Genomic DNA, 56,192 nt, shown 5'->3' on the forward strand with positions numbered 1-56,192 from the left:
GGGGGGCGTCGGTCCCTCGAACGGGGAGTCCCAGGCTGTGGCGACGATGACCTCGACTGTCGTGTCACTTCCGTGGGCGATGGCGACGATTTCACCGATCTGGTCGGTTGCTTCGGCGCTGCTGCGCCCGACGTTTCGTTGGCTGAAGGTGTCGTCCGCTGCCACCACGTATTCGATGGACCGGAGACCTGCGGCGATCGCTCGCTTGGCCCCGTTGGGACTGGCCACCAGCGCGGAGAATTCGATACCGGGAAAGTTGTGCAATTCGGCCGCCAGCTCTGCCGCATCGGCCATGGACGGCACCTTGGACGGGGACACGAACGCGGTGGCCTCCACCTCCCGCACGCCGGTGGCGGCTACCGCGGCAAGCATTTCCAGCTTGGCGGACAACGGGATCGGTGCTTCGATCTGCAGGCCGTCGCGTAACGCCACCTCGCGGATGTCGACATGCTGACTTGATGGCACCGTGTTCACAACACCTCCTCGGCGACCAACCGGGCGACTTCGTCGGCGGTCTTGCCCAGAAGTCCGGTATACACCTCGTCGTTGTGTTGACCGGGGCGCGCGGGGCCGGCGTAGCGGACGCTGCCGGGGGAGTCGGACAGCACCGGCACGATCCCGGGACCCAGCACGTCGCGGCCGACACGTTCGTCGTGGTGCGGCACCAGCATGCCGCGGGCACGCAGTTGCGGGTCGTTGACCACCTCCGCCACGGTATTGATGGGCCCGGCAATAACACCTGCGGCGGAAAGGGTTTCGATGATCTCGCCGGGCTGACGATCGGCGGCCCAGGCACCGATGATCTCATCCAGCCGGTCCTGGTTGCGTCCCCGTGCGCCGTGCGTCGCGAACCTGTCGTCGGTGACCAGTTCCGGGTGGCCCATGGCCTTGCACAACCGAGCGAACACGGTGTCCTGATTGGCGGCGATCACCACCCACGAGCCGTCGGCGCTGCGATAGATGTTCGACGGCGCGATGCCCTCCAGTCGGGTGCCGGATGGTCCGCGCACCACGCCGCCGACGTCGTAATCCGGAATAGTCGATTCTTGTACCGCCAAACAGGATTCGGTCAGGGCGACGTCGACCACCTGGCCGTGCCCGGTGACGCCACGGCGGTACAACGCGGCGAGCGCACCTTGGGCGCCGAACATGCCGGCCAACGTGTCACCCAGCGAGAGGGCCAGCCGGGGCGGCGGCCCACCGGGGAACCCGTTGAGGTGGCGCAACCCGCTGGCAGCCTCGGCCACCGAGGCGTAGCCTGCCTTGTGCGCGTCCGGGCCGGTTTGCCCGTAGCCCGATACCCGGACCAGGATGATCCCCGAATTGCGTTCGCGCAGAACGTCGTATCCTAGATTCCACTTCTCCAAGGTGCCCGGCCGGAAGTTCTCCACCACGATGTCCGACTTCTCGACCAACTCCAGGAACAGTTCACGACCCTCCTGCTTGCGCAGGTCCAGCGTGATGCCGCGCTTGTTGCGGGCATGCACCGTCCAGAAGACACGGTGCCCGTCGACCTCGGCCTGGCCCCAGGTGCGCAGCGGGTCCGGTGCGCCCGGTGGCTCCACCTTGATGACGTCGGCGCCCATGTCGCCGAGCAGGCGGCCCACGAACGGGCCGGCGATCAGGGTGCCGAGTTCGAGCACCCGGACCCCGTCCAGCGCTCCAACAATGCGCCGCTTCTCAGCATCACTGCGTTCTGCATCGTCGCCGGCGGGGCTCACCCGGCGCTCGCGAAGTCGTGGCGGATCAGCCAGTCGGTGACGATGTCCACGGCTTGGCGCAGTTTGTCGCGTTGGTCAGGTCCCGCGTAATAATGTGTGGCACCGGGGATTTCGTGCATCTCCTTGTCCGGATGCCCGATCGCCTCGTAGAGCCGTCGGGTATGGCTGGGTGTGCAAGCGTCATCGCCCAGGTTACCGATCACCAGGGCGGGGATCGCAAGGTCTTTCCCGCATGCCACACCGTCGCCGCGCGCCTCGTCGTAACTCCACTGCGACAACCAGCCCCGCAGCGTCGAGTAGCGCGCCAGGCCCACCGGGCTCATGTTCACCACCTGCGGGTCACCCAGGTAGCAGGTGCCGGGCGTGCGTGCGTTGGGGTCGACTGTGGGGTCCAGCCAGCGCGGGTCCGCCATGGTGCCGTGCACTACGAAGCAGAACTCGTCGTCGGGGCGGCCCGCCTCCTTCAGCTCGGCCAGTTTCTCGCGCACCCAGGCCGTGATGCGCCGGTTACGGTCGATCTGAGCCTGCCGATAACGAGCCAGAAACTCCTGGCTGTACGGCGGCTGATTTGGGTTGTCGGGGTTGTAGATGTCGAGTTCGGGATCCCGCTTGGTCGGGTCGGCCTCGTCCAGAATCGACGCATCCAACCATTCGGTAAGGGTGCCGTGCCGGCTGATGTGCGCGGCCAGCAACATGATGCCGTCGGCGGCCGGCAGTTCCAACTGGGTGAGGTCGGGCCCGTCGCCCGACGGGCTGGACGTGATCGTGGCGTGCTGCGCCTGCTGTTGGTAGAACACCGACAACGAGCCGCCGCCACTCCAACCTGCCAGCACCACCTTGGTGTAGCCGAGCCTGTTCTTGGCGTCCTTGATGCACTCGCCCAGATCCTCGACCACCTTTTCCATCAGCAGGGTCGAGTCGGTGCCGCGAAATCGGCTGTTGCAGTAGATGACGTGGTGACCGGCCCGGGCCAGCGCATTGATCATCGGCAGGTACGCGCCGCCACCGATGGGGTGCATGAACACCAGCACGGTGTCCGACGGGCGGTCCTTGGGCTTGAGCAGATAGCTTTCCAGCACGGTGATCTCGGCCAGCCCACCGTACACGTCGCGGACCCCGGAATTGTTCTGGAACGCAACGAGATACGGGATGCGGTCGTACTCGAATTTGACGGCTTGCTTCATTGGTGCTGCCCCAGGTCAGGTGCCAGTACTTCGGGTGATGGTGTCAGGCGACGACGCGTGTCGATGGCGATCACCTGCCAGTCCACCCGCTGATAATCGTCGAACTTCCGGCGGGCCCGTTCGCGGGCCTTTTCCGGCGCGCCGTGGTGCACGCCTTGGGGCGCATGGGAGATCAGCCCCGGCGGCATCGGGATTCCGTACAGCGAACCGCCGTGGAAGAACGCGATCTCGTCGTAGTCGACATTGCGGTGATACCAGGGCGTGCGTTCGGTGCCCGCCACTCCCTCGGCGGGTTTGGGCAGGAAGTTCATCACGTAGACCCCGGTCGCCTGCATGAAAATGTGCACGGTGGGCGGCAGGTGCACACTGTCGGAGGTGACCACGTTGTAGTCGTCGATGTTGAAGGTGAAGGCGAAGTTGTCGCCACGCCAGCCTTCGACATCGATCGGATTGTGTTGGTAGAAAAGGGTTGTCGGCCCGCCGTCATGAACCAGCCGCACCTCGTACTCGGCCCGTCCGTCGTCCTCGATCGGGACCGGTTCGGGAATGGTGGCCTGGGCTGGGTCGAAGGGGAAGTGCCGACCAAGTGCGCCCGGCGGCGGCACCCGGAACTCGTCGGTGGCCTCGATCATCAGCAGAGTGGTCTCGCTGTCGGGCAGTTGACGCCAGGTGCAGGCTTTGGGGAGATAGATCCAGTCGCCCTGCCGGTAGCCCAGCGGCCCGAACTCGGTTTCCAGCAGTCCCACACCCTGGTGGACGAAACACAGCAGATCGCCGTCGACGTGCCGGGTGTAGAACGGCATCGCCTCGTGGCGCCGGCTCAACAGCACCCGGCAGTCGACGTTGCTGAACATCAGCAGCGGACCGCCGTTGGCGTCGGTGGCGTCGCTTGGCTTGAGTTGGTCCGCCAGGACGTCGACCGGGCGTAGCGGACCAACCGCGCGGAACGCGGTCGGGTCGTGGCGACGGTAGATGTTGGCGGTGCGACCGGTGAAGCCGCCGCGACCCAACTCGTCGTCTTTGAGGCCGTCCAGATCGGCGTGGACACGGCGCGGTGTCTTGCCTTTACGCAGGTGGATGAAGGATTCCATGGCTGCCTCGGGGTAGTCGCGGCTAGAAAACTAAAAGTAACGTTACTTTTTCTTCTAGTTCGGCACAAGGACCTGTCGCCCCAACCTGCCTCCTCAGCGGATCCGCAGGACGACCTTGCCCTTGGCGCTGCGATTCTCCAGCGATGCCACCGCGGCGGCCGCCTCGTCCAGCGGGAAGACCTCCGGCTCCGGAGGCGACAACTTGCCGGAGGTGAACAACTCTTCCAGTGCGGCCCACTGCTCCTCGAGCGCACCGGGATGCCTGCCCGCCCAGGCCCCCCAACCCACACCGACAACGTCAATGTTGTTCAGCAGCAATCGGTTTACCTTCACGGTGGGTATCTCACCACCCGTGAAGCCGATCACCAGTAACCGTCCCGCCGGGGCCAGTGAGCGCAGCGAATCGGTGAAGCGGTCACCGCCGACCGGGTCCACCACGATGTCCACGCCGCGTCCGCCGGTCAACTCCTTGACCGCATCCTTGAAGCCGTCGGCCAGCACTACGTCGGTGGCACCCGCCGCGGTGGCGATCTGGCCCTTCTCCTCGGAGCTGACGACCGCGATCACCCGGGACGCCCCCAGCGCCGGGGCCAGTCGGAGCGCCGAGGTACCGATACCGCCGGCCGCGCCATGCACCAATACCGTCTCGTCCGCCTGCAGCCGACCACGGACGGCCAGGGCGAAATACACGGTGAGATCGTTGAACAGCACACCCGCGCCCGCTTCGAAGCCGACGTTGTCCGGCAGCTTGAACAACCGGTCGGGGGAGAGCACCGCCACTTCGGCCATGCCGCCGGTAAGCATGGTCAGCCCGAGCACCCGGTCGCCGGCGCGCACGTGTGCGCCGTCCGGAGCCGACCGCACCACTCCGGCAATCTCGGCGCCGAGGACGAACGGCGGGTCCGGTCGATACTGGTAGAGCCCGCGGGTGAGCAGCGCGTCCGGGAACGCCACCCCGGCGGCGTGCACGTCCACCACCACACCGTCGCCGGTAGGTTCGTCGATGTCCGCCACCTCGATCGCGTCCGGACCGTCCAGCCGAGTCACCCGTGCTGCGCGCATGCCGATCACCCTACTTCCGGCTCAAAAGCCACCGGCAACCCGCACGACGGCCCGTCCCGTGAATGTCCCAGACCGCAGCTGATCCAGCACGCCCACCACGTCCTTGACGTCGACTTCGGTGGTGATCGCGTCCAGATGCCGGGGCCGAAACGAATCACCCAGCCGCGCCCAGATTTCCCGTCGCGGACCGATCGGCAGCTGCACCGAATCGATGCCCAACAATGCCACGCCACGCAGAATGAACGGCATCACGGTGGTGTGCAGGGCGGGTCCGCCGGTGAGGCCACTGATGGCGACCGCACCGCGGTAGTCGACGGCGCTGAGCACGTCGGCCAGGGTGGCTCCGCCCACACAATCGATGCCGGCGGCCCAGCGCGTCTTGTTCAGCGGTCGCGGTTTGGCCTCCGGATCTGCCGGCAACCGGCCGATAACCTCAGCGGCGCCAAGCGATTTCAATAGCTCCTCGGCGGCCGGCTTGCCGGTCGATGCCACTACCCGGTAGCCGGCGGCCGCGAGTAGGTCGACGCTGACCGTGCCCACGCCGCCCGACGCGCCGGTGACGACGACCGGTCCACCGTCCGGCTTGATGCCCCAATCGGATAGGGCCTGCACGCTCATCGCCGCGGTAAACCCGGCGGTGCCGATCGCGGCGGCGTCGCGCGGACCCAACGCGTCCAACCGCACCACCTGGTCGGCTGGCAGCCGCGCGAATTCGGCATACCCGCCATGGTGGCCCGTGCCGACCTGGTAACCGTGCGCGACGACGGCGTCTCCGACGGAGAACTCGGGTGCCTGCGACTCCACGACCTCACCGGCCAGGTCGATGCCCGGTACTACCGGATAGCTGCGGACCACTCCGCCACCGGGTGTGAGCGCCAGCGCGTCCTTGAAGTTGACGCTCGAATAGAGGACCCGGATGGTCACCTCGCCGGGCGGCAGGTCGGATTCTGTGAGTGTCTCGACCGAAGCGGTGATCTGGTCCCCGTCTTGGCGCGCCAGCAGCGCGTGGAAGGAGTTCATAGGACGACGTTAATCTCAGCCCATGAATCCAATTTCACTTGGTCGGTATCCGGTTGCCCGCGTCGGATTCGGGGCGATGCAACTGCCGGGGCCCAACGTGATGGGCCCGCCACGTGACCGCGACGAGGCGCTGGCGGTATTACGGCGAGCGGTCGAGCTCGGCGTCAACCACATCGATACCGCGCAGTTCTACGGGCCGAATGTCGCCAACGAGCTCATTCGCGAGGCGCTGCACCCCTACCCGGAGAATTTGGCGTTGGTCAGCAAGGTCGGTGGCCGTCGGGACAGTGAGGGCGCCTGGCTGCCATTGCCCGATCCGGCCGACCTGCGCCGCGACCTCGAAGCCAACCTGCGCACCCTGGGTGTAGACCAGCTGGCTGCGGTGAATCTGCGACTGTTCGAAAGCAAAGCGCCGGACCAGCTTTTCGACGATCAGTTGGCGGTCCTGATCGCCGCCCGGGAAGAAGGGTTGATCGGCGGCATCGGACTCAGCGAAATCACCCGCGAGCATCTGCTGCACGCCCTGGCGGGCACCGAAATCGTCTGCGTGCAAAATGCTTTCAATCTGGTCCATCGTGCTAGCACGCCGGTCCTGCAGGAATGCACAGCACGCGGGATCGCATTCGTGCCGTTCTTTCCGCTCGGTGCCGCATTCACCGGTCCGCACAATCCGGTGCTGGGTAACGCGATGGTGCGCAACACCGCCGAGCGACTTGGTCGCACGCCCGCACAGATCGCACTGGCGTGGACGTTGAGTGTGGCGCCCAATGTGTTGCTGATCCCGGGCACGTCCTCGGTGCGGCACTTGGAGGAAAACCTTGCCGTCGCCGACATCGAACTGGACGAGGACACGCGCGCACAACTGAACGCCGTCGCCGGCTGATGTTGGTGCGCCCGGCAGGCGCCGCGGATGCCGCTGCCTGCGTCGAGATCTACCGGCCCTACGTGCTCGACACCGTCATCACGTTCGAAGACACGGTGCCGACCGTGCAGGCGATGGGCGAGCGCATTGCTGCTGTGCGGGTCTCCCATGAATGGCTGGTGCTCGAAGCCGACGACGGGGTCGTGGGTTATGCCTATGCCCACCAATTCAATCCGCGCGCCGCGTACCGATGGTCGGTGGAGACCAGCGTCTACCTCAGACCAGAACGGTCGCGCTCCGGGGGCGGACGCATGTTGTATACCGAACTGTTGAGCCGGCTGGCCCGGCGGGGTTACCGGCGTGCCTTCGCCGGCATCACGCAGCCGAACGACGCGAGCAACGGTTTTCACGGGGCGTTCGGCTTCGAGCCCGTCGGCCATTATCGGCGGGTGGGTTGGAAACTCGGCGCCTGGCACGACGTGCAGTGGTGGCAGCGGGATCTGCTTTCCCCGGGCGACGAGGTGGATCCGCCGCCGGAGATTGGCTGACTGGGCGCGGCTACTTGAGTTCGGACGACGAGAGACCGAGCAGGCGACGCGCGACCACCAGTTGCTGAATCTGCTGGGTGCCTTCGAAGATGTCCAGGATCTTGGAGTCGCGTCCCCACTTCTCCAGCAGTGTCTGCTCGGAATAGCCGGTGGTGCCGGCTAATTCGACTGTCTTGAGGGTGACGTCGCTGGCCATCCGGCCGGCCTTGGCCTTGCTCATCGACGCTTCTTTGGAGTTGGGGATGCTGTTGTCGGCCTGCCAGGCGGCGCGCAAAGACAGCAGGTAAGCGGCTTCCCAGTCCGCTTCCATCCGCAGGAACTCCGCCGCAGCTGCGCTCTGGACGTGCGCGGGCCGGTCGTAGTCGATCGCGACGCCGGCATCGGCAAGGATCTTGCGGAGCTCTTCGAGTGCGGCCCGCCCGATGCCGACCGCCATCGCGGCCACGATCGGTCGGGTGTTGTCGAAGGTCTCCATCACCCCGGAAAAGCCTTTGCCCACTTCGATTTCGGGGTTTCCCAGCAGGTTTTCCTTGGGAATGCGGGCGTTGTCGAAGCGGATCGCAGCGGTATCCGATCCCTTGATGCCCAGCTTGTGTTCCAGACGTTCCACGGTGACACCGGGGTGCTCGCGCGGCACGATGAACGACTTGATCGCGGCACGGCCCTGCGATTTGTCCAGGGTTGCCCACACCACGATGTGGGTGGCGCGCGAACCAGCGGTGACATAGATCTTCTCGCCGTTGATCACGTACTCGTCACCGTCGAGCTTGGCGGTGGTGGACACCGCGGCAGAGTCGGAACCGAAATCCGGTTCGGTGATGGCCATCGCGGCCCACACCTTGCCCAGCCGTTCCAGCTGCTCCTCGGTGGCCACAGCGGAGATCGCCGCATTGCCCAGACCCTGATACGGGATGGACAGCATCATCGCCACGTCACCCCAACTGGCTTCCAGCGTCTGCACCAGGGCGGCCATATTGGCGCCGTTGTGGTTGTCCTCTTTGGTGTCGGCGCCGCGCAACTCACCGGCACCGGCGAAGCTGTAGGACTCCGACGCACCCTCGAACAAACTGATCAAGGTGTCGAGTTCGACGGGGTAGGCGTGTTCGCGCAGGTCGTACTTGCGGGCGATGGGCCGCACCAGCTCCGCGACACCCTGGTGGGTCTTGGTGACGACCGCTTGCAGTTTGCGGGGGAGCTCCAGATTGATTGCCATTATTGTACTTTCGTTCTGTCGAGACCTAGATGACCACTACGCCCTCGGCGACGCCGATAGCCCGCAAATCGCGGTACCAGCGTTCGACCGGGTGTTCCTTGGTGAAACCGTGTCCGCCCAGCAGCTGCACGCCGTCCAGGCCGATCTGCATGCCCTTGTCGGAACCCAGCCGCTTGGCCAGTGCCGCTTCGCGGGCAAACGGCAGGCCCTGCTCGGCGCGCGAGGCTCCGCGCCAGGTGATCAGCCGCAACCCGTCCAGTTCGATGGCGATGTTGGCGCACATGAAGGCAACGGCTTGCCGCCGCGCGATCGGCTCACCGAACGCTTCGCGTTCCTTCACGTAGGGGACCACGTAGTCGAGCACCGCATGGGAGGTGCCGACGGCGAGGGCGGCCCAGCCCAGTCGCGCCAATGCGATCGCCTCGGAGTAGTCGTCGTCGGTGGCTTCGTCTTCACCCAGCCGGGCCTGTAGCGGCACCGTCACGCCGCGCAGCTCGACCTGTCCCAGCGCCGCGGCCCGAATACCCATGCTCGGGTCGGGTTTGACGGTAAGACCCTGCGCGGAGGATTCCACGATGAACAATGCGGGCTTGCCGTCGAGCTGGGCGGCAATGATGAAGAGCTCGGCATCCGCCGCGGCGGGCACCAGCGATTTCACGCCGTCCAGCCGGTAGCCGGACGGGGTCCGCACCGCGGTGGTGCGCAACCGGGTCGGATCGAACAGTGGCTGGGGCTCGGCGATGGCCACGCACGCCTGCGGCACGTTCTCACCGGCGAACTCGGGAAGATAGGTGGCCTGTTGGTCCGCGCTGCCCCAGTGCGTCAGGGCGGAGGCCACCCCACCGGGCGCCAGGATCGGCAGCGCCTGTCCCATGTCGCCGTATGCCAGGGCTTCGGCCACCAACACGTTGGTCACCGCCGAGCGGTGTTCGGCAATGCCGTCGAAATCCTCGGGAATGTTGATCGCGGTGATGCCGAGCTCGGCCGCCTTGGCGAGTAAGCCGTTCGGACCTGAAGGATAAGTGGCAGCCTCGTCGGCGTCGTGTGCGGCGGGTCGCAGGATTTCCGCGGCGAACTCCTTGACGGTGTCGGCGATCATCTGCTGGTCGTCGTCGGGCGTCAGGTCGAAATAGTCTTTACCGCTGGACTTGAGCCGGGTCGGTCCGCCTCGCAGGCTCTGCACCTTTTTGAACTGTCGACTTGCCGCGCCCATGCCGGAGAACAGCGTCTTGGTTCCGTACTGCAGGCCGCGGTTGAGCGGATCACGCAAGTTGTATTTGTCCAGGAATTCCTGGCCGACGATCGGCGTGATCAGCGCGATGGCGACGTCGACGCCAGTCCGTTTGTGCGGTTTCATCCCGATCGCTGTCTGCTGGCCACGGCCCTTGCGGCGCGAGCGGGTGGGTTTGGGAGCGGTGTCGGTCATATCAGGCAGCCTCGGTCGTTGGGGCGTTGCATCTCCAACGGTATCTTACTCTTGAGTAAGATAATTGGCTCCTGTTAACTAATTCACACCCTCGCGCAGGCCGTTCAATACCTGCTCATGCAAGATTCCGTTGGTCGCCACAGCACTGCCGCCGTGCGGTCCGGGGGTGCCGTCCAGGGCTGTGAACCGTCCGCCCGCCTCGCGCACCAGGACGTCGAGGGCGGCCAGGTCCCATACCGATACCTCCGGTTCGGCGGCAACGTCGACGGCTCCCTCGGCGAGCAGGCAGTAGGACAGGAAATCGCCGTAAGCACGCACTCGCCAGACCGTATCGGTCAAGTCCAAAAAGTGCTGGCGCAAGCCGAGTTGCGCCCACCCGGACAGGCTGGAAAACGACAAGCTCGCCGAATTCAGTTGTGTCACCGCCGAAACCGACAGTGCCCGCGCAGGCCCCCCGTCGACGGAGGCGAACGCGCCCGCGCCGCTAGCCGCCCACCAACGGCGCTGCAGGGCCGGTGCGCTCACCACCCCGACGACGGGGATGCCGTCCTGCAGCAGCGCGATGAGGCTGGCCCACACCGGCACCCCCCGCACGAAGTTCTTGGTGCCGTCGATCGGATCGATGATCCACTGCCGTCCGGAGAATGTGGTTGTTCCGCCGAACTCCTCGCCCAGCACACTGTCGTCGGGCCGACGCTCGGCGATCGCCGCTCGTAGTTCGGATTCGACGGCGCGGTCGGCGTCGGTGACCGGGGTGAGGTCGGGTTTGGTGTCGACCCGCAGGTCGAGTGCGCCGAACCGGGCGCGGGTCACCGTGTCCGCGCGGTCGGCCAATGCCAGCGCGAACTGCAAGTCGTCTGAAACCGGGTCACCCATGGCAGCAGTCCTACCATGGACGTGTGTGGGAATTCTTGGTGCTGCTTTTGCTGGTCGCCGTGCTGGTGGTGTTCTTGGCGCCACGGTTCATCAAGCCCGGCCCGCGCGGCGCCCTGGCCAGCGGCACGCTCCTGGTAACCGGTGTCACTTCGGGTTCGCCCGACGCCTCGGGCGAGCAGGTCGTGACGATCTCCGGAGTGATAAATGGGCCCACGGTGAATGAGCATGCCGTGTACGGGCGCATGATCGTCGGCGACACTGCGCCGCGGCCGGTGACCGGGCAACAACTGCCTGTGGTGTATTCGCCGAAAAATCCGGACAACTGGAGTTTCGCTCCGTCCGAGCCGCCGGCACCACTGGACGAGCAGGACTGACCGCGTTACTTGTTGTGATTGAGGCTGTTCAATACGGCCTCCGGATTGCGCAGGAACGGCGTGATGATGTCGACGGGCAGCGGGAATACCACCGTCGAGTTCTGATCCGCCCCCAGCTCCAAAAGCGTCTGTAGATAACGCAATTGCAGTGATGCGGGGCTTTTGGACAGGGTTTCGGCGGCTTGGCGCAGTTCCTCGGACGCCTGTAGCTCTCCGCGTGCGTTGATCACCTTGGCACGGCGCTCGCGCTCGGCCTCGGCCTCGCGGGCCATCGCGCGCTGCATCGACTCGGGGATCTCGACGTCCTTGATCTCGACCACATGCACCTCCACGCCCCAGGGTTCGGTCATCTTTTCGATGATCGTGCGCAGGTCGTTGTTGAGATCCTCCCGGTGGGCCAGCAGGGTGTCCAGGTCGACGCGACCCAGCAGTGATCGCAGCGTCGTCTGAGCGATCTGAGAGGTAGCGACCGCGTAATTCTCCACCGCCAGAATCGCTTTCAGCGGATCGGTGACCTGAAACATCACCACCGCGTTGACCCGGGCCGGCACGTTGTCGCGCGTGATCACCTCCTGGGGCGGGATGGTCAACGTCACCAGACGCTGGTCGACCCGGATGATCTTGTCCACCAGGGGAACCAGTAGCCGCAGTCCGGGTTGGTAGAGCGGGCGGACATGGCCCATGCGGAACACCACGCCCCGCTCGTACTCGCGCAGCACCGTCAACGAGAGCACCGCAATCAGCGCCAGCACACCGATCCCGACCGCCCCCACCAATACCCCGGTCATTTCGTCTTGTCCTCCTTGCCTTCCCAGCCGCCCCAGCGGGTGGAATAGCGGTCGATGGCCGCGGCCACTTGATCTTCGACGGCGGTGCGGTGCGGTAGGTAGTCCGGCGCGTTGGACGGTGTGTTCCACAGGTGGCGGACCAGCGGCAGCCCGAGCAGTGCGACGATCGACACGGTGCCCACCAGGACCAGCACATCCGCCGGCGAATGGTTGGGGAGCAACATCGCCACCGGCAGCACAATCCCGAAAGCAGCTACGCTGCAGGCGATCCCGCGGTGAAAGCGACCGGCTTCAGAATGTGGCCACGGATCGACCTCGCGGCTGATCTCCCGGCCATGATCGGATGTGGTGCAGGTCGACTTGACCGGGCAACTGTTGCACACCACCGGTAACGCCCGATAACGCATCACCCGATGCTTGGGGTCGAAGGAAGTGGGCCACAGCCAGTGATCCTGCGGGCATACCCAGGCGTCGTGGTCGGGACGGTAATGGAATTGCCCCGTACGCCATGCCGCAGCCCGCGCCGAAGCATGCCGAGCCATCACGTCGAAGCACCACCCGATGGCGAGCAGAATCAGCGAGTACCCGGCAATCAGCCATACCGACGTCGCGGGCGAGGCCACCGTCAGTCCTTCGCCGGGGCCGGCTCCACCGCAGCATTCTCGGTGTACAGCGGATGTTCGGGCAGCTCCTCGACCGTGATGCCGGAACGGAAGTGGCGCAGCGCAGTCCAGGCGATCCAGACGAACGGCAGCACACCGCCGACGATCAGGATGATGTCGCCGGGCATCCGGAGCCATTCGAGCACCGCATTACCGGGTTTGGTGATGTAGCCCAATGACCGGGCCTCGAAGTAACCGTCGTTGACCGAGTGGAACAACTGCAGCACGCCCAGCGGGAGCAGCGTCACGAACACCATCCACGCCAATCCGATATTCATGCACCAGAACGAGATTCGGGCCAGCTTCTCCGGCCACTTGTCGGCCGGTATCGCGTAGCGGAACGCGAACAGGGCCAAGCCGACGGCCAACATCCCGTACACGCCCATCATGGCCGCGTGACCGTGATTCGCGGTCAACGCGGTGCCGATCTGGTAGTAGGACACCACCGGAAGATTGATCAGGAAGCCGAAGATGCCGGCGCCCAGGAAGTTCCAGAAGCCCACGGCGACCAGGAACATGACCGCCCAGCGGTGCGGGAAGGGATTCCCGTCACCGGACTGTTGCCGCGCACCCAACTGCAGGAACGCCCACGCTTCGACGGTTAGAAAGGTCAGTGGAATGACCTCGGCTGCTGAGAAGAACGCGCCGAGCGCCATGTGTTCCACCGGGGTGCCCGAGAAATACAGATGGTGCATGGTGCCGATGACGCCACCGGCGCTGTAGAGGATGACGTCGAGGAAGATGACACCCAGTGCGATCCGCTCGCGCACGACTCCCAGCAGCACGAACATGTAGGCCACCATCACGGTGGTGAACAACTCGAGGAAGTCCTCGACCCACAGGTGCACCACCCAGAACCGCCAGAAGTCGGCGACCGTGTAGTGCTCGTCGCTGCCGGCCAGCAGGCCCACGGTGTAGAACACCGGGATAGCCAGCCCCGAAAAGAAGAACAGCCACGGCATGTTCATTTTCGACTCGCCCTTGAGCCTGGCCCGCATTCCGCGCCAAATGATCGCGATCCAGACGAACATGCCGATGATCAGCAGGATCTGCCATAACCGCGGCAGGTCGAGGTATTCCCATTGCTGGGAGAACAACCCGCCCTCGGGGATCACGCCGTAGATGGACAGCGCCTCACTGACCAGCGAGCCGACCACGACGAGCGCGACAGCGCCAAGCAGCACGTACGCCAATAGCGCCTGACGTTTCGGCTCGCGTCGGGCAATGAACGGCACCAAGAAGATTCCGCCGGCCAGGAATGCCGCCGCGGTCCAGAACAGCGCCAGTTGCAGATGCCAGGTGCGGGCCAGGTTGTAAGGCAGCATCCGCGCCAGGTCGATGCCGAAGAACGTCGACAGGTCGGCACGGTAATGCTCGGCCGCCGCGCCCAACAGCGTCTGGGCCAGGAAGAGCACGGACACGACAGCAAAGAACCAGATGCAAGCTCGTTGCGCCGGGGTCAGACCGACCTCTCCGGGTTGCCGGAAGGAAAGGGTGGATGTCTCGGCGCCGTGCCAGCCGACCTTCTGGCTCCACCGTCCATACACGCCGAACATGACGCCGATTCCGCCCAGCAGCGCGATCAGTGACAAGGCAGACCACACGATCACCGACGCGGTCGGGCCGTTGTCCACGCGTTGCTCGGCCGGCCAGTTGTTGGTGTAGCTGTACTTGTGACCGGGACGTTCGGCAGCCGAGGCCCATGCGGTCCACGCGAAGAACGAGGTCAGTTGACGGATTTGGGTCTTGTCGGTGATCAAGTGCGGCAACAGCCCGTATTTGGTGGAGTTCTCACCGAAATTCGCCGCGTAGTGGCTCTGGATGCGTTCGAACGCCGCCGCCTGGTGATTGGTGAAAGTCAGGGTCTTGGTCTCGGCGTTGTAGCGGTTGGTGCGGAATTCGGTGACCACCCGTTGGCGCGGCTCGGGCACACCCTCGCCGCGGAACTGGTCCGCGACGTCGTCGGTCGCCATCCGCAGGTAGTCGGCCGTGTAGTCGGGACCCAAGTAGGCGCCGTGTCCCAGCACCGACCCGTACTGCATCAAACCGCGGGCCTGGAAAAGCTCCTGGCCTTTCGTGATGTCGTCGTGGGTGAACAGCACCTGACCCGTTTCGCTGACCACTTTGTCCGGCAGCGGCATCGCCGCCGTGTACGTGCGGTAGGCCAGGATCCCCATCACCAGGAATCCGAAGATCATCACCAGTGCGACGGCCTGGATCCAACCTTTCCCGATGAGGGGTTCGTGTGATGGCTTGCCGGGGTTCGGTGCTGACGGACTCTCACGTAATGCCATTCGAGATCTCCTATCTGGGCGGGGATCTAAGCGCCGGACGGTACGCCGGACGCCGCGCATCTATTGAGCGCAGCGCCGTTGACTATCCAATTCGCGTAGCGCCGCGCACGCAAGGCTAAATTTGCCGCGCGTTCGTTTCCTAGGGACTTATGGCCCTTTCCCAGGGACCATTGCCTCTGGGGTCTGGAGGTGTAGCTCAATAACGTTGGTCCCAAGCAGCCAAGCTCCTAAGCAGCGAAGCAAGGTAAGAAGCAAGGTGAGGAGACCGCGATGAGCAACCGCGAATCAGGTCCTGCGATCGTCGTAGGCATCGACGGGTCGAAGTCGGCAATGCACGCGGCGCTGTGGGCCATCGATGAGGCGGTGCATCGAGACGTCCCGTTGCGACTGGTCTACGTCGTGGACGTAGCCGCACACGCACACGCACACGCAGCCGCAGCCACACCCGCTACCGGGACAAGCGATGTCCAGCGGCGGCAGGCCACCGCCCGCGCCGCGTTGTACGACGTCCTGCGGGCGATCGACGCGACCGGCAAACCGGTCATCGTCGAAACGGACATCCTGTGGGGTAGGCCTCTCACCAAGCTGATGCAGGAATCCAGGTCCGCACTCATGGTCTGCGTCGGCTCGATAGGACTCAACCACGCGCGCAGCGGCCAGGGCTCGGTCGCAGGTGCGCTGGCCGGATCGTCGCTGTGCCCCGTCGCTGTCATTCAACAAGCACCGGACGGCACCGTAACCCCCCACATCAGCAGCGTCGTTGCGGAAGTGGACAATGGATCTGTGTTGCGACACGCATTCGCCGAAGCCCGCTTGCGTGGAGTTCCGTTGCGTGCCGTATCCGTTCAGGCGAACCACGTCGACGATCAAAAGGGTTCGGAGCAAGGACAATTAGATCGCCGGCTGTCCAGGTGGACCAGGTTGTATCCCGATGTGCCGGTGGAACCTGCCCTCGTCCGCACCCGCGCCCGCCGCTACATGGCCGACCATGCGGAGCCAGGTCAGTTGTTCGTCACCGACGCGCATACCGCACAGCTGTGCAGCGTGTACGGCGCGGGATCGTCGGTACTGACGGTGCGGTGCGGCAACTTGTAGTGGATTGAGTTCGGAGGGGTGCGTTGGTAACGGTCTTCTTGGTCGACGATCACGAGGTGGTCCGGCGAGGCCTGGTCGACTTGCTCGGCGCCGACCCCGATCTGGACGTCGTCGGCGAAGCCGGTTCGGTCGCCGAGGCGATGTCGCGCATCCCGGCGGCCAAGCCGGATGTGGCGGTTCTCGATGTCCGGCTGCCCGACGGGAACGGCATCGAACTCTGCCGGGATCTGTTGTCCCGCATGCCTGAGCTGCGCTGCCTGATCCTGACGTCGTATACCTCCGATGAGGCGATGCTGGATGCGATCCTGGCCGGCGCAAGCGGATACGTCGTCAAAGACATCAAAGGCATGGAACTGGCGCGCGCCGTCAAGGATGTGGGTGCCGGCCGGTCGTTGCTGGACAATCGCGCCGCGGCCGCCCTGATGTCCAAATTGCGCGATGCCAACTCCAAGCCGGATCCGCTGTCGGGTCTCACCGATCAGGAACGCACGCTGCTGGGCCTGCTCAGCGAGGGCCTGACCAACAAGCAGATCGCTGATCGGATGTTCCTGGCCGAGAAGACGGTGAAGAACTACGTATCCCGGCTCCTGGCCAAGCTCGGCATGGAGCGACGGACCCAAGCCGCAGTATTCGCAACCGAATTGAAACGATCGCGGCCACCCGGTGACCGGCCATGACATCGGAGGACCCCGCATCGCGACCGTTGCGCCACACACTTTCCCAGCTACGGCTGCGGGAATTGCTGGTTGAGGTTCAAGACCGCGTCGAGCAGATCGTCGAGGGCCGCGACCGGCTCGACGGGCTGCTCGAAGCCATGCTCGTGGTGACCTCGGGGCTCGAACTGGACGAAACATTGCGCACCATCGTGCATTCGGCGACCAACCTGGTCGATGCCCGGTACGGCGCGCTGGAGGTCCATGATCGGGACAACCGCGTGTTGCAGTTCGTCCATGAGGGTATCGACGAGCAGGCTGTGCGGCGCATCGGCCACCTTCCCGAGGGTCTAGGTGTCATCGGGCTGGTCATTGATGAGCCGAAACCGCTTCGCCTGGACGACATCTCGCGCCACCCCGCCTCCGTGGGTTTCCCGCCGTACCATCCACCGATGCGCACCTTCCTCGGGGTGCCGGTGCGGGTCCGCGACGAAGCGTTCGGCACGTTGTACCTGACGGACAAGACCAACGGGCAACCGTTCAGTGACGACGACGAGGTGCTGGTGCAGGCGCTGGCCGCGGCCGCGGGAATCGCGATAGCGAATGCGCGGCTGTACCAACAGGCCAAGGCGCGCCAGTCCTGGATCGAGGCCACCCGCGACATCGCGACCGAACTGCTGTCCGGCACCGAACCGGCGACGGTGTTCCGGATGGTCGGCGAGCAGGCGGTGAACCTGACCGGGGCGGACGCGGCGTTGGTGGCCGTGCCCCTCGACGAGAGCACCCCGGCGGCCGACATGGCGGAGCTACTGGTGCTTGAAACAGTCGGCGACTCGGTGCATGGCCTGGCAGGACAGACCCTCCCGGTCACCGACACAGCTCTGGGCGACGTATTCGTCAGCAACACGCCGCGCCGGATCGACCGCCTCGAGTTGGACGGTATGACTGAGCTCGCCGAGGCGGGGCCGGCGCTGGTGCTACCGCTGCGAACCACCGAATCCGTGGCCGGAGTTGTCGTGGTGTTGCGCCGAGGATCTTTCACAGCCGAACAGCTCAACATGATGGCGGCCTTCGCCGACCAGGCCGCGCTGGCCCTGCAGTTGGCCACATCACAACGCCGGATGCGTGAACTCGATGTGCTGACTGATCGCGACCGAATCGCGCGGGATTTGCATGACCACGTCATTCAGCGGCTGTTCGCGGTCGGTCTGTCGTTGCAGGGAACGGTCTCGCGGACGCGTGAACCCCAAGTGCGGCAACGGCTTTCCGAGGCGGTCGATGATCTCCAGGCGGTCATCCAGGAGATCCGAACCACCATCTTCGATCTGCACGGGGCCGCCCAGGGCATCACCCGGTTACGGCAGCGAATCGATACTGCCGTCGGGCAATTCGCCGGCTCGGGGTTACGCACCACCGTCCAGTACATCGGACCGTTGTCGGTGATCGGCACCGGGTTGGCGGACCACGCCGAGGCAGTGGTCCGGGAGGCGGTCAGCAACGCCGCTCGGCACGCCCAGGCCACCACACTGACGGTGCGGGTCCGGGTCGAAAACGACTTGTGCATCGAGGTCAGCGACAACGGCCGCGGCATGCCCGAGGACTACACCGCCAGCGGCCTGACCAACCTGCGGCGCCGCGCGGCGGAGGTGGACGGCGAGTTCGTCATTGAGAACCTGCCCGACGGTGGGACTTGGTTGCGCTGGTCAGCACCCCTCGTCCAGTGACGGCCTGGTCCACTCGAGGACGCGGCTCAGCTGACGTCGCGGGGTGGCCGGCAGGGGATCGGCGTTGATCGGCGCCCAGCCCACCCGCAGCAGCATCTGCGGATAGCCACTGGCGCCGAACACGTCGTCGCGAACAGCTTCGCGCGTCGCCGGGATCTCCAAGGGCTCGGTGATCGGGCAGCACGCCAACCCCATCGCGGTGGCGCTCAGCAGGACAATGCTGGTCGCCTCGCCGGCACGGAGTTGAGCCAACTCATCGTCCTGCTCGGTGCCCAGTGCCAGGATCGCAGCGCCGTCGTCGGCGGGGGAGATGCCGGTCGGTTGCGCCAGGCCAGGGCCGGCGAACAGGCGGCCGGGGATCGGCGCGTTGGGGTCCGACGGCGGCACGCTGCGGGCCGGCACCCCGGCAACCGAATCGTAGCGACCGCTCCATGTGGTGAGTTCGCGCATGTATTCAGTGCTGGTCGCATGTTTCCAGACAGCTTGCATCGCAATAGCTTTCATTCTTTCGATGGCGTCGACCTGTCGCAGCATGACGCCACTGCGGGCCGCTCGAGCGGCCATCTGCGCGACGTCGCCGCCGGCTACCGGCCACGAGCTGTAGGCGCGGCGGTCGGTCCGTCGCCGCGGGATGGCTGCCGCCAGCGCGATGTCGGCCTGATCGGGCACTTGGGGTACCACCTCCAGGGCGGCCAGATGGCGGTGGTTGCCGGGATCAGGAAAGCGACTCACCTTGGCGTGCCAGCCCATCGATGCCAACGCGACGACGCAGTGATGGAGGGCGATGCCACAGCTGATCATCAAGTCACGCCCGTCCGGGTCGGTACTCTGCAGTTGCAGTTCTGGCTCGGAGAACAAATCCAAACTCGCGACACCCACTCGCCAGCGCCACGGTTGCGTGTTGTAGATCGAAGGCGCACGAGTGGCCAGCGTGAGGACCGTCCGCAGAGTGTCGGCATCCGGAAATTCAGCGCTCATGGGTCCCGGACTTCTCCTATCAATGACTGTGGTCATTCTCTCAATGATTGTCCACCGGCCGCGGCCACGGCAGAGCCACAAGCCCCGGCAGCGAAGGACTTTTGGCCCTGCTCCGGGGCACCCCTGGCCGCGGATAGTGAGGTTGGGAATTGCAGACAAACGTCACGCGAGGCAAAGGGACGATCATGGACCACCTGACCACACTGGACGCCGGGTTTCTCAAGGCCGAGGACGCCAACTCTCGGGTCAGCTTGGCCATTGGCGGGTTGGCGGTCATCGAAGGGCCGCCACCCGAACAGGACGCGTTGATTGCGGCGTTCGGAGAACGCATTCGCGGTTGTCCGCGGTTCGGGCAGCGGCTACGGCTGCACCCGTTGGACCTGGGCGCGCCGGAATGGGTGGACGACCCGGGCTTCGAGATCGAGCGCCACGTGCGGCGCGTGGGGTTGCCGCATCCCGGTGACGACCGAGCGCTGTTCCAGGTGATCGCCGACGTGATGGCACGCCGCCTGGACCGCGATCGACCGCTGTGGGAGGTCTGGGTCATCGAGGGACTGGCCGACGATCGCTGGGCGATGCTGACCAAGCTGCACCATTGCATGGCTGACGGCATTGCCGCCACTCATATGCTTGCCGGCCTGTGCGACGACGGAATGGATGGCAGTTTCGCTCATCACGTGCAGGCCGCCCACGCCACCGGCAAGGGCCTGAAAGCGGTTCCAGCCCAACGTAGAACACTGTTCGGTGGTCTGTTGAACGTATCGGCTGCGCTGACCACGGGGATGATCCGCGCCGCTCAAGGTGCCGGCGAGATTGCCGCTGGTCTGTTGAGCCCGGCGGGGTCTTCGCTGAACGGACCACTGAGCGACTTACGCCGGTACGGCGGAGCACGGGTCGCCATGGCCGACATCGAACTGATTGCCAAGACCTTCGATGTGACCGTCAATGACGTTGCCTTGGCAGCGATTACCGAGAGCTACCGCAACATGATGGTCGAGCGCGGCCTGACCCCGTTGCGCGATTCGCTGCGGACCCTGGTGCCCGTTTCGGTGCGGTCGGCCGATGCGTTCGACAAGACCGACAACCGGGTGTCGGTGATGCTGCCCAATCTGCCGGTGGATGAGGAGAATCCGTTGCAACGTCTGCGGACCGTGCACGACCGGTTAGGCCGGGCGAAGTCCAGCGGCCAGCGACAGGCCGGAAACGTGTTCGTATCCTTGGCCAATCGCGTTCCGTTCGTACTGAGCGCCTGGACAGTTGGGTTGCTGATGCGCTTGCCGCAACGTGGCGTGGTGACAGTGGCGACCAACGTCCCCGGACCGCGCCGGCCGCTGCGGGTGATGGGCAAGCAGGTGATCAGTTTGTACCCCGTGCCGCCGCTGGCGTTAGACCTGCGGACCGGTGTGGCAATGCTCAGCTACGCCGACGACCTGTTCTTCGGCATTCTGGCCGACTACGACGTGGCCGCCGATGTGGACCACCTGGCGCGGGGGATCGAGTCCGCGGTGGCCCGGCTGGTGGCAATCACCAAGCGGCACAAGAACCCTCCGAGCCGCGGCAAGCTGTCACTGGTGGTCTGAATGGGCGAGTCACCCGGCGCCGATTTGGTCGGCCGAGCCGACGTCGAGGCGCTACTGCAGCGCTTCTACAGTCAGGCACTGCACGACGAGATCTTGTATGCGCCATTTGCCGAACTGCGGGCCAACGGGCTCACCGACCACCTGCCGAGAATGTGCGACTTCTGGGAGACGGTGCTGTTTCGCGCCGGGAAGTACCAGGGCAGTGCGCTGGCGGTGCATCGAGACATTCACCTGCGGACACCGTTGTCCGCCCGCCACTTCGTTCGTTGGCTGACCCTGTGGCGCGACACCGTCGACGAGATGTACACCGGGCCGGCTGCCGAGCGAGCCAAAGTCCAGGCGGGACGGATCGCGTGGGCCATGCATCGTCGGCTCACCGGTTCCAGCGCAAGCCAATTGGACGCAGTGGTCGCCCGCTGAGCGTTATGCGACCGTTTCGTTGCGGTCCGGCTCCGGGCCGAATACAAAGCGGCGGCCAGTGATGTCTGTCGCGGTGACCCGCACGTAGTTGGATTTATGCGTCGAGGTCCAGGGGTAGAGTCCGGCGCGGTCGGCTTCCTGGATTTCCGCATCCGTCTTCAACAGGTGCGCGCGGCCCCGGACAATCACGCTCCACCCTTGGGCGACGTTGTGGTCGTCGGCCTCGAAGAGCACGGTGTGGTTGGCCACCGCCGAGAACAACTTGGTGCCCTCGGCGGTCCGGAACAGGATGGTGCGGTTTTGCGCCACGTAGTTGACCGGAAAGATTTCCGGTTCGCCGGCGAAGGTCGTCACCAGCCGACCGAGGGCGGCGGTGCCCAGCAGATCCCAACTCTCGCTTTCGGACAGGACGGTGATCGGCTCGTCGGTCATCGGGTCACCTTTCTTGTGGCGATGCACGAAATTCCAGGACTGCGTTCAGCGGGCGCCGTGGCGTCGGCGGCTCCAGAGCCTCCAGCACCGGCGTGATGCCGACCCGGATCAATACTTGCGGTTCCCCGCGCTGTCCGATCAACTCACGCACCATGTCACGACTCTCTGTCGATTCAATCAGGTGAGTCAAGCTGCAGGTTGCCATTCCGGCCATAGTGCATTCCAGCAGCACGCGTGACAGGGTTTCGCCGCATCTGAGGATGTCGGCCCTGGTGTCCTCCGGGGTCGACAGCACGAGGATCTGCGACCAGTCGGTCGCGATTTCGGTGCGCCTGTCCTGGTGGCCGCGAAGCGGAAACTCCCGCGCGACATCCACGCGCGCCCGCTCGCTGTCCGAGGCCAAAGCGGACGGCGGCATACCCTCGCATAACGCGAATGGCGAAGTCCACCAATCAAGTTCGGCATGGTACAGCGCATCGTCGCGGCGCAGCGCCGCGCTGAGGTGAGACGCCTGGACCAAGCGCGGCCGCTGGTCGTCGTCGAGCACGTCGATGGTGACGACGTCGTCGTCGACGGTGCTGCGCAGCACGGCTTCGAATTGGCTCCAGTACGTAGGTCGGTCGAACGGCAGCCGATCGGTGCGGCGTTGCAGGATAGCTCCCGCGCGATCGCGCTGCGCCCGGGTGATCTGGCTGATCGGGGTGAACTCGAGTGTCGCCAGATGCTCACGGTTGTTGGGATTGGGGAAGCGGGCGATGCTGGCGCGCCATCCTGCGGCGATCATGGCTGTGCGCAGATGGTCGAGCGCGGCACCACAACTGATCAACGCTTCCCGCCCGGAATCGTCTGTGGCAGGCACCGTTCGGTTGCGATCGACGAAGAGATGGACGACGTTGTCCTCGGCTACCCACCGCCACGGCTGGCTGTTGTGCACCGACGGTGCCCGGCAGGCCAGCAGAACCGCGTTCCTGAGCACCTCTTCGTCCACGGCCACGACGTTACGGACGTCCGTGGCGAACCGGTAGGGACTTCGGTCCTCACTCTGTCCGTGCCATCGTCAGTCGCGGGGACCACCCATCCCGCCGACACCGCTTGCATTGTGCTGCTCACCTGGCATTCTGAACGGATGGCAGGCAAGGAAATCGACCCGATCCGCGCCAAGAGCGCACTGGCAGTGATCAGGCAGAACCCGGGCATAGCGCTGTTCGCGGCGTCGCCGTTTGTCGCGCTCGTCGCGGTCACCTGGGTCTTGGCCGGCGCCGGTTGGGGCATTGTGCTGGCGCTGGTGCTCCTGGTGGCCGGCGGGGCGATGATCGTTTTGAAGCGCTGACCCACCGACATGCGGTCGTGGTGGGGGTGGGGAACGCTCGAACAGGCTCTCACGCAACACGAGACGAGCGAGTTGGTGACACGTGTAGCTGCCATGCTGCCGGGTCACGACCTGACCGACCACCGGCCACCTGACCCCGCCGCGCTCGGCTTGCCCGACCCGCGGGTCACTCCGCCGGCCGCGCTGGCGGGATTGTGCTCGAACCAGGTGATCGATCGGGCCGGACATGCGCGCGGCAAGGCGTTTCGCGACGTGGCACGAAATCTGCAGGGCAATCTCGATCACGTTCCCGACCTGATCGTGCGGCCGCGCCGCGAACAGGATGTCGTCGATGTGCTGGATTGGTGTACGAGCGAACAGATTTCAGTGATTCCGTACGGCGGCGGCAGCTCCGTGGTGGGCGGCGTGGAACCGCGTTTCGAGGTGCCCGCAGTCACGCTGGACGTCAGTGCGATGAGCGCGGTGGTCGAGGTCGACCAGATCAGCCGGGCCGCTCGGATCCAGGCGGGCGCGCTCGGGCCCTGGATTGAAGACCAGCTGCGCCGGCACAATCTGACGCTGCGACACTTCCCGCAGTCGTTCGCGTTCTCCAGCCTCGGCGGCTGGCTGGCCACCCGCGCCGGCGGGCACTTCGCGACCCTGTATACCCATATCGACGATCTGACCGAATCCGTGCGCGTGGTCACCCCGGCCGGGATCAGCGAATCGCGCCGACTGCCGGGTTCGGGCGCCGGCCCTTCACCCGACCGGCTCTTCGTCGGCTCCGAGGGCACGCTCGGCGTCATCACCGAGGCATGGATGCGGTTACAGAATCGTCCGCGCTGGCAGGTGACGGCATCTGTGTCGTTCCAGGATTGGACCGCGGCGGTCGCCGCGACCCGCGCCATCGCGCAGGCCGGATTGTTTCCGGCCAACTGCCGACTGCTCGATCCTGCCGAGGCGTTCCTGAACGCAGGCACCGCGGTCAGTGGTGGTCTGCTGGTGCTTGCTTTCGAATCGGCGGACCACCCGATAGATCCGTGGCTCAACCGGGCGGTGGAGATCGCCGCCGAGCACGGTGGCACCGTCCTTGCCCGCCGCAGCCGCGACTCCCAAAGCGGAAGGGCGGAAATGGGTTCCGCGGACGCCTCGGAGAGCTGGCGCTCGGCGTTCCTACGGATGCCCTACCAGCGGGACGCCCTCGCGCGCCGCGGCGTCATCGCCGAAACCTTCGAAACCGCTTGCACCTGGCACGGATTCGAGGCTCTGCATGCCGCGGTGACCGACGCCGCCCGGACCGCGATCGAACGGGTCTGCGGCGCCGGGGTGGTGACCTGTCGATTCACCCATGTGTACCCGGATGGCCCGGCCCCGTATTACGGGATCTACGCCGCCGGGCGCTGGGGTTCCCTGGACGCACAGTGGGATGAGATGAAAGCCGCTGTCTCCGAGGCGATTAGCGCCACTGGCGGAACGATCACCCACCATCACGCGGTCGGGCGCGACCACCGGCCGTGGTACGACCGGCAACGTCCCGACCCATTCGCGGCGGCCCTGCGTGCGGTCAAGCATGCGCTGGACCCGGCCGGGATTCTCAATCCCGGAGTGCTGCTGGGATAGTGGCGACCCGCTTCGCCCGCTCTCAGCCGTGCCCGATGTCGAGCAGCTTGGTGAGGTTGGGCAGTTTGACGCGGGGCCGGCCGTGCGGCTCGCCGGCAGCTCGCTCGAACTGGTCGATCACTTCCCAGTGCGCGGTGGTGACCACCTTGGGCTGGCGTTCGGTCAGCCAGCCGGCGAGCCGGTCGGCGTGATCGTCGGGGAAGTCCGCCAGTGCGGCGCCGGCCAGATCCTGGAGGAGGGTGTCGACGGTGTCTTGCGAGTCCGATTTGTTGGTACCGATCACCCCGGTGGGACCGCGTTTGATCCAGCCGACGACATATTCGTTGCGGCTGCCGTCGATCCGGCCGTCGCTATGCGGGATGGTCCCGCGCTTCTCGTCGAACGGCAGTCCGGCCGTCGGCACGCCACGGTAACCGACGGAGCGCACGACGAGCTGCGCCGGAAGCTCCTCACGCTCGCCGGTGTCCTTGGCCGATACCCAGCCGCTTTCATCGGTGACCAGTTCGTTGCGGCCCAGCACGATGCTTTCGACGTGCGTCTCGCCCTTGATCTCGATCGGTGAGGTGAAGAACCGGAACACAATTCGGCGATGGTTCGGCCGCGGCTCGCGTTCGGCGTAACCGCGCAGCACCTTGATGTTCTGTTTGGTTGTCTTGCCCGCCGCCTCGACGTCCTCGTCGCTGATGTCCTGCAGTTGAGCTGGGTCGACAATCACGTCGACACCCTCGAGCTCACCGAGCTCGCGCAGTTCAAGCGTGGTGAACGCGGTCTGCAGCGGACCGCGACGGCCGATGATCACCACCTCGCCCACCCCACACGGACGCAGCGACTCCAGCGCGTGATCGGCGATATCGGTCTGTGCCAGCACGTCCGGGTCGGTGACCAGAATCCGGGCGACGTCGATGGCGACGTTGCCGTTACCCACCACGACCGCTCGCGCGCCGGACAGGTTCGGTGTCTTGTCCTCGAAGTGGGGGTGTGCGTTGTACCAGCCCACGAAGTCGACGGCGGAGATGCTGCCGGTCAGATCCTCACCGGGAATGTTCAGAGGTTTGTCCGACTGAGCGCCGACGGCGTAGATCACCGCGTCGTACCGGTCGGCCAGTTCGGCGCTCTGGATGTGCTCACCGACCACCACGTTGCCGAAAAAGCGGAACCGCGAGTCGGCGGCCGTTTTCTCGAACTGTTTGCTGATCGACTTGATCTTGGGGTGGTCGGGTGCCACGCCGGAGCGCACCAAACCCCACGGGGTAGGGAGCATCTCGAGCATGTCGACGACCACGTCCAGTTCTTTGGACGAGTCAGCGGCCTTGAGCAGGGAAGCGGCAGCGAAGAAACCCGACGGCCCGGAGCCGACGATCGCCACGTGGTAGGGACGCATGTAAACCTTCTATTCGTGCCCGGCTGCAGCCGCAAGGGGCGCGGTGCACCTGATGGTCTCCTGATGCTAGACGGTGCTGACGGTAACGTGGGCGCCTGTGGAAGTTGACCGTCAAGCCGATATCGCCGCCCTTGACGCCACCCTGACCACGGTGGAACGGGTACTGGACGTCGACGGTCTGAAGAGTCGAATTCAGACGCTCGAGCAGGAGGCGTCGGACCCGAAGCTGTGGGACGACCAGGCCCGCGCGCAGCGCGTCACCAGTGAGTTGTCCCATACGCAGGGGGAGTTGCGCCGCATCGAGGACCTTCGGCGCCGCCTCGATGACCTGCCGGTCCTCTATGAGATGGCCGCCGAAGAAGAAGGCGCCACGGCCGATGAGGCGCTGGCTGAGGCCGACGCCGAACTCAAGGCGCTGCGCGCCGACATCGAAGCGACGGAAGTGCGCACTTTGCTGTCCGGGGAGTACGACGAGCGTGAGGCATTGCTCACAATCCGCTCGGGTGCGGGCGGGGTCGACGCCGCCGACTGGGCCGAAATGCTGATGCGGATGTATATCCGGTGGGCTGAGCAGCACAAATACCCAGTTGAGGTGTTCGACACATCGTATGCCGAGGAGGCGGGGATCAAGAGCGCCACGTTCGCCGTGCACGCGCCTTTCGCCTACGGCACCCTGTCGGTGGAGCAGGGCACTCACCGGCTGGTGCGGATCAGCCCGTTCGACAACCAAAGCCGACGTCAGACCTCTTTCGCGGAGGTCGAGGTGTTGCCGGTGGTGGAGACCACCGACCACATCGAAATCCCCGAGGGCGACCTGCGCGTCGACGTCTACCGGTCCAGTGGGCCCGGCGGTCAGTCGGTCAACACCACCGACTCCGCGGTTCGACTCACCCACATCCCGACCGGTATCGTCGTCACTTGCCAGAACGAGAAGTCCCAACTGCAGAACAAAGTGTCGGCATTGCGGGTACTTCAGGCAAAGTTGTTGGAGCGTAAGCGTTCTGAGGAACGCGCCGAGCTCGACGCCTTGAAGGGCGACGGCGGCAGCTCCTGGGGAAACCAAATGCGGTCATACGTGCTGCACCCCTATCAGATGGTCAAGGATCTGCGCACCGAGTACGAGGTGGGCAATCCTGCGGCTGTCTTGGATGGAGACATTGACGGGTTCCTGGAAGCGGGAATCCGGTGGCGCAACAGGAAAGATGACGACTAATACTGTGTTTTTTGCTGGCCCTTCCCTCGGCCTAGCCTCCGCGGCACAACGGTGGCATGACTTCTGGCGCGGCCAGATCGGCGAGTGGATCATCACTCGCGGTCTGCGCATCGCCATGCTGGTCATCGCCGCGGTGCTGGCTGCCCGCCTGGTCAACTGGGTGGCCCAGCGGGTGACACGCTCGCTGGACGAGGGGTTCACCGAGAGCGACGCACTGGTGCGCTCGGAGGCCACCAAGCACCGCCAGGCGGTGGCTTCGGTGATCTCCTGGGTGTCGATCGTGCTGATCTCGATCGTGGTGATCATGCAGATCAGTGACGTGCTGCAATTCTCGGTGGGCGGCCTCGTCGCGCCTGCGACAGTGGTCGGTGCCGCGTTGGGGTTCGGCGCCCAGCAGCTGGTCAAAGACCTGCTGTCCGGGTTCTTCATCATCGTCGAGCGCCAGTACGGCTTCGGTGACCTGGTGGCGCTGACGGTCACCGGGGTCGCGGCGGAGGCCCGCGGGACCGTCGAGAATGTGACGTTGCGGGTGACCCGGCTGCGCTCATCGGACGGTGAGTTGTTCACGATCCCCAACGGCTCGATCGTCAAGACCATCAATCTGTCCAAGGACTGGGCGCGCGCGGTCGTCGACATTCCGGTGTCGACCAGCGCCGACCTCAACCGGGTGAACGAGGTGTTGCACCAGGAGTGTGAGCGCGCCCTCGACAACGCGGTGCTCGGTGAGTTGCTGCTCGACGCACCCACCGTCATGGGCGTGGAAACCATCGAGGTCAACACGGTCACGCTGCGTCTCGTGGCGCGCACCCTGCCGGGCAAGCAATTCGAAGCCGGGCGGCAGCTGCGGGTGCTGGTGATCCGCGCCCTGGCCCGCGCCGGCATCGTGACGGCGGCCGATGCGACCGTCGGCGTCGTCGACGACGGCGGCGTTCCTTACCCTGAGCGCAGCGAAGTGACGGACGCGGACAAGGGTCCGGTGGCCCAACGATGAAGCTGAAGCCGAACCTGCTGCACAAGCGCCGGGACAAAGGGGAACGGCGGGCGCCGAGCCACCTGTTCGGCGGCCGCATGCGCACCTCCACGCTGGTGCTGATCGTCGCGTTCCTCGCCATGTGGTGGACCTACGAGACCTACGGGCCGAACGAGGAGCCCCGGCGCAGCACGCCGCCGTCGCAGGTGGTGCCGCCGGGCTTTGTGCCCGACCCCAACTACACCTGGGTGCCGCGCACCCGCCTGCAACAGCCGCCGACCACGTCCACGCCGACTCCGACTTCGACTTCGACTTCGACCTCGACGACACCGCCACCGACGACGACAACAACCACGCCGTTGATCCAGTTGCCGTGCATCCCGCCGTTCTGCACGCCGACGTCAACGCCTAGTCCGAACCCGCCACCGCCGCCGCCGTTGCTGCCCGGTTTGCCGGCTCCGGGCAGCTGACTTTCGCGCCCTAGCGAAACACCCGGCTACACTGGCGTGCCGTGATGATCACCCTGGAACATGTCACCAAGCAGTACAAATCGTCGGCCCGTCCGGCCTTGGATGACATCAACGTCAAGATCGACAAGGGTGAGTTCGTCTTCCTCATCGGTCCGTCGGGCTCGGGCAAGTCCACGTTCATGCGGCTGCTCCTGGCAGCGGACACCCCGACGTCCGGCGATATCCGGGTGTCGAAGTTCCACGTCAACAAGCTGCGCGGTCGCAATGTGCCGAAGTTGCGCCAGGTGATCGGGTGCGTCTTTCAGGACTTCCGGCTGCTGCAGCAGAAGACGGTCTACGACAATGTCGCCTTCGCCCTGGAAGTGATCGGCCGGCGCACCGATGCGATCAACCGGGTGGTGCCGGAAGTGCTCGAGACGGTGGGCCTGTCGGGCAAGGCCAACCGGTTGCCGCACGAACTCTCGGGCGGCGAGCAACAGCGGGTGGCAATCGCCCGTGCGTACGTCAACCGGCCGCTGGTGCTGCTGGCCGACGAGCCCACCGGCAACCTCGACCCAGACACCAGTAAGGACATCATGGATCTGTTGGAGCGGATCAACCGCACCGGAACCACTGTGCTGATGGCCACCCACGACCACCACATCGTGGACGCGATGCGCCAACGCGTGGTCGAGTTGTCACTGGGCCGCCTGGTCCGTGACGAAGAGCGTGGTGTCTACGGGATGGATCGCTAAGTGCGCCTCGGATTCCTACTCAACGAGGTCCTGACCGGATTTCGTCGCAACGTCACCATGACTGTGGCGATGATCCTGACGACGGCGATCTCCATCGGGTTGTTCGGCGGCGGACTGCTGGTAGTGCGGTTGGCCGACAGCTCGCGGGATATCTACCTCGACCGTGTCGAGACCCAGGTCTTTCTCAACGACGACGTGTCTGCCAACGACCCGTCGTGCGATGCCGACCCCTGCAAGGCGTTGCGGGAGACGATCGAGAAGCGACAAGACGTCAAGTCGGTCCGGTTCCTCAACCGCCAGCAGGCCTACGACGACGCCATCCGCAAATTCCCGCAGTACAAGGACGTTGCCGGCAAGGACTCGTTTCCTGCGTCGTTCATCGTCAAACTGAACAACCCCGAGCAGCACAAAGATTTCGACGCGGCGGTATCAAGCCAACCCGGGGTGCTTTCGGTGCTGAATCAGAAGGAGCTGATCGACCGCCTGTTCGCTGTGCTGGACGGTCTGAGTAGTGCCGCCTTTGCCGTCGCGCTGGTCCAAGCCGTGGGGGCGATCCTGCTGATTGCCAACATGGTGCAGGTTGCGGCCTATACGCGCCGTACCGAGATCGGGATCATGCGGCTCGTGGGAGCCAGTCGGTGGTACACCCAGCTGCCATTCCTGGTGGAGGCGACTTTGGCGGCGACCATCGGCGTTGCGATCGCCATCGCGGGCTTGATCCTGGTGCGAGCGTTGTTCCTGGATAGCGCGCTGAACCAGTTCTATGAAGCCAATTTGATTGCCAGGGTCGACTATGCCGACATTCTGTATGTGTCCCCGATTCTGTTGCTGCTCGGTGTGGCGATGTCGGGGTTGACGGCGTATGCGACGCTGCGCCTCTACATACGGCGGTAGGAGTGGCGAAAAAGCCGCACGGCGACGGCCGGAAAATCATCGCCAGCAATCGCAAGGCCCGACACAATTATTCGATTCTCGAGGTCTTCGAGGCCGGTGTCGCTTTGCAGGGCACCGAGGTCAAGAGTCTGCGCGAAGGTCATGCGTCGTTGGTGGACGCATTCGCCACCGTCGACGACGGGGAGATCTGGCTGCGCAATGTGCACATCCCCGAGTATCGGCACGGCAGCTGGACCAACCACGAGCCGCGACGCAACCGCAAACTGCTCCTGCACCGGCGTCAGATCGACGCCCTGATCGGCAAGATCCGCGAGGGCAACTACGCGCTGGTGCCATTGTCGTTGTACTTCCGCGACGGCAAGGTCAAAGTCGAACTGGCGCTGGGCCGCGGTAAGCAAGCGCACGACAAGCGCCAGGACCTGGCCCGCCGCGACGCCCAGCGAGAGGTGATCCGGGAGCTCGGGCGGCGAGCCAAGGGTATGGGCTGATCAAAGGGCTTACTATCCGAGCATGGCTGACCGTCCGGTAACCCTGCTCGACAAGTCCGAAGTGCTGACCGGCCTCTTCACGGTGTGGGACGACCTTGATGAGTTGCTGCGCGGCCTGTCCGAGCCGGACTGGCGGACACCCAGCGCCCTGGCGGGCTGGGACGTGCAAGCCGTCGTATCGCACATCATCGGCACCGAATCGTTCCTGCAGGGGATCAGTCCGCCCGCGCCCGATGTCGACGTGTCCGCGCTGCAGCACGTCCGCAACGAGATCGGGGTGATGAACGAGTGCTGGGTGCGCCATCTCAGCCAGGAACCGGGCGCCACTGTGCTCGAGAAATTTCGCGAGGTGACCAGCACGCGACGCAAAGTGCTCGACAATATGTCCGTCGACGACTGGAACGCGGTAGGCCCCACCCCCGCGGGCCCGGACAGCTACGGGCGGTTCATGCGCATCCGGGTGTTCGACTGCTGGATGCACGAGCAGGACATCCGGATCGGTCTGGGCCGGCCCTCCTCCGACGAGGATCTGACGGGTCCGGCTGCCCAACTGTCTCTGGCGGAGATCGAAACTTCGATGGGATTCGTCGTCGGCAAGCGCGCCGGAGCGCCCGACGGTTCGCGGGTGCTCTTTGATCTGACCGGTCCGCTGGCCCGGCAGATGCGCGTGCGCGTCGATGGTCGCGCCCGGTTGGTTGACGACTTCGGCGGTCTGGACCCGACGACCACGATCCGCGTCGACGCGTTGCAATTCACCAGGCTTGCCGGTGGGCGCCCACTGTGCCCGCAGCGCAGTCAAGACATCGAATTTGACGGCGACGAAGAACTGGCGGCACGCATCGTCGAACAGTTGAATTTCGTGATCTGACGGCCTATTTCGCTGCGCTGGCAGCTTCAAGAAGGTCGCAAAGCGATCTATGTCACAAGATCGCGGTAAATGTTGATGTCGCCAGAGGGATGGGTAGCCGAAGTAGCACAGGCGCTTTCGCGCCAACAATCGACGGAAGCCTTAGGAGGCCTAACCATAATGACTGCACCAGATACGACCAGACTGCTCGCGCAGCTTCGCACTCTGCTCGATCTGACCAACACCGAAATCCAGATCGCGGAGACTCGCGTAGCGCAGGCTCGCACCGAGGCCGTGCGCCGTGAGCTCACGCAGAACGCTGAGAATGGCCGAGTTCGAGCCGAAGCCATCCAGTCGGCGATTCGCGAGTTGGGCGGTTACCCCGACGTGTTCGGCCCGTTCTTGGGTCGCGCCGCGGCTGCGGTGAAGGCCCTGACCGAACAGGCCGAGCCGTTCGACGAGGCACTGCTGGGTGACTTGGCTCTCGAGGACCAGCTGTTGGACCGCGCGCGCTACACCAAGGCGCTTGCTGTCGCCGCTGAGAACAAGGCAGTTGAAGAGCTGGCGAATCGCCTCATCACCGCGCACGCGGCGACGGTCGACTGGCTGACCACCGTGCTCGCCGAGGACGCGCTGGGCGGTCCGGCCGCGCTGCGTCGTACCCCGGTGCAGGCTGCTGCCGGCACGGCGGTGAAGTTCGTCAACCTGCCCGTGACATGGACGGCGCGCGGCGTCGACCGTGCCGTCGAGACCCTGCGCAACGCGGGTCCGGCGTTCAAGGAGCTGGTGGAGCGCGGCGGAAACGCCAGCGAGATCGCAGCGAAGGCCGTTTCTGCATCGCAGAACGCCGCGTTGCGGGCCGCGGAGCGCGTCACCCGCAACGAGGGCGCGGACCGTGCTGCGGATGCACTGCACCAGGGCCGCGAGACCGTTGGTGTCCTGGATGCCAGCGAGCTCCCGATCAAGAACTACGACGATCTGAACGTCAACGACGCCGTGGCCGCGATCAAGGATCTCGACAAGCCGCGTGATGTGCGCGTCATCATCGCCTACGAGGAAGCGCACAAGGAGCGCCAGCGCATCATCTCGGCCGCGCAGACTCGCGTCGCCGCGATAGCCAAGGAGGCCGTCGGCATCAGCTAGGCCGCGGTCGCGCCGAGTCCGGGCCGTCAACGCTCCACAGGCCCTGCTCGACGACTGACTAAGCCGAGTACCCCCGGTCGACGATGATCGGGGGTACTCGTCTGTCAAGGGAAGATAAATGCGTTGCCGCTGGTTGATAGACGCGTACTATGGGTTTTCCTGTCGGAAAGTCGGCAGGGATGCGAGGGGCTGAACGGTTTCGACTTCGCGCATCGAATCAAGGGAAGCGTGCCGGTGCAGGCAAGAGACCACCGTAAGCGTCGTTGCAACCAATTAAGCGCCGAGAACACTCAGCGCGACTTCGCTCTCGCTGCCTAAGCGACAGCAAGTCCGTCAGACCGGGAAAGCCCTCGACCCGGACCCTGGCGTCATTTAGAGGGATCCACCGATGAGTTCGGTCGCGGGACTCATCGGGACACCAACAGCGACTGGGATCGTCATCCTGGCTGGTTCGCGTGACCAGGAGATCCAAGTAGAGACATAGCGAACTGCGCACGGAGAAGTCTTGAGGGAATGCCGTAGGACCCGGGTTCGATTCCCGGCAGCTCCACCAAAGAATTGGTCAGGGCCGCAAGCCCTTTTCACAACGGAGGGGCCACGATCACCGAGGTCTTGGCCTTGGTGATTACCGCCGCTCGGACGGACCGCAGCAAACGGCCACGGAGCGGGCTGCAACCGTGGCTGCCGACCACGACCAGTAGTGCTCGGCCCCCGTCGGCAAGACCACCGACCGTCTGCCAATGTGGTGAGCATGACTGCGAACAAACCCGAGATCGATTTCCCCGGTGGGGAGCCGCCCACCGGCCTGGTTGTCACCGACATCGTCGAGGGCGACGGTGCGGAGGCCACCGCCGGTAACACGGTGGTCGTGCACTACGTCGGTGTGGCCCACTCCACCGGCGAGGAATTCGACGCTTCGTATAACCGCGGTGAGCCGTTGACGTTCCGACTCGGCGTCGGCCAGGTCATCCAGGGCTGGGACCAGGGTGTGCAGGGCATGAAGGTAGGCGGTCGCCGTCAGCTGCTCATCCCCGCCCACCTCGCCTACGGTGAGCGTGGTGCCGGTGGCGTCATCAAGCCCGGCGAGTCCCTGATCTTTGTGGTGGACCTGCTTGAGGTTAAGTAGCTACGGCCGGGACTAGCCTTTGTCAAGCAGACACCTGCGGCTCGTGCGTTCTGTCGGCCACGTCGTCGGGGTGAGAAGAGCGACGACACCAATCCGATTCGCATGCGTTGCCGCGCAGGCCAATTCACCTGCCTGTGCACCTAACACTGCGCAGCACAGCGGAATCCCCCTGCGACTCGATAGCAGTCCTGGCAGCGGGCAACCGCTTCGACCTATTCAGATCAGTCTGGGTATCAACGCTTTTCGCTCGGGTGGATAATCGGGAAACTTCTCCTGATACCACCTGTGAGTGGCGAACGCCCGCGGCACCAAGTTGCCTGCCGTGATCAACAAAATGATCACCCCGGCGAGTGACCAGGTCAGCAGGGCGAACCCGGCCCACGCGATCAGCTCGCCCAGGTATGTCGGGCTGGTGACGAAGCGGAACCCGGCGCCGTACGGGATCTTGTACTCGGTTGCGCCAGGGTTCGCTTTCTCGCGCAGGTTGCGCACGATCGACTCCGACCGGACCAGTAGGAGGAATCCGGCGAGGTAGACAACCAGCCCGGCAAGAAACCGTGGATCGGTCAACCAACCGACGGCGTACTGATGTTTGTAGTCATGGCTGAAGAACGCGCCGTTGAGGTAGCCGTGCATCGTGGTGATCACCATCCCAAAGGCGAGCACGACGATATTGAAGCTGCCGCGTTTGCCTGGCACCTGTCTGATCGACAACGGGAAGAACCAACCTCGGTTGCCGTAATGCATTAGCCAGATTGCCGCGAGCACCAGCGGCGTGGCGTCGAATCGGCACGGCCCAGTGAGGTAGAAAATGCCGAACACCACGGTTGCGGGTATTTCCATGAGCCACCAGCCGAGTTTCGGATTGAGATTTACTCCGCGCGCCGTGGCCCCGAATCGGCCGTAGGGACTCTGCCGGAACAAGCCGCCGATGATCACCAGGGCCGCGATAACCAGACCTATCGTCACAACGGTGTCGTAAGTGGTGTTGCCGGTGTACCAGTTCATCGAGCTCCCTTCGAGAGCTGACATCGTCGAGCATGTCAGGCGAGCATGCTTGCCGTAGTAGAACAACTTTTTATCAGTACGGGATCGGCAAGGCAGGTGAGGCGTCCGGCGGCGAAGTCTCCCGAAAAGACCTCACGCAGATCAGGCGCATATCTTGGTCGTAAAAGTCGAACGACCCAAAGGAGCCATCGGTGGCTGTGGAGTTCCGTTGAACGGGGACCGACCCAACTGGGGTTGGGGGGAGAAGGAGCCCGTGCCGATGTTCACCGAGGCCGAGATCCGCTCGGCCTGCGAGGAGTCGGGGCTCCCGGATAGCAACGCCAACAGCGTCATTGAGCAACTCATTGAGAATCGTCGGAGCGAGCGAGCTGCCGGGCGAGATCCAGGCGAAGGTGGCCTATCCGAACGAGACGCTGGGACTTAGCGCTGTGCGGGATGGGGCGGCCCGAGATCACGGGGAAGGCGGGCGCTCGCGACGGGCTGGTCGCGTTCCATCGCGTCGAACCTCGTGTACCGCTGACTGAAGATGAATCGACTGACTAAAGATGAATCGACCCGTGTGCGCATTGCCCGGCCCCGCGGTGGGTAACTGCTTATTACACAGCGGTCCACTAGACGAAGGCGAGTACGCGATGAGCAGAGTGACTGTCAGTGCGCAAAGCCATGCGGGAGACGTCAGATCCAAAGTCGCGCGGGTCGGTCTGATAGGCAAGGGAGCGCTCTACGTGCTCCTGGGTTTCCTTGCGATCAAGGTCGCTATGGGTGATGGCTCCTCGGAAGGCGCTAGTAAGGCTGGGGCGATCCAAACGGTCGCGCAGGCGCCCTTCGGTAAGTTCCTGCTGATCGCCTTGACGGTGGCTCTGATCGCGTTGGTGGTGTGGAAATTCAGCCAGGCCGTCTCGGGTGATCCGATCGAAGGGTCGGACGGCAGCGATCGGGCCAAATATGCGGGCAAGGGCGTTCTTTACAGCGGTGCGGCGCTGGCGTCGCTGTCGATTCTCATCGGGAACTGGGGCGGCGATGCCGGCGCGGTCCCTAGTGGTGGCGGTGGTGGTGACGGCCAGCAGCATGCCGCCGGGGTGGTCATGAGTCTGCCCGGCGGACGGTGGATCGTGCTGATCGTCGGCCTCGCCGCAATCGGCTTCGGTGGCTACGAAATTTACAAGCACGCCATCAACCGGGGCTTCATGAAGCGCACCGGAACGCTGAGTCAGGACAAGCGAAAGGTCATCGAAGCGCTGGGCCGGTGCGGTTACGTGGGCAGTGGGCTGGTGGCCATCGGTGTCGGGTTCTTCTTCGTCATCGCCGCCCTGACTTTCGACCCGAGGAACGCCAAGGGGTTGTCCGGGCTGTTGGCCGAACTCGCCGGCCAGGGCTGGGGGCAGGTGGTCCTCTGGCTGATCGCCGTCGGCTTGTTCGCCTACGGTCTGTTCTCGTTCGCCGAGGCGCGCTACCGCCCCGCGACCTAGCGCGGCTTGCAGACAACCGGCGCGTTCCACGGACTTCGAGAGCCGGTGCGAGTCACGGGTTGATCATGGTTCCGATCTCTCTGGTGGTCGGTAACCACAGCGCGCGCCGGACAGCTTGCAACACTCTTGCGTCGGCTGGCCGCCGCTGGCGCGATAGATTGCTACCCGTGAGCGAAGACAGAGTCCGGGTGCGGGTCGCCGACAACGGCGTGGCTACGGCGACCATGGTCCGTGCCGACAAGCACAACGCGCTCGACCAAGCGATGTTCGAAGGGTTGGTGGATGCCGCAGCGCGGCTGACCGGTGATTCGTCGGTTCGCGCTGTCGTCCTGCACGGTGAGGGCAAGAGCTTCTGCTCAGGTCTGGACGTGGCAAGTTTCATGGGCGGCGAAGGTGGCACCGGTGTCTTGTTGACCCGAGAAGAGGGCCGGCCGGCGAACCTCGCTCAGCGCGTGAGCTACGACTGGTCGTTGGTGCCGGTCCCGGTCATCGCCGCCATCCACGGCAACTGCTTCGGTGGCGGTCTGCAGATCGCGCTCGGCGCCGACATCCGGATCGCCGCGCCGGAGGCGAAGCTGAGCATCATGGAAATCAAGTGGGGACTCGTTCCCGACATGGGTATCACGCAGACGCTGCCGCGACTGCTACCGATCGACGTCGCGAAAGAGTTGACGTTCACCGGCCGCATCGTGTCGGGCACCGAAGGCTCCGAACTCGGACTGGTCACGCGGACGGCGGCGGATCCGCTGTCAGCGGCGCTGGCCCTCGCGGACGAGATCGCACAGAAGTCACCGGATGCCATTCGTGCCGCCAAGCGCCTGTACAACGAAACCTGGCTGAGCAACGACCCCGCGGGTGCACTCGAGCTCGAATCTGTCCTGCAAACCGGGCTGATCGGCACGCCCAACCAGATTGCGGCCGTAGTCGCTGGAATGTCCGGAGAGCAACCGGTTTTCGCCGATCCCGTTTAATGCCACGACATTAAAGAGCGGCCAAGCGGAGCCGTTGGATCCGCTGACGAAAATCGACCGGGTCGAAGGCCGCGCAGGAGGCCTATGCTGCCCCACATGAGCGAGTTTCACGTGTCGTCGCCGCCGGAGCTTGACGGCGTTCCCTCAGCTGAGGGACTTCTTCCCGGGCGCGATCAACTCCTCGGCCGTCCGCGGGCGCTAGCCGTGGACCTACTCGGCGAATTGCACGGTCCGCTGTTCTACGCGGACTTCAACGGCGGCATCAGGAAGCTCTACGCGTGTTCGCTGGAACTCGTCACCGAGCTGTGCGACGAAAACCGCTTCGCCAAGAACCTCACCACCACCCTCGCCCGAGTACGGCCGCTGGCCGGCGACGGCCTCTTCACGGCCTTCCACGGCGAACCCAACTGGCAACGAGCACACGATGTGCTGCTACCCGGATTCAGTTACGCAGGGTTGCGCGCCTATCACGACGCGATGCTGGACATCAACAACAAACTGATCGCACGGTGGGACGCCAGCGCCGGGATCGGGCCGGTGGATGTGTCGAACGACTTGCAGAAACTGGCCATGGACACCGTGGCGCTGGCGGGATTCGGTTCGCGCTTCGACTCTTTCGAGTATCCGGGCCTGGCTCCTATCCCGCAGAGCTTCACAACAGCACTGGGGGAGTTGGCGTCTCAAACTCCGACGGCCGTGTTCAACGAGGAACTGAGCACTTTGTACCGGTTCATCGACGGGTTGATAGCCGAGCACAGGTCTGGTGGCGAGTCCGAGGACCTGTTGGCCCTGATGCTGCAGCAGGATCCGGACGGCAGACCCGTTTTGGACACCGACAATATCCGCAATCAGATCATGACCTTCCTGATCGCCGGACAACTCACCACGTCGGAGTTAATGCCCAACACGCTGTTCAACATCGTCAGCGATCCGGCGGTGCTGCACCGGGTGCAGGCGGAGGTGGACTCCGTATTCGGAACCCAGGACGACTACCAGCCCGGATACGACGACATCGGCAAGCTGAGCTATCTTCGGCAGGCCATCGAGGAAACCCTGCGGCTGTCGCCGCCGGTGCTGAACTTCGATCGAATGGCATTGGAAGACACCGTGATCGGCGGCAAGTATCCGATCAAGCGCGGTGAGGCGGTAACCGTACTCACCGGGGCATTGCACCGTCAGCCGCAATGGGGCGACAATGTCGAACTCTTCGATCCCGACCGCTTTACTCCCGAACGTTCGGCTGCCCGGCCTGCCGCGTTGTTCAAACCCTTCGGGACCGGGGCTCGATCCTGCATCGGCCGACAATTCGCCCTGCATGAGTCCACAATGGCGCTGGCTCGGCTCATTCACCGCTACCGCCTCATCGACACCTACCACTATGTGCCGCAGTGGGAAACCCCGAACAGCCGCCGCCCCGTCGGATTCCATCTCGACGTCCTGCGGCGCACTCCGCAGGACCGTACGGTCGTCGCGCCGCCTGCGGAGGGCGACGCACCGAGCGCGGAACCACACCCAACGGCGATCACCGCAGGCACCAGACTGGCCATCTTTTACGGCTCGAACCTCGGAACGTGCCGGGCGCTGGCCCGTCAATTCGCCGACGATGCAACGGCTTTGGGCTGCTCAGCGACGGTGGCCCGCCTCGACGACGCCGTCGGCGGTTTCCCCGATGCCGAGGCCGTGCTGATCATTGCGTCCTCCTACAACGGACAGCCGACCGACGACGCGCGCGGCTTCTACACCTGGCTACTCGACTCGAGTACCACTCTGAGTCCGGTGCTCAACGTTGCGGTTCTCGGTGTGGGAGACCACAACTGGGCCGAGACTTACCAGGCTGTTCCGCAGCGCATCGACGAGCGGCTCGGCGAGCTGCAAGCCAACCAATTGGTGCCGCGGGCAGCGGCAGACACCTCCGGAGACATGGTCGGCACAATCGAGGAGTTCGCTGCCGCGCTGTGGTCGTCGTTGGCCGAACTTTTCGGGGACCCCGACGCCGCGCCACTCACGGATGCGGACGAACCGCTTTACGAACTGCGCCGGATCGTCGGTCCGGTGACGGCGGCCATGGACGCACGGTCGTCGGTGATCCCGATGACTGTCGTCGAGCGAACCGAACTGGTCAGAGCTGGTCTGGGGCAAGCCAAAACCAATGTCCGCGTGGAACTTCCGGATGGCATCGACTACCAGACCGGTGATCACCTCACGGTGATGGCGGACAACCCGCCCGCGGTTGTCGACGCGGCTTTGGCCCAACTCGGCATTGATCCCGGACTGCGGTTGGCGATCAATCCGCGGCGCAGTTCGCGGCGGCTCATCGCGTTGGACCGTGAGGTCAGTGTTCGCGAACTGCTCACGCACTTCGTCGAATTACAGAAATCGGTGACGAGCAGTCAACTGCACCGCCTTGCGGCGGCCAACAGTGATCCAGCGCAGCGCCAGCGGCTCACGGAGCTGGCCGAGGAACCGGGCGGTTGCCCGTTCAGCGTGCTGGAATGCCTCAGTGAATACCCGGCCTGCGTTCTCACCGGCGCCGAACTTCTCGAACTGCTCGATCCCATGGTGCCGAGGCACTATTCGATCGCATCGTCGTCACTGCTGTCGCCACGCACGGTGGGGCTGGTCGTCAGTGTGCTCGATGCGCCCGCTCGCTCCGGGCGCGGCCTGTTCAAAGGCGTCGCCTCCAACTACCTCGCGACAGTCCAACCGGGGCAGTCGATCCGGGCCCGCGTGGACCCGGCCCGCCAGGCGTTCCGGTCCGGTGCCGATCCGGCCAAGAACGTCATCCTGGTCAGTGCCGGAACTGGGGTAGCACCGTTCCTCGGTTTCCTCGGCGACCGACTGGCCGCCCAACAGACCGGTGCGCCGGTAGAGCCTGCGTTGTGCTTCTTCGGAGTGCGCGACCCGGAGGTCGACTACATCTTCCGGGACCGGTTCGAGCAGGCCGAAGCCATCGGCATCGTGCAGATGCGTCCCGCGTTCTCCCGGGCGCCGCAAGACGGTGTTCGCTACGTGCAGGACCGGATCGCCGCGGACGCCGACGAGGTGTGGGACCTGTTAGGCGACCCGGCCAAGGACACCCACGTCTACGTGTGCGGCGACGGGGCCCGGATGGCGCCGGCGGTGCGCGGGTCGTTCCTCGACATCTACCGGGCACGAACGGGTGCAGACGACGAGCAAGCCCGCGCCTGGCTGAACGGGCTCATCGAGTCCGACCACTACGTCGAAGACGTCTGGGCTGGGTGAAAACGGAACTAGCCGAACAACTTCCGCAACCCGACCATCTGTTGCGGTGATGGCCTTGACCGGTGCCATTAGAGTTGATGTATGGGTGGTGAGTTTATCGAGATCCGGATAACCCACCCTCGGGAATTGATCCAGTCGGTCCCCGAGGCGATCCGCCCGCGGCTACTGGACTGGCAGGTCGACCATAAGGGTAGGCACGTCGCCGGGCGCTATCGCATTACCCGTTACGAGCAGGACGGCCAACCGAGGTGGTGGTTGGACGGCACCGGTCAGCACCCGTGGACCAGTGACGACGTCGAGTACCTAAAGGATGTAGCCGAACATCACGCCGGTCGGCTGCTGCACCGACAGCGATGGCGGCCCAAGAGCATGTTCAACGACCAGGAACCGCCACTGTGGCTGAGTGGCCGAGGGTGGTCCTGATCGAGCGCTACGCTCCGGGCCTGCGGCGGACCAGCCCGTCATCGAGCATCTGCTGGAAGTGCTCGGTGACGGTCTGTTCCAGCGGCCGATAGGTCAGACCCAGCTCGTTTCGGCTGCGGCTGTTGTCGAATGCCAGCGGGTAACCCACGTTGCGGTCGACGAACTTTCGCGTCAGGCCCGCGACGGGTGCGATGGCCTTCACCACGACCTTGGGCAGCGTCGTCCACGGGAACGGATAGAGCGGCCCGTATTTGCGACGCAACATCTTGCCGATCTGCAGCAGAGTCACCGAATCGGCGTTGACGATGTAGCGGCCATGAGCCTCCGGAGTGAAGCCGGCGCGCAGGTGCGCATCGGCGACCTCCCGCACGTCCACCACCCCCATCATCAACCCGGGAGCTCCGGCGAACAGGGTGCCGTCGGTGAATTGCTTCATTGTGCTCAGGCTGGCGGAGTCGCTGGCACTGGTCAGGGATGGGCCGAGCACCAGGCCCGGGTGGATGGTGACCATGTCCCAGCGGTCCTGCGCCTCCTGGTAGCGCCACGCCTCGCGCTCGGCCACCGTCTTGGAATACGGATACGGCTGGTGGTCGACGCTGCTGGTGGTGTTCCAGTGTTCGTCGGTTAATACCCCGCCGGGGACGTCGAGAGAATCGCGGTTGTCGCCGCAGATCGCAACCACACTGCTGGTCAGCACCACGCGCTTGACCGACGGCGTGCGGTTGACCGAGTCCAGCACGTTGCGGGTGCCCTCCAGCGCGGGGCGCACCAGCGCTTCCTGCGCATCCTTGACCCCGGACAGCAGGAATGGCGACGCGGTGTGCATGACGAGCTCGCAGCCGTCCATGGCCTCGTCAAAGCTGCCGGTTTCGAGCAGGTCCGCCTTGAACAGTCGCAGCCGGCCGGGGTGAGCGTCTGAGAGCTTGTGCAGATGCTCCAAACCAGAAGGTTTCTGCGGGTTGCGCACCGTGCCGTGGACGGTGCGCCCCGCTTCCAGGAGCAATCTGACGATCCAGCTGCCGATGTAGCCGCTGGCACCGGTGACGAGTACCGGCGCGTCCGGATCGATCGCCGTCGATGATTCGCTCATGTAGGTGTTCCTCTCTGGCGGGTCTCGGGTCAGCGGCCACGTGCTACTTGCCGCCCCATAGCGTAGGTCACGTTCGAACTCACCCGGGTGAAACACCGTTGGGGTGATGACGGCTCACCCCGCCGGGCAGCAGACTGAAGCCAGTTCAACGACGACGTACCAGCGGCGGGTGTTGCCGCCGGGCGACAACCCATTGCCGGACACGCAGTGGCCCACCAGGATTCGTCGAGAATAATCAGCAGAAGGGTTCTCATCATGCATTTCGATTCCAAGAAGGTCATCGTCGTCGGGGGCAGCGCCGGTATGGGCCGGCAGGTCGCCATTGATATCGTGCGCCACGGCGGCAGCGCGGTAATCGTCGGCCGGTCGAAAGAGCGTGTCGATGACACCGTGACTGGACTGACCGGTGACGGAGGCCAAGCCTGGGGGATCACTGCCGAGTTGACCGATCGCAGCGCGGTCGCCGATGTTCAGCGCGCTCTTGCTGAGCATCACGCCGATGCGACGCTCTTGGTCAACGCAGCCGGATTCTTCGTTCCCAAGCCGTTTCTCGAATACGATGCCGCGTTCTATGACTCCTACTTGGAGTTGAACTACGCGCTGTTCTTCCTCACGCAAACCGTCGTCCAAGGCATGATCGCCAAGGGTGAGGGCGGGGCCATCGTCAACATCGGCAGCATGTGGGCACATCAAGCGATCGGTCTGACCCCATCGTCGGGATACTCGATGCAAAAGGCCGGCCTGCATGCCCTGACCCATAACCTCGCTCTCGAGCTCGCCGAGCACCAGATTCGGGTCAACGCGGTGGCGCCGGCCGTCGTCAAGACGCCGCTCTACGAAGGCTTCATCCCCAAAGACGAAATCGACGCCACCCTAGACACATTCGCGCCACTACATCCGCTGGGCCGAGTCGGCACTCCCGCCGACGTGGCCAACGCAGTGACGTATCTGCTGTCTGATGCGGCAAGTTGGGTCACCGGCGCCATTCTCAACGTCGATGGCGGCATCATGGCCGGCCGCAACTAAGGAGACCTGGTGTCACACCAATACAGCAAGCGCCCCGGCGCGGTCGCGGCGCTGAGCCCCGAGCAATTTCATGTCACCCAGGAGAACGGCACGGAGCTTCCGTTCACCGGTGAGTATTGCGACAATCACGAACCCGGTATTTACGTCGATATCGTTTCTGGTGAGCCGCTTTTCGCCTCGGTGGACAAGTTCGACAGCGGAAGTGGTTGGCCCAGCTTCACTCGGCCCATCAACGCGGACAGCCTGATTGAAAGACCCGACCGCAGCCACTTCATGGACGACATCGAGGTGCGGTCGGCCCACGCTGATAGCCACCTGGGACATGTATTCCCGGATGGCCCCGCCGAGGCCGGCGGGTTGCGTTACTGCATCAACTCGGCGTCGTTGCGATTCATTCACCGCGACGACCTGGAAACCGAGGGTTACGGGCAGTATCTGCGCTTGTTCACAACAGCGTCATCCGGGCAGCACGACAGCATCGAGGAGCAGCAATCATGACCGACCACAACAAGATCGCCATCCTTGCCGGTGGATGCTTCTGGGGCATGGAGGACCTGTTCCGCGCCCAGCCAGGTGTGGTGTCGACCCGGGTCGGTTACACCGGTGGCAGCAACACACACCCCACCTACCGCAATCACCCCGGCCACGCCGAGGCAATCGAAATCACCTATGACCCAGACGAGACCGATTACCGGGCCCTGCTGGAATTCTTCTTCCAGATTCACGACCCGACCACCAGAAACCGTCAGGGCAACGATGTCGGAACCAGTTACCGGTCAGCGATTTTCTACCTCGACGACGAGCAAAAGCAAATAGCGGATCGGACCATCGCGGACATCGAGGGTTCGGGGCGGTGGCCCGGAACCGTTGTCACCGAAGTCAACCCGGCCGGGGAGTTTTGGGAAGCCGAACCCGAGCACCAGAACTACCTGCAACGCTACCCATCCGGTTACACATGCCATTACGTTCGCCCCCAGTGGACGTTGCCCAGTCGCAGTGACGGTGCCGGCGCGGAAGCAGCTACGGCCTGACGTGCCTGGGAATAGATGCTTTGCTCGGAGCTCGTAATGTATTGCGGCTAGGCTATGTTCCGGCAGAACGTCCTGTCATCATCGGCTACCGGGTGTCGCCTATGGCTGGGGTGCGGGTGACAAGTTGCTTGGTGTTGCCTGGTGTTGGGTGGCCCCGCATGGGGCCTTGCCGATTGTCTTGGCCGCGTGGCCGGCTGGTGAGTCGAATAACAGAGCGCGCAGTTGTTTCCGTCCGCGGTTGAGTCTCGAACTTACTGTCCCTTGCCGGGTGTCCGTCATCGCTGCGATCTCCTTGTAGGAATATCCCGCAATGTCGGCGAAATAGACAACGACACGAAACTGCTCAGGTAAGACCATCATTGCCGCCTTGAGGTAAGGGTCCGGCAGCTTTTCGAGCGCCTGATCTTCAGCCGACCGTAGGCCGCTAGGCATCCGTGAGGCGCTGGCTACCAGCTGTTGATCGGTGATCTCGCCAGTCGGATGTTGCGCGGGACGGCACTTTTGCTTTCGGTAGCCGCTGATATAGGCGTTCATCATGATCCTCCGCAGCCACGCTTTGAGGTTCGTTCCCGGCTCGAATGCCCGGAGACCGGCATATGCGTTGAGCACTGTTTCTTGCACCAGGTCCTCCGCATCCGCTGGGTTGGCGGTCAAGCGAAGAGCCTGCCGATAGAGGGGCTCGAGAAGTGGGATGACGGCGCTCTCAAATTGTTGAGCGCTCAGCGGGCTGGCCGGCACCGTTGTGCATTGCTCGCGCACGCGATTCACGTTATGCTCCGGCCGTTGCGAGACGCATTGGTAAGCAATAAGTCTGGTTGCAGATTGGGCGAAGCAGGCAGCTTGGTGTGCCCTCCTTCAGGAGCGCCATTTCGAGCACCCGACCTCTCACGCAGCTGACCGCAGGTGGGGTATTGCCTTGCCTCCATTGGGACCTCCGCTCGAGTTCTGGAGATAGCATCTATCGGCGCGGGGTGATTGGTCATCACCCGCCGGGCGGATTCATCCGGGTGAGTGCCGTTGCCGCGCAATGCATCAAGACGATTCCACGTGTCCAATATCACCCGGATGAATGAGGGAAGCGGTCGAAGACAAATCACCCGCTCTTGCGCCATGCTGTCAACGGCTACACCCGTGCAGCCGTGTTCTGTTGTGTTAGCGGCACAGCAGGTGACTCAAAGACAACCATCGCGCTGAACGAGGAGGACCAAGTGAGCGCCGCCAGGAGAATGCTCGAAACCTATCCGCGAGATCTGGGCCGGATCGATATAGCCAAGCTGGTCGAATGTATCGATGCTTGTTTCGAGTGCGACCAAGCCTGCACAGCGTGTGCGGACGCCTGTCTGAGTGAAGACGATGTCGACCACTTGACCAAGTGCATCCGTACTTGCCTTGACTGCTCGGATGTCTGCGCGACAACCGGTCGGGTTTTGTCCCGACACACGGATTACGACGCCAACTTGACGAGGACGGTCCTCCAAACCTGCGCTACCGCCTGTAAGACAAGCGGCGACGAGTGCGACAAGCATGCGGCCAGACACGAACATTGCCGAGTGTGTGCCGAGGTATGCCGTCGCTGTGAACGAGCCTGCCGGGACCTCATCGAGGCGCTCGGTTGAGAGAACCGCCCGAGCGGGTGGCCGCGGGTCGGGTCCGTGATGTCATCATCGTCGGGTCAGGCCCGGCCGGTTACACCGCGGCGATTTACAGCGCACGAGCCGGATTGGACACCGTCGTCGTCGAAGGCGAGCGGCCCGGCGGCGCACTGATGACCGCCGGGCAGGTGGACAACTATCCCGGTGTCGCCCCGTTGGTGGGCGGGCCCGCGCTGGCTGCTGCGATGCGTGACCAGGCGCAGCAGTTCGGCGCCGAACTAAAGGCAGGCATCGTCCACCGCTTCGATCTCCACGGTGAGCCAAAGGCCGTCGCGGTAAGGGACGTCGCGGTAAGGGACGAGGTGTGTCATGCCCGCGCGTTGATCCTGGCGATGGGCTCGGTGAACCGACCCCTCGATGTGCCCGGCGAGCGGAAATTGATCGGCCGCGGACTCAGCGCCAGCGCCAAACTCGACGGTGACCAGTTCGCGGGTCGCGAGGTCGCGGTTATCGGAGGTGGCGACGCCGCAGTCGAAGAAGCGCTTTACCTGGTGCCGCGAGTTCGGCGGGTGACTCTTGTCCACCGCCGTCCCCAGTTGCGGGCGTCGGCTATCGCCGTAGCCCGGCTTCGGACCCGTCCCAATGTCACGATCCTGACGTCCACTGAAGTGCTGGCCGTGTGCGGCGAGCATTATGTCACCGGATTGCGGTTGCGCGATATGCAGAGCGCTGCCGAGTACGAAATCGGCGTTGCCGCAACGTTCGTCGCGGTCGGACAGATGCCACGCTCGGATCTGTTGAGGGGGCGCATCGACCTTGATGCCCAGGGTTACATCCGAATCCGCGACGGTACGAACCACACCTCAGTAGACGGCGTCTTTGCCGCCGGCGATCTGATCGACCGTCGATACCGGCAGGCGATCACAGCTGCAGCCACCGGTTGCGCGGCCGCGCTCGACGCTCATCGCTGGATCACCGATACCCGGTGGCCTGCGGCGGCGTGCTGAAAGCTAAACGGCTTCAGGGTTTTCCACCACTACCGCCACCGCCTGGCCTGAACCGATGCACACCCCCACCACTCCGTAGCGAGCGCCACGTTCCCGCAGTTCAATGGACAACGTCAGCAGGTACCGCGCCCCCGTAGCGCCAAACGGATGTCCGATCGCCACCGCGCCACCGTTAGGTGTGACCTTGTCGTCGGGAACGACGAAGCCGTCAAGCTGATTGGGTAACTCTCGCAGGACTCCCAATGCTTGTGCACTGAACGCCTCGTGGATCTCCCAGACATCGATCTGTTGCGGAGTCAGGCCGGCGCGGCGGATCGCCGCCGGCATCGCCCAGGCCGGAGCGATACCCATGATCAGCGGATCGATCCCATACACGGCGCTAGACACCACCCTGGCCAACGGCGCGACGCCCAATTCGGTTGCGCGCTCTTTCGAACCGATCAGGACAGCGGTCGCACCGTCACTCAAGGGCGAGGAGTTGCCCGCCGTCATCTGCGTGGTTCCCGGCTGGGCAGGAAGAGCCCCTAGCGCCTCCGCGGTGGCGCCATCGCGGATGAACTCATCATGCTCCGCTAAGCGCGCCGGCGCCTTCCTGGTCGCCGCGATCGGCACCGCCATGATCTCTTTGGCCAGCCTGCCCCGATCGCGAGCGGCCTTGGCGCGCTGTTGCGAGCGCAGCGCGAACGCGTCAATCTCCTGGCGGCTCAGTGCATACCGGTCCGCGACATTCTGCGCCGTTTCGATCATGCCGATGTACGCGTTACGCGCCAACAACACCGGATTCGGCGGCCCGCCGGCGCCGCTCCACATCGTGTCGAGCATGAAGACCGGACCACGCGGACTGAAAGCCGCGTCGCCTTTCATCAGCGCCCATCCCGAGCGCGACATCGACTCGACCCCGCACGCAATGCCCAGGCCCAGATCACCCGCCTTGATGGCGTGGCTGATACTCACCGCGGCGCTCAACGACGAGCCGCAGAACCGATTCACGGTCACGCCCGCGACGCTGTCGGGAAACCCGGCGGCGAGTGCGGCCCATCGTGCAATGTCACCCATCCCCTCGTGGGCGGGGTTCACGCACCCGGCGACGACATCTTCCACGGCATCCAGGGGCACGCCCACCCGTTCGCATGCGCCCTTGAGTGTCATTCCCAACAGGTCATCGGCACGGATCCCCGACAGTGTGCCCCCATAGCGGGCGAACGGCGTTCGCACTCCGCCCAGGACGTACGCCTCATTCATTGGTGCATCCTTCCGTCACAGTTCGTGGCCCCGACGGCTCGGGGTAGCGGGAGCCCTCCCGAGCGGAATCGGCTCAGCGGCAGTGGCTTCGCGGCCACCGGGGAGTCTGCGGTGAGGCAGACGTCACCACAATCGTGCTGAAACACGAAGGTGCGCTGCCTGAATCGATCATCGACCTCGAACCGCACGGCTATGACGAGGTCGGTGCGATCGACGATGCCGACGGACCGGATCACCACCGCCGGATCACTACTCAGCGTGTCCAACCGGACCGGATTTGTGTCCAGCGCATAACTGCGTTGACGGTCCCCAGGTGTGTCCGCGAGGTCGATATCGACACAACGTCTCGCGATCAGAAGGTCGATCTCTGCCAGCGTCTTACCCGTGACCATGATCGACACGCTGCCAACCGGATTCACCGTTGGAGATGCGGTCATCACCAGAGCGGCCGCGGCCGTCAAGACAATACCCTCAGCCATACCCCGTCACGCCCTTCCTGCCGGCCGGCCGCCTTAGGCGGTGCAACGCAATGCGAAGCACCCGTGCCCGTCAGTGCGGTGGTCACTCGTGGTGGCCCCCGCCGTGCGGTACCGGACCGGCGTGGGTGAACAGGCTCAGGTATTGCCCGTAGCCCTCGGCTTCGAGGTTGTCGCGGTGAATGAAGCGCAGCGAAGCCGAGTTGATGCAGTACCGCAGGCCGCCTTGAGCCTTCGGCCCGTCACTGAAGACGTGTCCGAGGTGACTTTCACCGTGGGTCGAGCGCACCTCGACGCGTTCCATGAAGTGGCTCCGGTCGGATTTTTCGACGACGTTGTTCGCGTCAATGGGTTTGGTGAAGCTGGGCCAGCCGGTGCCGCTGTCGAACTTGTCGACCGATGCGAAAAGCGGCTCTCCAGAGACGACGTCGACGTAGATGCCAGGTTCCTTGTTGGCCCAATACTCACCGGAGAATGGACGCTCGGTCCCGTTCTGCTGTGTGACGCGGTACTGCTCAGGATTCAACGCGTCGACGGCGGCTGGGTTCTTGTTGTATTCGTGTGACATGGGTGCTCCTCCGGGTCCCTCCGTGGTTGTTGTTGACGGCCTCAGCTTTGCTGCCCGTTCGCCAGCCCGGGGCCGAAGGTTCGCCGGCTTCTGGTTCTACTGAGGCTGCAACTTCGTGGGGCGAGTTGGCATCACCCGAACCACCTATTCACCCGGGTGATTGAAGCAAGGTACGTGAAGCGGAAACCATGACATCCGCGATTTCGGCAACTACAGATTGATGGCCTCGCCGGTGAGAGCGTGGAAGCATTCCTGCAGTCCTTCACCGATTGTCGGATGTGTGTGGATGTTTCGGGCAAGCTCGGTGGCGGTCAGGTCCCACAGCTGTGCGAGGGTCAATTCGGGAAGGAGCTCACTGACTTCGCTGCCTACCAGATGTGCGCCCAGCAGCTCGCCGTGCTCGCCGTCGGCAATCACTTTGATGAAACCGCCGCGTTCACCCAGTCCGTGAGCTTTTGCGCTGGCCTGCATGGGAAATGAGGCGACCCGTACCTGGTGACCGGCAGCGCGGGCCTGCTCTTCGGTGTAGCCGAAGCTGGCGACCTGCGGCTGGCAAAACGTGACTCGTGGCATCATCCGGTAGTCCAGTGGCATCGTCTCTGTGCCGGCGATGGTTTCGGCGGCGATCAGGCCCTGTGCGGAAGCGACATGCGCGAGCTGCAATTTGGCGGTGACGTCACCGACCGCATAGATATGGGGCGCGGATGTCCGCATGTAGTCGTCGATGTCGATCGCGCCGCCGGCAGTGAGACGTACTCCGGCGGCGTCGAGACCGATTTCTTCGACGTTAGGACTGAATCCGATGCAGATGAAGGCCCGCTCGGCCTGCACAGTGGCAGACGTTGCGTCCGCGCGGGTGTAGCTGACGGCGACGTGATCGCGGTGGTCAACGACTTTGTCAACGCGGGCGGATGTGTGAATCGTGATGCCGCGGCGGCGGTAGTGCCGCTGAAGTTCTCGGGAAACGTCGGCGTCCTCGTTCGGGAGGACGCGGTTGGCGAATTCCAAAATATCGACCCGTACGCCGTAACTGTGCAGGATATAAGCGAATTCCATGCCGATGCCACCACCGCCGATGATCACGATTGACTCGGGCAGATCGGAACTCAGAATCTGTTGTTCGTAGGAGACGACGTTCTCGCTGAAGTTGACTCCCGGCAGCATGCGCACCCGCGAACCGGTCGCGATGACGGCGTGTTCGAAGGTCAGTGACTTGCTGCCGCCCTCGGATAGATCTACGGCGAGGCTGTGGGGGCCGGTGAAACGGCCGTGGCCGTCAATCTCGGTGATGTTGTTCTTGCGCATCAGGAAATGAACGCCGCGCACCCGGGCTTCGGCGACTTCGCGGCTGCGCGACGCGGCACGGGTGTAGTCGAGACTAACGTCGCCGGAGATACCGAATGCGGCGGACTGGTGGGTGATGATGGAGGCAATTTCGGCGTTGCGCAGCAGTGCTTTTGAGGGGACACATCCGGTGTTGAGGCACACCCCACCCCAATAGCGTTCCTCGACTATCCCGACGGTCATGCCCAGTTGGGCAGCGCGGATAGCTGCCACATACCCTCCGGATCCTGCACCCAGGACAAGGAGGTCGTAATGGTTTTCGGCTGGCGCTGTCACTTTTGGCTCCTGTTTTGCCGCGCGGCGTGCGTCCGCGCTAGCAACCGAACAGCGGTTTCTTCGGCGGACGCCACCTCGTCAGCGTGATATGTCGTCAGCGTGATATGTCAATGCGTTTCGGCGACCAACGTCTTTCTGCGAACCGCCTCGATGGAGTCCACCAGCAGCCACACTGCTAAGCCGATGAGCGCGATGTCCTTCATCAGAAATTCGCCGTCGGCGGACAGAACGGGAAAGCCACCAGCCGACGCCTCGCCAACCCCGGGGGTCGAAACCATGAAACTCAGCGTCGTTACGAAGAACAACGACGCGACGACCCCGCCAACTACGGAAGCCTTCGGTGACCACGGCTTGAGCGCCAACAGCACTGCCGTGATCAACTCGATCGATCCATTCAACCGACCGAAGTCGTCGATGGACATGATGTCGTAGAACCAACTCAAAAAGGGACTGTTGGCCACCCAATGTGAAACGCCTTGGGACTCATAGTGGGTGAACTTCATTGCGCCAAACCAGGCCAGGACTATGGCCAAGCCGTAGCGCGCGATGAGAGGCGCGATGCCGCTCGCTCGAGACCTCACCGGCCGATCAGTCATCATGGCGGTGGACTCATTGTGGGACATCCGGTCTCCGTTCTGTGTGTCGCTTTCGTGCGTGGCCGCCGCCGAACCCGGACCGCTTCGCCGGCGACGTAGTTGGTCGAGATGGTGAGCCGAGCGTTGCGGGTGGCGGTGAGATCAATGCCACTATCTCTGCGCAAGGGGTGAGTTGTCCTCATCCGGGCGTGTAGTTCACCCGGGTGAGAACACGACAACCGATATACGGCACCGTCACGGCAACGCCAGACAGCAACGTGCGCAGGAGCATTACTTGAGCGTTCCCGCCGGCGGTGCTCAGTGCGCACAAGCCGGCTCCGGTAGGTCTAGGTCGGCCTTCGTCAGGCGGTAGACCTGCAGCGTGAGGTTGTAATACTTGTCGGTCTCACCAACCCATTCCATCCCCACTCGCCGGGCGGTAGCCACACCACGGCTATTGCCCGTCCGCACGACTGCAAAGACCTCACTGATATGGAGGTTTTCGAAGGCCTGATGAGCAACCGCATGTCCGGCTTCCGCGCCGTACCCGTAGCCCCATGCCTTCGGAGACACCTGCCACCCGATTTCCAGATCTGTGCGGCCCGGCGGCAGTGGAAGCAGGGCTACCCCCCCGATTACGTCGCCGCTGTTCTTGTCGGTGATCGCCCAGCGACCCAACGGGAGCCCGGTCGCGTCGCTTTCGCCGATCCACGCCCCAAGGACACGTCGCATCTCGGCCTGGTCGGCGACGGGGGACATGGCCGGACACAACCAGCGCGCCACTTCGGGCGAACCGTATACGGCAAATGCGGCGGCGTCGTCATCAAGTTGCCACGGTCGCAACACGAGCCGGTGTGTCCTGATTTCCCGCGTCTCGGCGTCTAATTCGACGTGGCGATGCTCAACCATATTGGCTCCCTGGCGTTGTGGTGCACAGACGGTATATGTGCGTTTTGCATCAGTGGGACGGGATCGCGATACGCCAGGACTGGGCGCCGCCGAAGTCGAGCCACACATCGGTTTTCGTTTGCACCAACCGGGCCAGGACGTCCTAGCAGGCCGGACACCGCACCACGACTCCGGGGCCGTGGTCATAGACGTGACTTTCAGCGAAGCGCATTGCGCGACCGCAGTTCCCGCAGGTGAGCGTGGCCGTGGTGACATCGAATCCCAGGACTTGCGCGAAGGCGCCCGCGGCCGCGTTGCCGTCGACGTGCGTTGGCTCGGTCATCATTCCTCGTTTTCTGGTACTAGCGCGGCCCAAACCGCTCAGTCCGGATGGTCGACGGCGGAACCCCCTGCTCGATCAGCATTTTGGCCACCGATTCCACGAATCCTGTTGGGCCACAGACATAGCAGCGCACGCCATCGTGCAGGCCCCACCCGGCCGGCGCGAGGTCGGCCGAGCGGATTCGGCCAGGCGGCCGAGCGGTCTGCGGCGCGGCCGAGCGGGTGTAGACGAGCGCGACCTGAAGCCAATCACATTCGCGCTGCAGCCGGTCCAGTTCCTGGGCGTAGTACACGTCGGAGGGGTTGCGCACCGAGTAGACCAGCCGAAAGCACGCCGAACCGGCCATTATCCGATGCCGCAGCATGCACATCAACGGCACAATTCCCGATCCGCCGGCAACCAGCAGTACCCGAGCTTCCTCGCCCGGTCTCCAGACGAACCACCCGCCGATGGGGCCGCGAAGTTCGATCTCGTCGCCGGCCTCTAGTCCGATGAGGTAGGGCGAGACCTCTCCGTCGGCGATTTGCTGGACGGTGAGTTCAATGCGTTCACCGTCGGGCGGTTTACTCAGTGAGTAGCTGCGTTGTGCGCTGTAACCGTCCTCAGCGGTCAGCTTGAGATCGATGTGCTGGCCGGCCAGGTGGCCCTGCCAGCCGGGCACGGTCAGCCCGATCGTGCGTGAAGAATCGGTTTCTGGTTGAGAGTTCACCACGCGCGCGACTTGCCACTGGATCTTGGGTACGACGTGAAGGTCCACAGTCGCCGTCAATCCCCGGTGTAGCGTTGTTCTCGCCATGGGTCGCCGTAGTTGTGGTAGCCCAACCCTTCCCAGAATCCTGGCGTGTCGCTGTCCCGCAACTCAATGGATTTCACCCACTTCGCGGACTTCCAGAAGTACAGGTGCGGCACCAGTAGCCGTGCCGGACCACCGTGCGTTGGGGTGAGCGGCGCGCCCCCGTAGGCATACACCACCCACGCCTTGCCGCCGCGAAGATCCCGCAGCGGAAGGTTGGTGGTGTAACCGCCATAGGAGCCAACCAGTGCGAATTCGGCTGCGGTGTCGATTGATTCGAATAGGGTGTCCAGGGATACGCCTTCCCACCTGGTATCCAGTTTGGACCATGTGGTGACGCAGTGGATGTCGACATTGATCCGCTCGCTCGGCAGCGAGTTCAGCTGGGTCCACGTCCACGCATGTATGGCACCACGCTCGTCGCGGATGCTGAATCGCCATCGGTCGAGGTCGATGCGGGGCGTCGGTCCCGCCTGCAGGACGGGGAAGTCCACGGTCAGATGTTGTCCGGGCGGCAGCTTGACGGCCGAGTCAGCACGGCGTCCGTGAAAGCCTTTGTTGACGATACTCATTGGTCACGGAAGGTTCTGCTGGACCGCGGATGCGGAACCGGGATAGGACTCGAGCAATTCCAACCAAGCCGATCTGAAGTTGGCGACACCGTCATGTTCGAGCACCCGGAAAACGTCGTTGAGGTCCACGCCGACGGCGCTGATCTTGTCGAGGACTGTTTGGGCGCCGGGGGCCGTGCCGGTGACGGAATCGCCGGCGATTATGCCGTGATCAGCGAGTGCCTCCAAGGTCTTTTCCGGGATGGTGCTGACCGTGTTTGGGGCAACCAGTTCGGTGATGTACATGGTGTCGGGGTAGTCGGGGTTTTTTACCCCGGTGGATGCCCACAGCGGGCGCTGCACATTGGCCCCGGCATAGCTAAGCGCGGCGTAACGCTGTCCCTCTTGGAATACGTGCTGATAGGCGGCATAGGCAAGCCGGGCGTTGGCGATTCCCGCCCGCCCACGCAGGGCCATCGCCGCGTCGGTGCCGATAGTCTCAAGCCGCCGGTCGATTTCGGTGTCGACGCGGGAGACGAACAGGGATGCGACGGAATAGATCTGGCTCAGATCTTTGCCAGTGTTTTTCGCGGCTTCGAGGCCGGCCAGGTAGGCATCCATCGCGTTACGATGCCGCTCGACCGAGAAGATCAGCGTCACGTTCACTGAGATACCTTGGGCCACTGCGGCGGTGATGGCCGGCATACCGGCCGATGTGGCGGGGATCTTGATGAACAGATTCGGCCGGTCGACGATTTTCCACAGCTCGACGGCTTGGCTGACCGTCTGGTCGGTGTCGTGGGCTAGTCGCGGATCGACCTCGATCGATACACGTCCGTCGACGCCGCCGGAGGCTTCCCATTGTGGTCGCAGGATGTCGCAGGCCTGCCGCACGTCGTCGGTGATGACAGTGCGGATCGCCGAGTCGGCGTCGGCACCGCGGGCGGCCAATTCGGTGATCTGCTCGTCGTAAGCCTGGCCGTGTGAGATTGCACGCTGAAAGATCGAGGGATTGGTGGTGATGCCGACGACGCTTCTGGTGTCGATCAATCGCTGTAGGTTGCCCGATGTCAGGCGGTCGCGGGACAGGTCGTCCAGCCAGACGGATACCCCGGCCGCGGATAGCGCTGTCAGGACAGGGTTTTGCGTCATCGGATGCCAGCCTCCTGCTGGTGTCGCCGCCAACGTGTGACTCGGGCGGTGATAGTGGGGACGGCGAGCGCGATGACCGGCCAGTACGCGCCGGCCAGCAGCTGCCGGTCGTGCGGCGTCAGGCACGAGCGGTATGCAGCGCGGTTGTTGTTAGGCCATGATCCCATCGGCGATTCCCCTTCCCGGTTGGTACCGGCCGAACCGGCCTGAACTCTTGGTTGGCGGCGCGACGATTGGTCGACGTGGCACCGGTCTATCGGTGTGTGAGCGTGGCTTTTATCGGTATGTGAACGTGGCTTTTATCGGTATGTGAGCGTTGCTTCTATCGGTGTGTGAGCGTTGCTTCTATCGGTAATGAGCGTGGCTTGGAGGTGCGCCGACTGTCATCACCCCACAGCACCATTCACCCGGGTGATACCTAAAGGCGCGACCAGTGATGATCGCTGTCGCGTGGGTGTGCATTAGTCGAGATCATGGTGAGCTATCAGCCGCCGAGCCGCCTCGGTGATCGAGCCCGACAGCGAAGGGTAGATGGCGAGTGTCTCGGCCAGCTCGTTGACCGTAATCCGGTTTTGCACGGCCATCGCGATGGGCAGGATCAACTCCGAGGCAATCGGAGCCACCACCACACCACCGATTACCACCCCAGTGGCTTGTTGGCAGAACAGCTTGACGAAGCCGTGCCGCAGTCCCGACATCTTGGCGCGTGCATTGGTCTCCAGTGGCAGCATGATGGTTCGGGCGCGCACCGAGCCGTCGTCAATCTCCTTCTGCGGCACGCCGACCGCCGCGATCTCGGGTCGGGTGAATACCGTCGCCGCGACGGTGCGCAGCCGGATCGGGTGCACGGCCTCGCCCAGCGCGTGATACATCGCGATCCGGCCCTGCATCGCGGCAACCGAAGCCAACGGCAACAGTCCGGTGCA

59 protein-coding genes and 1 other RNA gene (2 of these 60 cut by a window edge) are annotated in these 56,192 nt (G+C 64.3%); 29 read left to right on the forward strand and 31 right to left on the reverse strand.

Translation table 11 applies throughout. From position 1 onward, the window contains the following. From A5636_RS15500 to A5636_RS15525, 6 genes are all read right to left on the reverse strand, one after another. Positions 1-465, reverse strand: partial view of a hydroxymethylglutaryl-CoA lyase gene (locus tag A5636_RS15500; protein WP_065159581.1) — the 5' portion only. Its footprint begins 438 nt before the window's first position; only the first 465 of its 903 coding nucleotides appear in the window; it begins with the start codon at positions 463-465; the stop codon falls past the left edge of the window. Between the two features lie 5 nt (positions 466-470). Beyond that, the gene (locus A5636_RS15505; protein ID WP_065159582.1) at positions 471-1,670 is read right to left on the reverse strand and encodes a CaiB/BaiF CoA transferase family protein; all 1,200 of its coding nucleotides are present in this window, start codon (positions 1,668-1,670) and stop codon (positions 471-473) included. 47 nt (positions 1,671-1,717) lie between these two features. After that, complete coding sequence (locus A5636_RS15510) at positions 1,718-2,905, reverse strand: alpha/beta hydrolase (RefSeq protein WP_065159520.1); 1,188 nt, start codon at positions 2,903-2,905, stop codon at positions 1,718-1,720. Continuing rightward, positions 2,902-3,996, reverse strand: coding sequence for a homogentisate 1,2-dioxygenase (locus A5636_RS15515; protein ID WP_065159521.1), 1,095 nt, complete (start codon positions 3,994-3,996; stop codon positions 2,902-2,904). The genes A5636_RS15510 and A5636_RS15515 overlap by 4 nt, the downstream gene beginning before the upstream one ends. A 93-nt stretch (positions 3,997-4,089) precedes the next feature. Further along, entirely contained in the window at positions 4,090-5,058 is a 969-nt protein-coding gene (locus A5636_RS15520; RefSeq protein WP_065159583.1) for an NADPH:quinone oxidoreductase family protein, read from the reverse strand. Between the two features lie 21 nt (positions 5,059-5,079). Beyond that, positions 5,080-6,078, reverse strand: coding sequence for an oxidoreductase (locus A5636_RS15525; protein WP_065159522.1), 999 nt, complete (start codon positions 6,076-6,078; stop codon positions 5,080-5,082). Positions 6,079-6,100: 22 nt separating this feature from the next. Here A5636_RS15525 and A5636_RS15530 point away from each other — a divergent pair, with 22 nt between their 5' ends. Then, the gene (locus A5636_RS15530; RefSeq protein ID WP_065159523.1) at positions 6,101-6,961 is read left to right on the forward strand and encodes an oxidoreductase; all 861 of its coding nucleotides are present in this window, start codon (positions 6,101-6,103) and stop codon (positions 6,959-6,961) included. Further along, complete coding sequence (locus tag A5636_RS15535) at positions 6,961-7,488, forward strand: GNAT family N-acetyltransferase (protein WP_065159524.1); 528 nt, start codon at positions 6,961-6,963, stop codon at positions 7,486-7,488. The genes A5636_RS15530 and A5636_RS15535 overlap by 1 nt, the downstream gene beginning before the upstream one ends. Positions 7,489-7,498: 10 nt before the next feature. Here A5636_RS15535 and A5636_RS15540 read toward each other — a convergent pair whose 3' ends face one another. From A5636_RS15540 to hisN, 3 genes are all read right to left on the reverse strand, one after another. Continuing rightward, on the reverse strand, positions 7,499-8,701 hold the full coding sequence (locus tag A5636_RS15540; protein WP_065159525.1) for an acyl-CoA dehydrogenase family protein: 1,203 nt from the start codon (positions 8,699-8,701) through the stop codon (positions 7,499-7,501). 25 nt (positions 8,702-8,726) lie between these two features. After that, positions 8,727-10,127, reverse strand: coding sequence for an acyl-CoA dehydrogenase family protein (locus tag A5636_RS15545; protein ID WP_065159526.1), 1,401 nt, complete (start codon positions 10,125-10,127; stop codon positions 8,727-8,729). A gap of 78 nt (positions 10,128-10,205) precedes the next feature. Then, positions 10,206-11,003, reverse strand: coding sequence for a histidinol-phosphatase (hisN, locus tag A5636_RS15550; RefSeq protein ID WP_065159527.1), 798 nt, complete (start codon positions 11,001-11,003; stop codon positions 10,206-10,208). Between the two features lie 23 nt (positions 11,004-11,026). On the opposite strand from hisN, the gene A5636_RS15555 reads away from it, so the two are divergent. Next, a complete protein-coding gene (locus A5636_RS15555) occupies positions 11,027-11,377 on the forward strand; it encodes a hypothetical protein (RefSeq protein ID WP_065159528.1) in 351 nt (116 codons plus the stop codon). A 5-nt stretch (positions 11,378-11,382) separates the two neighbouring features. Here A5636_RS15555 and A5636_RS15560 read toward each other — a convergent pair whose 3' ends face one another. Genes A5636_RS15560 through A5636_RS15570 form a run of 3 tightly spaced genes read right to left on the reverse strand, consistent with a single transcriptional unit; the run spans position 11,383 to position 15,121 of the window. Then, positions 11,383-12,165: a slipin family protein gene (locus A5636_RS15560; protein WP_065159529.1), complete on the reverse strand. Its 783-nt coding sequence runs from the start codon at positions 12,163-12,165 to the stop codon at positions 11,383-11,385. Further along, entirely contained in the window at positions 12,162-12,788 is a 627-nt protein-coding gene (locus tag A5636_RS15565; RefSeq protein WP_065159530.1) for a hypothetical protein, read from the reverse strand. The genes A5636_RS15560 and A5636_RS15565 overlap by 4 nt, the downstream gene beginning before the upstream one ends. 2 nt (positions 12,789-12,790) lie before the next feature. Further along, entirely contained in the window at positions 12,791-15,121 is a 2,331-nt protein-coding gene (locus A5636_RS15570) for a nitric-oxide reductase large subunit (protein ID WP_065159531.1), read from the reverse strand. Between the two features lie 270 nt (positions 15,122-15,391). On the opposite strand from A5636_RS15570, the gene A5636_RS15575 reads away from it, so the two are divergent. Genes A5636_RS15575 through A5636_RS15585 form a run of 3 tightly spaced genes read left to right on the forward strand, consistent with a single transcriptional unit; the run spans position 15,392 to position 18,593 of the window. Then, a complete protein-coding gene (locus A5636_RS15575) occupies positions 15,392-16,216 on the forward strand; it encodes a universal stress protein (protein ID WP_065159532.1) in 825 nt (274 codons plus the stop codon). 23 nt (positions 16,217-16,239) lie between these two features. Beyond that, entirely contained in the window at positions 16,240-16,893 is a 654-nt protein-coding gene (dosR, locus tag A5636_RS15580) for a hypoxia response regulator transcription factor DosR/DevR (RefSeq protein ID WP_065159533.1), read from the forward strand. Continuing rightward, complete coding sequence (locus A5636_RS15585; RefSeq protein ID WP_065159534.1) at positions 16,890-18,593, forward strand: GAF domain-containing sensor histidine kinase; 1,704 nt, start codon at positions 16,890-16,892, stop codon at positions 18,591-18,593. The genes dosR and A5636_RS15585 overlap by 4 nt, the downstream gene beginning before the upstream one ends. On the opposite strand, the gene A5636_RS15590 is transcribed toward A5636_RS15585, so the two are convergent. Next, entirely contained in the window at positions 18,573-19,571 is a 999-nt protein-coding gene (locus tag A5636_RS15590; protein ID WP_065159535.1) for an Acg family FMN-binding oxidoreductase, read from the reverse strand. The genes A5636_RS15585 and A5636_RS15590 overlap by 21 nt on opposite strands. 185 nt (positions 19,572-19,756) lie before the next feature. Between A5636_RS15590 and A5636_RS15595 the strand changes: the two genes are divergently transcribed. Continuing rightward, positions 19,757-21,151, forward strand: coding sequence for a WS/DGAT/MGAT family O-acyltransferase (locus A5636_RS15595; protein WP_065159536.1), 1,395 nt, complete (start codon positions 19,757-19,759; stop codon positions 21,149-21,151). Further along, the gene (locus A5636_RS15600) at positions 21,152-21,571 is read left to right on the forward strand and encodes a group III truncated hemoglobin (RefSeq protein WP_065159537.1); all 420 of its coding nucleotides are present in this window, start codon (positions 21,152-21,154) and stop codon (positions 21,569-21,571) included. It abuts the gene before it with no gap. A gap of 3 nt (positions 21,572-21,574) precedes the next feature. On the opposite strand, the gene A5636_RS15605 is transcribed toward A5636_RS15600, so the two are convergent. Both A5636_RS15605 and A5636_RS15610 read right to left on the reverse strand, forming a co-directional pair. Beyond that, a complete protein-coding gene (locus A5636_RS15605; RefSeq protein ID WP_065159538.1) occupies positions 21,575-22,003 on the reverse strand; it encodes a pyridoxamine 5'-phosphate oxidase family protein in 429 nt (142 codons plus the stop codon). A gap of 4 nt (positions 22,004-22,007) precedes the next feature. Further along, on the reverse strand, positions 22,008-22,979 hold the full coding sequence (locus tag A5636_RS15610) for an Acg family FMN-binding oxidoreductase (RefSeq protein ID WP_065159584.1): 972 nt from the start codon (positions 22,977-22,979) through the stop codon (positions 22,008-22,010). 150 nt (positions 22,980-23,129) lie between these two features. Between A5636_RS15610 and A5636_RS15615 the strand changes: the two genes are divergently transcribed. Both A5636_RS15615 and A5636_RS15620 read left to right on the forward strand, forming a co-directional pair. Beyond that, positions 23,130-23,333, forward strand: coding sequence for a hypothetical protein (locus A5636_RS15615; protein ID WP_065159585.1), 204 nt, complete (start codon positions 23,130-23,132; stop codon positions 23,331-23,333). 9 nt (positions 23,334-23,342) lie between these two features. After that, positions 23,343-24,932, forward strand: a complete 1,590-nt coding sequence (locus tag A5636_RS15620; RefSeq protein WP_065159539.1) for an FAD-binding oxidoreductase — start codon at positions 23,343-23,345, stop codon at positions 24,930-24,932. Positions 24,933-24,954: 22 nt separating this feature from the next. On the opposite strand, the gene A5636_RS15625 is transcribed toward A5636_RS15620, so the two are convergent. Continuing rightward, a complete protein-coding gene (locus tag A5636_RS15625) occupies positions 24,955-26,313 on the reverse strand; it encodes an FAD-dependent oxidoreductase (protein WP_065159540.1) in 1,359 nt (452 codons plus the stop codon). A gap of 97 nt (positions 26,314-26,410) precedes the next feature. Between A5636_RS15625 and prfB the strand changes: the two genes are divergently transcribed. From prfB to ssrA, 9 genes are all read left to right on the forward strand, one after another. Beyond that, positions 26,411-27,526 (forward strand): peptide chain release factor 2, encoded by a 1,116-nt coding sequence (prfB, locus tag A5636_RS15630; protein ID WP_065159541.1) that lies wholly within the window; start codon positions 26,411-26,413, stop codon positions 27,524-27,526. Next, a complete protein-coding gene (locus A5636_RS15635; protein WP_065159542.1) occupies positions 27,516-28,517 on the forward strand; it encodes a mechanosensitive ion channel family protein in 1,002 nt (333 codons plus the stop codon). The genes prfB and A5636_RS15635 overlap by 11 nt, the downstream gene beginning before the upstream one ends. Beyond that, positions 28,514-28,966 (forward strand): hypothetical protein, encoded by a 453-nt coding sequence (locus tag A5636_RS15640; RefSeq protein WP_065159543.1) that lies wholly within the window; start codon positions 28,514-28,516, stop codon positions 28,964-28,966. The genes A5636_RS15635 and A5636_RS15640 overlap by 4 nt, the downstream gene beginning before the upstream one ends. A gap of 44 nt (positions 28,967-29,010) precedes the next feature. Further along, on the forward strand, positions 29,011-29,700 hold the full coding sequence (gene ftsE / locus A5636_RS15645) for a cell division ATP-binding protein FtsE (protein WP_065159544.1): 690 nt from the start codon (positions 29,011-29,013) through the stop codon (positions 29,698-29,700). After that, entirely contained in the window at positions 29,701-30,594 is an 894-nt protein-coding gene (gene ftsX / locus A5636_RS15650) for a permease-like cell division protein FtsX (protein ID WP_065159545.1), read from the forward strand. A gap of 2 nt (positions 30,595-30,596) precedes the next feature. Beyond that, the gene (smpB, locus tag A5636_RS15655) at positions 30,597-31,082 is read left to right on the forward strand and encodes an SsrA-binding protein SmpB (protein ID WP_065159546.1); all 486 of its coding nucleotides are present in this window, start codon (positions 30,597-30,599) and stop codon (positions 31,080-31,082) included. A 22-nt stretch (positions 31,083-31,104) separates the two neighbouring features. Beyond that, entirely contained in the window at positions 31,105-31,950 is an 846-nt protein-coding gene (locus A5636_RS15660) for a maleylpyruvate isomerase family mycothiol-dependent enzyme (RefSeq protein WP_065159547.1), read from the forward strand. A gap of 159 nt (positions 31,951-32,109) precedes the next feature. Then, positions 32,110-33,072 carry a hypothetical protein gene (locus A5636_RS15665; RefSeq protein ID WP_065159548.1) on the forward strand — a complete coding sequence of 321 codons (963 nt, stop codon included), beginning with the start codon at positions 32,110-32,112 and terminating at the stop codon, positions 33,070-33,072. 185 nt (positions 33,073-33,257) lie between these two features. Next, positions 33,258-33,625: a transfer-messenger RNA gene (ssrA, locus tag A5636_RS15670) on the forward strand. A gap of 28 nt (positions 33,626-33,653) precedes the next feature. Here the strand turns inward: ssrA and A5636_RS27745 are convergent. Beyond that, positions 33,654-33,764: a hypothetical protein gene (locus tag A5636_RS27745; RefSeq protein WP_172827245.1), complete on the reverse strand. Its 111-nt coding sequence runs from the start codon at positions 33,762-33,764 to the stop codon at positions 33,654-33,656. 59 nt (positions 33,765-33,823) lie between these two features. Between A5636_RS27745 and A5636_RS15675 the strand changes: the two genes are divergently transcribed. Continuing rightward, complete coding sequence (locus tag A5636_RS15675) at positions 33,824-34,198, forward strand: FKBP-type peptidyl-prolyl cis-trans isomerase (RefSeq protein ID WP_065159549.1); 375 nt, start codon at positions 33,824-33,826, stop codon at positions 34,196-34,198. Positions 34,199-34,414: 216 nt separating this feature from the next. Here A5636_RS15675 and A5636_RS15680 read toward each other — a convergent pair whose 3' ends face one another. Further along, on the reverse strand, positions 34,415-35,206 hold the full coding sequence (locus tag A5636_RS15680; RefSeq protein WP_065159550.1) for a methyltransferase: 792 nt from the start codon (positions 35,204-35,206) through the stop codon (positions 34,415-34,417). 632 nt (positions 35,207-35,838) lie between these two features. On the opposite strand from A5636_RS15680, the gene A5636_RS15685 reads away from it, so the two are divergent. From A5636_RS15685 to A5636_RS15700, 4 genes are all read left to right on the forward strand, one after another. Then, positions 35,839-36,675, forward strand: a complete 837-nt coding sequence (locus tag A5636_RS15685; protein WP_065159551.1) for a DUF1206 domain-containing protein — start codon at positions 35,839-35,841, stop codon at positions 36,673-36,675. Positions 36,676-36,842: 167 nt separating this feature from the next. Beyond that, a complete protein-coding gene (locus A5636_RS15690; RefSeq protein WP_065159552.1) occupies positions 36,843-37,646 on the forward strand; it encodes a crotonase/enoyl-CoA hydratase family protein in 804 nt (267 codons plus the stop codon). A 96-nt stretch (positions 37,647-37,742) separates the two neighbouring features. Beyond that, positions 37,743-40,889 (forward strand): bifunctional cytochrome P450/NADPH--P450 reductase, encoded by a 3,147-nt coding sequence (locus tag A5636_RS15695; RefSeq protein ID WP_065159586.1) that lies wholly within the window; start codon positions 37,743-37,745, stop codon positions 40,887-40,889. Positions 40,890-40,970: 81 nt separating this feature from the next. Then, a complete protein-coding gene (locus tag A5636_RS15700) occupies positions 40,971-41,312 on the forward strand; it encodes a hypothetical protein (protein WP_065159553.1) in 342 nt (113 codons plus the stop codon). Positions 41,313-41,319: 7 nt separating this feature from the next. On the opposite strand, the gene A5636_RS15705 is transcribed toward A5636_RS15700, so the two are convergent. Further along, positions 41,320-42,402 carry an SDR family oxidoreductase gene (locus A5636_RS15705; protein ID WP_081287817.1) on the reverse strand — a complete coding sequence of 361 codons (1,083 nt, stop codon included), beginning with the start codon at positions 42,400-42,402 and terminating at the stop codon, positions 41,320-41,322. 255 nt (positions 42,403-42,657) lie between these two features. Here A5636_RS15705 and A5636_RS15710 point away from each other — a divergent pair, with 255 nt between their 5' ends. From A5636_RS15710 to msrA, 3 genes are read left to right on the forward strand one after another with little or no spacing between them, the layout of a single operon-like run. Continuing rightward, positions 42,658-43,428, forward strand: a complete 771-nt coding sequence (locus A5636_RS15710; RefSeq protein ID WP_065159554.1) for an SDR family NAD(P)-dependent oxidoreductase — start codon at positions 42,658-42,660, stop codon at positions 43,426-43,428. 9 nt (positions 43,429-43,437) lie between these two features. Next, positions 43,438-43,926, forward strand: a complete 489-nt coding sequence (gene msrB, locus A5636_RS15715) for a peptide-methionine (R)-S-oxide reductase MsrB (protein WP_065159555.1) — start codon at positions 43,438-43,440, stop codon at positions 43,924-43,926. Beyond that, positions 43,923-44,459: a peptide-methionine (S)-S-oxide reductase MsrA gene (msrA, locus tag A5636_RS15720; protein WP_065159556.1), complete on the forward strand. Its 537-nt coding sequence runs from the start codon at positions 43,923-43,925 to the stop codon at positions 44,457-44,459. The genes msrB (A5636_RS15715) and msrA overlap by 4 nt, the downstream gene beginning before the upstream one ends. A gap of 99 nt (positions 44,460-44,558) precedes the next feature. Here msrA and A5636_RS15725 read toward each other — a convergent pair whose 3' ends face one another. After that, the gene (locus A5636_RS15725; protein ID WP_065159557.1) at positions 44,559-45,227 is read right to left on the reverse strand and encodes a sigma-70 family RNA polymerase sigma factor; all 669 of its coding nucleotides are present in this window, start codon (positions 45,225-45,227) and stop codon (positions 44,559-44,561) included. A gap of 458 nt (positions 45,228-45,685) precedes the next feature. Between A5636_RS15725 and A5636_RS25615 the strand changes: the two genes are divergently transcribed. Further along, positions 45,686-46,075, forward strand: a complete 390-nt coding sequence (locus A5636_RS25615) for a four-helix bundle copper-binding protein (protein WP_216638841.1) — start codon at positions 45,686-45,688, stop codon at positions 46,073-46,075. Further along, positions 46,072-47,058 carry an NAD(P)/FAD-dependent oxidoreductase gene (locus A5636_RS15730; RefSeq protein ID WP_253900601.1) on the forward strand — a complete coding sequence of 329 codons (987 nt, stop codon included), beginning with the start codon at positions 46,072-46,074 and terminating at the stop codon, positions 47,056-47,058. The genes A5636_RS25615 and A5636_RS15730 overlap by 4 nt, the downstream gene beginning before the upstream one ends. A 3-nt stretch (positions 47,059-47,061) precedes the next feature. Here the strand turns inward: A5636_RS15730 and A5636_RS15735 are convergent, their stop codons facing one another. From A5636_RS15735 to A5636_RS15785, 11 genes are all read right to left on the reverse strand, one after another. Then, positions 47,062-48,300 (reverse strand): thiolase family protein, encoded by a 1,239-nt coding sequence (locus tag A5636_RS15735; RefSeq protein ID WP_065159559.1) that lies wholly within the window; start codon positions 48,298-48,300, stop codon positions 47,062-47,064. Further along, a complete protein-coding gene (locus tag A5636_RS15740) occupies positions 48,297-48,779 on the reverse strand; it encodes a hypothetical protein (protein WP_065159560.1) in 483 nt (160 codons plus the stop codon). Before A5636_RS15740 ends, A5636_RS15735 begins: the two co-directional genes overlap by 4 nt. An 82-nt stretch (positions 48,780-48,861) precedes the next feature. Then, the gene (gene msrB / locus A5636_RS15745) at positions 48,862-49,344 is read right to left on the reverse strand and encodes a peptide-methionine (R)-S-oxide reductase MsrB (protein WP_065159561.1); all 483 of its coding nucleotides are present in this window, start codon (positions 49,342-49,344) and stop codon (positions 48,862-48,864) included. A gap of 210 nt (positions 49,345-49,554) precedes the next feature. Then, a complete protein-coding gene (lpdA, locus tag A5636_RS15750) occupies positions 49,555-50,964 on the reverse strand; it encodes a dihydrolipoyl dehydrogenase (protein ID WP_065159562.1) in 1,410 nt (469 codons plus the stop codon). A gap of 107 nt (positions 50,965-51,071) precedes the next feature. Further along, on the reverse strand, positions 51,072-51,587 hold the full coding sequence (locus A5636_RS15755) for a YkgB family protein (RefSeq protein WP_081287818.1): 516 nt from the start codon (positions 51,585-51,587) through the stop codon (positions 51,072-51,074). A gap of 270 nt (positions 51,588-51,857) precedes the next feature. Further along, positions 51,858-52,448 (reverse strand): GNAT family N-acetyltransferase, encoded by a 591-nt coding sequence (locus tag A5636_RS15760; RefSeq protein ID WP_065159563.1) that lies wholly within the window; start codon positions 52,446-52,448, stop codon positions 51,858-51,860. A gap of 142 nt (positions 52,449-52,590) precedes the next feature. After that, positions 52,591-52,770: a DUF6510 family protein gene (locus tag A5636_RS15765; RefSeq protein WP_437339834.1), complete on the reverse strand. Its 180-nt coding sequence runs from the start codon at positions 52,768-52,770 to the stop codon at positions 52,591-52,593. A gap of 19 nt (positions 52,771-52,789) precedes the next feature. Continuing rightward, entirely contained in the window at positions 52,790-53,527 is a 738-nt protein-coding gene (locus tag A5636_RS15770) for a ferredoxin reductase (protein WP_081287819.1), read from the reverse strand. A gap of 8 nt (positions 53,528-53,535) precedes the next feature. Then, a complete protein-coding gene (locus A5636_RS15775; RefSeq protein ID WP_065159565.1) occupies positions 53,536-54,135 on the reverse strand; it encodes a molybdopterin-dependent oxidoreductase in 600 nt (199 codons plus the stop codon). Between the two features lie 3 nt (positions 54,136-54,138). After that, positions 54,139-55,266 carry a transaldolase gene (tal, locus tag A5636_RS15780; protein WP_065159566.1) on the reverse strand — a complete coding sequence of 376 codons (1,128 nt, stop codon included), beginning with the start codon at positions 55,264-55,266 and terminating at the stop codon, positions 54,139-54,141. 461 nt (positions 55,267-55,727) lie between these two features. Continuing rightward, positions 55,728-56,192, reverse strand: partial view of an NAD(P)H-quinone dehydrogenase gene (locus A5636_RS15785; RefSeq protein WP_065159567.1) — the 3' end only. Its footprint extends 960 nt past the window's final position; 465 of the gene's 1,425 nt are visible here — the last part of the coding sequence; the start codon falls outside the window, past its right edge — the gene reads right to left on this strand; its stop codon occupies positions 55,728-55,730.

The organism is Mycobacterium asiaticum (genome assembly GCF_001673315.1).
GTDB classification, from domain to species: Bacteria; Actinomycetota; Actinomycetes; order Mycobacteriales; family Mycobacteriaceae; genus Mycobacterium; species Mycobacterium asiaticum_B.

Excerpts from the sequence above, each read along its gene's own strand:
- A5636_RS15510 (WP_065159520.1), bottom strand. The coding sequence starts at position 2,905 with ATGAAGCAAGCCGTCAAATTCGAGTACGACCGCATCCCGTATCTCGTT.
- A5636_RS15515 (WP_065159521.1), bottom strand. The coding sequence starts at position 3,996 with ATGGAATCCTTCATCCACCTGCGTAAAGGCAAGACACCGCGCCGTGTC.
- A5636_RS15520 (WP_065159583.1), bottom strand. The coding sequence starts at position 5,058 with ATGCGCGCAGCACGGGTGACTCGGCTGGACGGTCCGGACGCGATCGAG.
- A5636_RS15525 (WP_065159522.1), bottom strand. The coding sequence starts at position 6,078 with ATGAACTCCTTCCACGCGCTGCTGGCGCGCCAAGACGGGGACCAGATC.
- A5636_RS15530 (WP_065159523.1), top strand. The coding sequence starts at position 6,101 with ATGAATCCAATTTCACTTGGTCGGTATCCGGTTGCCCGCGTCGGATTC.
- A5636_RS15535 (WP_065159524.1), top strand. The coding sequence starts at position 6,961 with ATGTTGGTGCGCCCGGCAGGCGCCGCGGATGCCGCTGCCTGCGTCGAG.
- A5636_RS15540 (WP_065159525.1), bottom strand. The coding sequence starts at position 8,701 with ATGGCAATCAATCTGGAGCTCCCCCGCAAACTGCAAGCGGTCGTCACC.
- A5636_RS15545 (WP_065159526.1), bottom strand. The coding sequence starts at position 10,127 with ATGACCGACACCGCTCCCAAACCCACCCGCTCGCGCCGCAAGGGCCGT.
- hisN (WP_065159527.1), bottom strand. The coding sequence starts at position 11,003 with ATGGGTGACCCGGTTTCAGACGACTTGCAGTTCGCGCTGGCATTGGCC.
- A5636_RS15560 (WP_065159529.1), bottom strand. The coding sequence starts at position 12,165 with ATGACCGGGGTATTGGTGGGGGCGGTCGGGATCGGTGTGCTGGCGCTG.
- A5636_RS15570 (WP_065159531.1), bottom strand. The coding sequence starts at position 15,121 with ATGGCATTACGTGAGAGTCCGTCAGCACCGAACCCCGGCAAGCCATCA.
- A5636_RS15575 (WP_065159532.1), top strand. The coding sequence starts at position 15,392 with ATGAGCAACCGCGAATCAGGTCCTGCGATCGTCGTAGGCATCGACGGG.
- A5636_RS15585 (WP_065159534.1), top strand. The coding sequence starts at position 16,890 with ATGACATCGGAGGACCCCGCATCGCGACCGTTGCGCCACACACTTTCC.
- A5636_RS15590 (WP_065159535.1), bottom strand. The coding sequence starts at position 19,571 with ATGAGCGCTGAATTTCCGGATGCCGACACTCTGCGGACGGTCCTCACG.
- A5636_RS15595 (WP_065159536.1), top strand. The coding sequence starts at position 19,757 with ATGGACCACCTGACCACACTGGACGCCGGGTTTCTCAAGGCCGAGGAC.
- A5636_RS15600 (WP_065159537.1), top strand. The coding sequence starts at position 21,152 with ATGGGCGAGTCACCCGGCGCCGATTTGGTCGGCCGAGCCGACGTCGAG.
- A5636_RS15605 (WP_065159538.1), bottom strand. The coding sequence starts at position 22,003 with ATGACCGACGAGCCGATCACCGTCCTGTCCGAAAGCGAGAGTTGGGAT.
- A5636_RS15615 (WP_065159585.1), top strand. The coding sequence starts at position 23,130 with ATGGCAGGCAAGGAAATCGACCCGATCCGCGCCAAGAGCGCACTGGCA.
- A5636_RS15620 (WP_065159539.1), top strand. The coding sequence starts at position 23,343 with ATGCGGTCGTGGTGGGGGTGGGGAACGCTCGAACAGGCTCTCACGCAA.
- A5636_RS15625 (WP_065159540.1), bottom strand. The coding sequence starts at position 26,313 with ATGCGTCCCTACCACGTGGCGATCGTCGGCTCCGGGCCGTCGGGTTTC.
- A5636_RS15635 (WP_065159542.1), top strand. The coding sequence starts at position 27,516 with ATGACGACTAATACTGTGTTTTTTGCTGGCCCTTCCCTCGGCCTAGCC.
- A5636_RS15640 (WP_065159543.1), top strand. The coding sequence starts at position 28,514 with ATGAAGCTGAAGCCGAACCTGCTGCACAAGCGCCGGGACAAAGGGGAA.
- ftsE (WP_065159544.1), top strand. The coding sequence starts at position 29,011 with ATGATCACCCTGGAACATGTCACCAAGCAGTACAAATCGTCGGCCCGT.
- A5636_RS15660 (WP_065159547.1), top strand. The coding sequence starts at position 31,105 with ATGGCTGACCGTCCGGTAACCCTGCTCGACAAGTCCGAAGTGCTGACC.
- A5636_RS15665 (WP_065159548.1), top strand. The coding sequence starts at position 32,110 with ATGACTGCACCAGATACGACCAGACTGCTCGCGCAGCTTCGCACTCTG.
- A5636_RS15675 (WP_065159549.1), top strand. The coding sequence starts at position 33,824 with ATGACTGCGAACAAACCCGAGATCGATTTCCCCGGTGGGGAGCCGCCC.
- A5636_RS15680 (WP_065159550.1), bottom strand. The coding sequence starts at position 35,206 with ATGAACTGGTACACCGGCAACACCACTTACGACACCGTTGTGACGATA.
- A5636_RS15685 (WP_065159551.1), top strand. The coding sequence starts at position 35,839 with ATGAGCAGAGTGACTGTCAGTGCGCAAAGCCATGCGGGAGACGTCAGA.
- A5636_RS15695 (WP_065159586.1), top strand. The coding sequence starts at position 37,743 with ATGAGCGAGTTTCACGTGTCGTCGCCGCCGGAGCTTGACGGCGTTCCC.
- A5636_RS15700 (WP_065159553.1), top strand. The coding sequence starts at position 40,971 with ATGGGTGGTGAGTTTATCGAGATCCGGATAACCCACCCTCGGGAATTG.
- A5636_RS15705 (WP_081287817.1), bottom strand. The coding sequence starts at position 42,402 with ATGAGCGAATCATCGACGGCGATCGATCCGGACGCGCCGGTACTCGTC.
- A5636_RS15710 (WP_065159554.1), top strand. The coding sequence starts at position 42,658 with ATGCATTTCGATTCCAAGAAGGTCATCGTCGTCGGGGGCAGCGCCGGT.
- msrA (WP_065159556.1), top strand. The coding sequence starts at position 43,923 with ATGACCGACCACAACAAGATCGCCATCCTTGCCGGTGGATGCTTCTGG.
- A5636_RS25615 (WP_216638841.1), top strand. The coding sequence starts at position 45,686 with ATGCTCGAAACCTATCCGCGAGATCTGGGCCGGATCGATATAGCCAAG.
- A5636_RS15735 (WP_065159559.1), bottom strand. The coding sequence starts at position 48,300 with ATGAATGAGGCGTACGTCCTGGGCGGAGTGCGAACGCCGTTCGCCCGC.
- A5636_RS15740 (WP_065159560.1), bottom strand. The coding sequence starts at position 48,779 with ATGGCTGAGGGTATTGTCTTGACGGCCGCGGCCGCTCTGGTGATGACC.
- msrB (WP_065159561.1), bottom strand. The coding sequence starts at position 49,344 with ATGTCACACGAATACAACAAGAACCCAGCCGCCGTCGACGCGTTGAAT.
- A5636_RS15755 (WP_081287818.1), bottom strand. The coding sequence starts at position 51,587 with ATGTCCCACAATGAGTCCACCGCCATGATGACTGATCGGCCGGTGAGG.
- A5636_RS15760 (WP_065159563.1), bottom strand. The coding sequence starts at position 52,448 with ATGGTTGAGCATCGCCACGTCGAATTAGACGCCGAGACGCGGGAAATC.
- A5636_RS15765 (WP_437339834.1), bottom strand. The coding sequence starts at position 52,770 with ATGACCGAGCCAACGCACGTCGACGGCAACGCGGCCGCGGGCGCCTTC.
- A5636_RS15775 (WP_065159565.1), bottom strand. The coding sequence starts at position 54,135 with ATGAGTATCGTCAACAAAGGCTTTCACGGACGCCGTGCTGACTCGGCC.
- tal (WP_065159566.1), bottom strand. The coding sequence starts at position 55,266 with ATGACGCAAAACCCTGTCCTGACAGCGCTATCCGCGGCCGGGGTATCC.